The following is a 57671-nucleotide window of genomic DNA, read 5'->3' on the forward strand; positions in this document are numbered from 1 at the left end:
ATAAGGTTAATATCATAAGTTACATTTTCCCAAACCAGGGTATAAACCAATTAAAAAAGGAGAGAAATTACTATGGCCAAGACATTGGAAAATAAAGTTGCCCTGGTTACAGGCGGCGGTTCAGGAATTGGAAGAGCATCCGCCGTTCAGCTTGCGAAAGAAGGAGCCAGAGTGGCCCTTGCTGATATTAAAGAAAAAGACGCTAAGGAAACTAAAGAAGAAATCGAGGCTGCTGGTGGTAAAGCTATTATTATAGAAACGGACGTTTCAAAAGAAGAAGAGATTGAGCATTGTTATAAACAACTCATCGACCGTTTTGGAAGGTTGGATGTCATCTTTGCCAATGCCGGTGTGAATGGTAAAATTACTCCGATTGAGGATATGGATGTAGACGAATGGCAGCAGACAATCGACACCAATTTAAAGAGCACGTTCTTAACGGTAAAACACGCCATTCCGCATATGAAGAAAGAAGGAGGCAGCATTATTATTACAAGCTCCGTCAACGGAAACCGTACCTTCTCAAACTTTGGATTCTCCGCCTACAGCTCTTCAAAAGCCGGACAAATGGCTTTTGGTAAAATGGCCGCACTTGAATTAGCAAAGTATCATATACGCGTAAATGTTATCTGCCCTGGAGCGATCGAAACGAATATAGAAGAGAACACTCATCCAGAACAAGATAACCTGGAAAAAATTAAAATTCCCGTTGAATTTCCTGAGGGCAACCAACCCTTACAAAACCGTCCGGGTCACCCGGAGGAAGTGGCTGATCTTATTGTATTTCTCGGCTCAGATGGATCCCGGCATATTTCCGGCACGGAGTTATATGTGGATGGGGCAGCCTCATTGCTTTAATAAATAGAACGCCCCCGGTATAATCTGCGGGGACGTTCTTTTACGTTTAATAATGGTTTCTTGTTCCATCATCCAGCACTTTATAATTCCCGCGGATGTGAAACTCTGTAGCTTGACTGTTAACGGTGAGGTGCAGGAGAGTGGAAGGGTTTTGAACTAAGTGATCGTCCCATAGTACTCCATCGAATGCATTGAATTCTCCTGACACACGAATCGCACTTTGAGAAGAAGATGAGAGTTGAATTTGAAGGTTGGTGAAGTTGTTACCGCTGACTTCATTTGGAATGGTTTTTGAGGAAATCATCCAAATGCCGCGTACACAATCATCAATCGTAATATTGTTAAAGCTGTTCGCATTAATCCAGCTGTACCCGCTAGCTGGTTTAGCTGCCCTTAGTTCCATAGCTGTGTGAAGACCTACCAGCTTAATATCATTAAATTGTAAGTAGGATATCTCATGGCCAACTCCACCAGCGTACATATAGACCCCTTTTCCTTTGTTATTGCCCGCCCAGTTTACAATGTTAATATGCTTGAATACTGAGCGGTGCCAAGAATTATAGTAGTTATTTTTCCCATTAAAGACGAGAACATTTTTATTAAATGTACTATCATCGATAGCAATATAGGCTCCTGTAATACTAGCGTTTCTTTCAATATGCAATACGTCTTCATTTCCATATACAACAAATCTAGCATCATAGGCAAAACTGAGGTGAACGCCCTCTCTTAAAATAATAGTAGAAGTAATAACATAATCACCCTTAGGGACATAAACGGTGCTGGGGTTTTCATTTAATGAAGCAAACTGAATAGCTTTTTGTATTCTTTCAGTATCGCTCCCCTGAAAATCCAGCACGGAGACAACTTCAGCATAGTTTGTCATGAATCATGACCTCCGTGTTTTCCGACTGGTCCTTTAAAGGCAGCCGTTAAAATGAAAAAACAGTCTAGGAATCTGAGGCCACTGAAAAAGTTCCATTTGTTGTTGATTCCCACTCCTCACTTATCGGTGGATTCTTGCCGCGGGCCCGGCCTCAGCTAACTTTGTCAATAAGTTCACTTGATCAAGTTAGCTGAGGCTCACGTTCTTCCCCAGGCGTCACCCCGAACACTCATCGTGGCATCGATAGAGATGAATCTAAACACCATAAATATCTGCTCCTAACAACTATCTATACGTTGTCTGGTTAAAGTACGATATAAGTTTGATACAAAGAATAGTTAACGGAACCATACTATGTGCGATACCGATTTTCACAGCTAATGTGAAAAGAATCGTTAAACTTATGAAGGGCTGCTTTTTAAATTCTATCTTTCATGGAGCTTTAGTTTTTCAACTGCCTCAAGAATCTATCCTATTTTTTCAAGACATAGATATGTCTTTCTATAGTCTATGAAAACAGGGTGGCTATGGTATAGGTGGTGGACTCGCTCACCTTGTAATCTCAAACCGCTCTGGATACTGAGGGCTATTTCGTTAATCAATTATGGAGCTCCCTGACCCGCCAATTCAGCCCTTAGAATAGTTTAATCCTGCGGGTAGATCATCAGCTTGACGAGCCCTCCCGCCTCACCAAGAGTCAAGGGGTGTTACATCTCCAAGTGCGAAAATATGGGGGTTGGTGGGTCCGGCACTCTGTATCAACGGGGATGTAACCTCTTTCAGTCATATTGATGCCTGCCTTTTCTAACTGAATCTGGTCTGTTTTTGGTTTACTGCTGACAGTCACACGTGCATATTCTGCGTTCATTTATTTTGAATCCCGATCAACTTCGACTTCAATTACTACCTCTTCCCCTTTCCTTTCACCTTTGCACTATTATAAATCGTTACATTTCCTTTTGTATCCATTTTTTCAGACACAAGAGCTTATTAAGGAACTTTGTCGCTTCCTTTAAATTCAAATATGTAAGCGTTAACATTTTTTAGTGAAAACCCTATACCTTTTCAATCGTTCATGTTATAATTTAGCTGTAGATAAATAAGCGAAATATTCAAACAACTTAGGTGGCTCAACCATCGTGAATTCGTTTCTTAACGAATAGCAGGATGGTCATCAAAGGGAACACAAAACCTGTGGAGGGAAAGGGAAAAGCCCTGTATTCAGGCCATCGCGACAGCTCTCTATGCTCCACCTATTGTATAGAGAGTGAGTTTTACTCTAAAGACGATGACCCTGATAGGATGGTTTCTCCTTTCCTATAGAGGTAGTCAAATAAGTTACAAGGTACCATTTCTTACGAAAAAGTTTTATTAAAACTGAAGAGAAATTGAATAAAAATTGGACTTAACCAATGACAGAAGGAAACGAATTCTTAAAGGATTATCCTTCGAAGTAGAGTTGAACGATGTAAGATCGTGGATGATTCTTACATGGTTGGGTCACCTAAGTTGTTTAACTTCCTCTGGCACCCCCTCCGGTGGCAGGCTTTTTTTGTTGTATTTGGGAAAATATTTTAATCTTTCCCGTCTCTGCTTGTAAAGGATTGATCCGGATAACATTTCCGATCAATCCTTTTTTGTTATTTATTATTAAATTCTCGTAAATAGATTCAGGAAATAAAGACTACGTATTACTCTTTAAACCCAATGCTTGATGATCACTTATACCATAATTAGACAATATTCCTTCGATTTTCCTATGATACATGGTTCACTTTACCATTTACAGCTTTACATTAATTAACATCTAATTAAAAGTAGGCACCTATAATAGCAGTTGTTCAAACCTAGCAATCTGGAAAGGGGTATAAATGTATGGCTAAGGAACAATCGATCAATGACCTTATTCATCGTTTAAACGAGGAAACATTGCACAAAGATTTGGATCGACGTGGTTTTCTTCAAGGAGCTGGTAAAGTCGCGGGGCTCTCATTGGGAATGGTAATTGCTCAGTCGATGGGTGGAATCAGTGTCGATGCTGAGGAGGAAAGCTTTAACAGCTACCCCTTCACCCTGGGAGTAGCTTCTGGTGATCCTCTACCTGACAGTGTCATTTTATGGACCAGGTTAGCCCTCGATCCTTTACACGGCGGAGGAATGCCGAATCGCACCATTCCTGTACGCTGGGAAATTTCGAAGGATGAGAATTTTCGCCAGCCCGTTCAGAGGGGTACAGAAATGGCAAGTCCCGAGCTTGCTCATTCGGTTCATGTCGATGCGAATGGGCTGGAATCCAATACTTCTTACTTCTACCGTTTTAAAGTCGGGCAGGACTACTCGCCTGTTGGCAAAACAAAAACATTGCCGGCTTCAGGGGCATCTGTGAGCAGTCTTTCATTCGCATTTGCTTCCTGTCAGCAATATGAACATGGCTACTATACCGCTTATAAACATATGGCCAAAGAAGATCTGGATCTAGTCTTTCATCTGGGGGACTACATTTATGAGTACGGACCGGATGAATATGTGGCAAGTACAGGAAACGTCCGCAAGCACAAAGGACCCGAAATTAGATCATTGGACGATTACCGTAATCGTCATGCGCAGTATCGTACCGATAAGGACCTTCAATCCGCTCATGCAGCGTTTCCTTGGGTTGTCACCTGGGATGACCATGAAGTAGAAAACAATTATGCCAATGATATTCCAGAAAAAGATCAATCGGTGGAGGAATTTGTAAAACGTCGAATCGCAGCTTATCAGGCTTATTACGAACATATGCCGCTACGGCAATCGTCCATGCCTGAGGGAGCTGATATGCAGCTGTACCGTGATTTCTCCTATGGAAACCTGGCTAATTTTTATGTACTTGATACTCGACAGTACCGGTCGGATCAGGCCAATGATGATCAAAGCTCTCCACAAACGCATGAATCACTTGACCCCTCCCGTACGCTGCTTGGGGAACAGCAGGAGCAATGGCTGCTCGAACATCTTGATCATTCTCAGTCTCATTGGAATGTACTTGCACAGCAAATCTTTTTCGCGAAAAGAAACTACGGTCCCAGTCCGGAAGAACCGTTGTATAGTATGGATGGCTGGGACGGCTACATACCTGCCCGGCAGCGTATCATTGACTTTGCAAACGAAAAAGACATGGATAACTTGATTGTACTAACTGGAGATGTTCATGCGAATTGGGGCTCTAACCTACTGGCTGACTTTGATGACTTAACGTCTCGTATTTTAGGAGCGGAATTTGTCGGCACCTCAATTACTTCCGGTGGAAACGGAGCTGATAAGCGGGCTGATACTGACAGAATCTTAACACAGAACGATCATATTCAATTTTTTAATGACTATCGGGGCTATGTGAGATGTGAAGTTACACCGTCGAGTTGGAAAACGGACTACCGTGTACTCCCATTTGTATCTCAGCCTGGTGCTGATGTATCAACTCGTGCCTCCTTCGTCTATGAAAAGGACCAGTCCGGCTTGAAAGAAGTCTCAGCCACCGTTGTACCGCAAGGAAAAGCGTCATCCAGTGAAGTAGAAGAAGATCGTCATAACGCGCACGACCGAGCTCACAACAAACAGATGAAAAACGAAAAACAACCGAATTAAAGGAGCAGGCCTATGGAAGATAAAAACCTCCAGGTCCTTGGTCATTTAGAGGAACTCCGGAAAAGAATAATCATAACGCTGCTGTCATTCGGGATTTTTCTCATTGGTGGTTTTGTATTTGTTCGACCGATCTACAACTGGCTGATCAAAGATCTGGATGCGAAACTTGCTGTACTAGGCCCGGGTGACATCCTTTGGGTTTATCTTATGATTGCCGCTGTCATCGCTCTTGCTGCAACCATTCCTGTCGCTGCATTTCAAGTCTGGCTGTTTGTAAAGCCGGCCCTGAATCAAGAGGAGCGCAAAGTCACATTACAGTTCATTCCGGCGCTGTTCTTTCTGTTTCTTTTCGGCATTTCCTTTGGTTATTTTCTATTATTCCCGCTCGTCTTAGGGTTTCTGACCTCCCTTTCAGACGGACAGTTCGAAATGATGTTTACTGCTGATAAGTATTTTCGATTTTTATTGAATCTGACCGTTCCATTTGGATTGTTGTTTGAAATGCCTCTTGTCCTCATGTTTTTAACAAGGCTCGGCATTTTAAATCCAATCCGACTGAAGAAAGCCAGAAAAATTGCTTATTTTATATTGGTGGTCATCTCAGTGTTGATCACGCCGCCTGATTTCTTATCTGACGTTCTTGTAATAGTACCATTGTTTATCTTATACGAAATTAGTATCAGCTTGTCTACGATTGTTTATCGGAAGAAATCAGCCGCCAAGTACGCTAAGGAGAAAACCGTGGCTTAACATGGGATTCAAGGAGGAAACGATAATGAATAAAAATAACATGAACCGACGTGATTTTTTAAAGGCTGGAGGAGTAAGTACTGCTGCCCTCGCTCTTAGTACGACTGGGCTCTTTTCATTCAGTGAAAGCAAAGCACTTGCTTCACCAAATCAATCAAAAGGAATAATGGGAGGGTACGGTCCGTTAGTTAAGGATCCAGGTGGCATTCTTGACCTTCCAAAAGGATTCCAATACCGGATCATTTCTGAAGAAGGGGGTTCACTATCTGATGGTCGTCCTATTCCTGAGAAGTTTGATGGGATGGCAGCTTTTGCGGGCTCTAACAACTCTACGATTCTCGTACGAAACCATGAGTTAGACGGCAACACGAAGTATCCTGTGATCGGCAAGAACCCTTACCGCAAAGAACATACAGGCGGCACAACCACTCTAGTAGTTGGTCCCGATCGTAAAATTCAAAAGGAATATGTCTCCTCATCCGGTACGATTCGTAATTGTGCAGGAGGAGCTACACCATGGGGCACATGGTTAACGTGTGAAGAGACCCTAGAAGAGGGGCACGGCTATGTGTTTGAAGTCGATCCCAATGACCCTGAAAACAAGCTGTCAAAAACACCAATCCGTGACATGGGTGCTTTTTCTCACGAAGCAACGGCAATTGATCCTTCAACAGGCATCGTCTACTTAACTGAGGATGCGGGACCAAGTTACCTCTATCGATTCATCCCTAACGACCTTAGTCAGAAAGCCGGGGCCCTGCAAAAGGGCGGAAAACTTCAAGCAGCTGCGATTGAAGAGATGAGTTCAGATGAGACAAGTGAATTTTACACTGGACAGCAATTCAGCGTCGTTTGGAAAGATGTTGATCCGGAGAAGCCTACCTTAGAAGCGGGCCAAAAAGGTTGCATTGCGTTCAGTCGTTTAGAAGGTGCTTATTTTGATGGCGGTGTTTTCTGGTTTGATGATACCTCCGCTGGTGGTAAGGATCTTGGCCGTGTCTATCGTTATATCCCTGCTACAAATTCGCTGGAATTATTCTATGAATCTAGTTCTGCAAACGACTTAGAGATGCCCGATAACATTTGCATCACCCCCTGGGGCGACCTCTGGATCGCAGAGGATGGTGATGGCGTCGACCGAATTATTGGGATGACCCCTGAAGGAGAAACCTACGTCTTTGCAGAAAATAAGATCAACGATTCAGAATTGGCCGGACCTACGTTCTCTACAAAAGGAGACACCTTTTTTGTCAATATTCAATCTCCAGGCATCACTTTTGCCATCTGGGGTCCTTTCGCCCGCAAAAATGCCGGGCGCAGAAGGCAAATGGGCCACGCCGCTCCACCAAAGCCTTATGCACCGCAAGTATCAGACAAGCTGTCGGCCTTCGCTGAAGTACAGGGGATGTCCGATTTAGAAGCCGCTGCCTTTCAGCGTCATGGCATGCCAATTGGATAAAAATTTATGAGGAGGTGAAGTCTATGTTAACTAATATTGGAATTCCAGGTTTAATTCTCGTCCTCGTTATTGCTTTAATCATTTTCGGACCCTCGAAACTCCCGGAGATCGGACGAGCATTTGGAAGCACATTAAAAGAATTTAAAAACGCAACGAGCGAGCTTGTGAACGGGGATGAAAAACCGGAAGATAAGAAAAATCTGAAAGCTGTAGAGGAAGACAAATCGAAGACAGGAAGTTAAGATTCAGGCTGGGACAAAAGTAAATAAAACATAAAATCATCCGAACGCTTCTATTGAAATCCGTTCGGATGATTTATGTTAGATCGAATGTACACCATCGCTCCGTCAAAATACTATGCCCTTGATTAGCATTTTAAAGAGGCCTTTTTGACATCACTACTTTACTTATATCCCAGGTTCAAATTAAGGTGCCAGTGCACTTTTACTACTTAAATAATCGGGTTAAGAAACATTAATTTCCGTAATTGAATCTCTCACAGATTTTATAATTTTGAAAAAAGCTGCTTTTGCCTTTTCCTCATTACGTTCTCTGATCGCCTGTAGAAGCGATTCATGGTAAGGGTAGCTTTGATCAAAGATATCATCTTTCCCAAATGGAACATTCCAAAATTCATGAAACGTTTCCCAGACGGAATCAATCATACTTTCAAGCATAGGATTATTAGACGCACGATAGATTGCACGGTGAAAGCCTGCATCTGCCGAATTTGCCTCATTTCTTCTCCCCTCACCAATAAATTGAACGTATTTCTTCAGCTGCTCATCCATTAACTGAATGTCTTCTTCGTCTGCTGCATAAACGGCAAGCTGTACAGCTTTACCCTCTAATGCTTCCCTTACTTCAAGAGCCTCGAGTAAAAAATCCTTCTCGTCCTCTACTTCAAAAGCGAGTTTAATGTGAAAAGGTTTAATATCTTTAATAAATGTTCCTTTCCCATTTAAAACTTCAATAGCCCCCTGTGTTTCCAACAACTGCAGCGCTTCCCTTAAGGACGATCGGCCGATCTGCAGAATATCAACCAGCTCTGCTACAGAAGGCAGCTTATCACCGCTTTGCAGCTTTTCTTTTTTTATATATTCTTTGATTTCTTTCGCTCCAATCTCGGAGAGCCGTTTCTTTCTTATTGCCTTCAAATCATCACCTCAGAAAGACCTATATATAAATATTATACTATTGGATAGTCAATAAATAAAATCAGTACTATTTGAAGGTTTTATCTTTTTTCTGAAAAATCTAACCTTTCATACAGGTTGAAAGTATGATAGTATAAATAAAACTACTTTGGAAAGGTCGATGTTTCATTGAAATATACGGATGAACAAATTTGTACCCAGCTTTATGATACTCCCTCCAGACACCACGGGGCTGTTTCTCCCCCCATTTATCAAACAAGTTTATTTGCGTTCGATACTTTTGAAGCGTTTACACAAGCACACTCGGATGAACAAAATAATTATGTTTATACAAGAGGCGTCAATCCTACAACAGAAATTCTTGAAAAGAAATTAGCCAAGCTTGAACGTGGAGAAAAGTGTAAATGTTTTGGTTCAGGAATGGGAGCGATCAGCTCTGTTTTTCTATCCCTTTTACAAAAAGGAGAACATGTTCTCTTTGTAAACAGCATTTATGGACCAACCCAGCAATTAGTAAATCACCTTGAGAATTTTGGAATTGAACACAGCTATACAGAAGAAGATGTAGAGGGTGCGATTCGACCAAACACAAAATTGATTTACGTAGAGAGTCCGGGCACGATGGTGATGAAGATTGTAGACCTGATGAAAATTACTGCACTGGCCATGAAACATGGGATATATACTGCTATTGACAATACGTGGGCCACCCCGATCTTTCAGAAGCCTCTCACTCTCGGTTTTGACCTTTCGATTCATTCATTGACGAAGTACATCGGCGGGCACAGTGACGTAGTCGGCGGTGCTGTGATTGGAAGCAGTACGCTGATCGATCGTATATTTACATACGGGTATTTATTAAACGGATCAGTCCTCTCTCCTCAAGACGCATCGCAAATTATTAAGGGACTGCGCACCCTGCCGTTACGAATGAAGCAGCATGAAGACAGCGCAGCACGGGTGATTGACTTTTTACAAACGAGAGAAGAAATTAAAGTCATTCATCACCCTAGTCTGCAGGAGAAAGATTTAGTAAAAAACCAAATGTCGGGATACTCAGGATTGCTGAGCTTTGAATTAAAGGAAGGAGGGTTTGAGCATGTTGCTTCTTTTATTAATAACTTATCCACATTCAAAATTGGAGTGAGCTGGGGGGGCTATGAGAGCCTTGTATTTTCCCCAGTTAAACGCGATAATGCCTCAGATCTAAGAAAACAGGGCCTCGACCCTGGACTAATCCGTCTATCTATCGGGCTGGAAAATGCAGATGAATTAATTGCTGATTTAAAAAAAGGATTTCATGCCATTGAATTGGTCAAACCTTAAGCAAAGGAGAGAATGACAAGTGACTACAAATGAAGTGAAACGCCCAACAGTAGGTATGGCTCTAGTTCCAATTACGCTTGCACTTCTTATATTTATTGTCGGTATTGGTGTTCTGCAATTTCAAGCAGAGCTCATGCTCATTTTCGCTGGTGTTCTGTTTGCTATCTTTGCAGTTCTTTATGGTCATAAATGGGTAACCATTCTAACTGTAATGGGGGAAAAAATTAAAACTGCTCTGCCAGCCATACTAATTTTATTCAGTATCGGACTGCTCATCGGTACGTGGATGGTTTCCGGCACGATCCCTTTCTTTGTATTTTATGGACTGGAAATCATTAACCCTTCTCACTTATATGTACTAGCATTTATCGTTACAGCTATAGTATCGACCTGTACAGGAACATCCTGGGGAGCAGCCGGAACCATCGGGGTTGCCCTGATGAGCATTGCTCAGACGATGGATTTATCAATGGCAATTACTGCAGGAGCCGTCGTATCGGGAGCTTACTTCGGGGATAAGCTTTCCCCCTTGTCTGACACAACAAATATGAGCTCCCTTGCGGCGGGTTCAAATTTATATGAACATATTAAACACATGATGTATACCTCTATTCCCTCTTCCATAATTGCTGTCATTGTCTTTTATTTTGTCGGACTGCAAATTGATTCAAATCCGGCTCAAGTCACGAGTATTGACGAGATGCTCAATGGTATCAGCGAACTTTTCAACTTAAATCCAATTGTTCTGCTGCCAGCTGTCATCGTCATCTCCGGATCCCTAATGAAAAAGAACCCATTAATTGTACTGTTTTGTTCAGCAGTTACAGCTATGATTGTCGCCTTATTATTTCAAAATGCCACTGTAGCTAATTTATTCACCTCGGCTGTTGAAGGGTTTAACACGGAAATGCTCGGTGTCGCACCTGACTTAATTTCCGAAGATATTCAAGAGCTTCTTAACCGCGGAGGCCTTTACTCCATGTACAATGCAACATTTTTTGTGTTCTGTGCCTTCTTCTTCGCTTCAGCGTTAGAGGTATCTCAAGCGTTAAACGTGATCCTTGAAAAAGTGATTACCTATTTAAGATCCATCGGAAGTGTTATTTTCGCTTCTCTTCTCACAGGCTTTACGGTGATCAACTGTACATCAAATGCTCTTGTCACTTACTTTCTTATCAAGGACATATATGGGGATGTATATAAGAAACGCAACCTTCACCCAACAAATCTGTCAAGAAGCATGGAGGACTCTGTTACAATTACAGAAGCTCTCATGCCGTGGACTGTTTCCGGTGTTTTCATGGCCACTACGCTCGGTGTAGGCAACTTCGAGTTCATGCCCTGGGCGATCTTCAATCTGGGAGGCATTGTCTTCTCAGCCCTTTACGGTTTCCTCGCGCCTTATACGAATAGTTTCGGCATAAGAAAACTAGATGAAACTGTAAATGAAAAAGAAAGCAGTCAGCGAGCAGGTTAATAAACATATAAAAAAGACAAGAGAAACGAATTTCTCTTGTCTTTTTTATTGTATCGACATTTTAAACATTCAAAGTTCCACGCTGTTAAATCTACCATTCTCTTTATCTTTACTATAATAAAAGCGCCTTGCATTACTCTAAAAGAAAGATTCCATCAGAAACCGGACGCTCTCCCGCTGGATCAGATGGTAGATTGACGAGTTCATCTTCCACTACCATCGTAGTCGAACCACCGCCATCGAGATTCATTCCTTCAACAGCTCCAAGTGACTGGAGGACTTGAGCACTTTCATAGAAAGTTAGACCAAGGCTTTCATCTGGATTACGACCGTCAGCTGTAACGAGCAGGATGTTTCCATCTTCCTTAATTCCCGCTAATGATCTTGGGTGACGTGTTTCAGCAAAGCGATAATAAAAATCCTTGCTCCAGCGAAACCCTTCTTCCTCTGCTTGAATATCGATACTTCCGTTATTTACTAGCTGCGGCCCTCCTCCGACAATATTTAAGCCGGATAAATCGGTCATCGTTTCTCCATTTTTGACCACCTCTTCTGTAAGGATAAGCTCATCTCCGTTAGAAACAGATTGCTCCAGCCACACCGCTTGCTCCCCTGTAGCAGAAAGGACTACACCTTCTTCAGGAATCGGATGACCTCGTTTAGAATAGGTTTCTACAACTTCACCCGCTTCATTTACGATCATTTCATATCCCTCGCCAACAGGAGTCGTGTCACCAAATATCTTATTGAACTGAATGATTTCTGATGAGTCAGTACAGGTAACATCGTGCATTGGCTTACCAGCCGGCTCATCGCCCAATCCGCCACAGCTTCTAATCAAGCCAGGCTTTCGATTGATCCCATCAATGACAGCCTTGGATCCGTCCTCTGTTTCCATACTTACGTGCGTCGATATTTCTGCCACCTCAGCTTCATTATTGGATAGAAGCAAACTCGTTCTTTCGCCGATCGCCTCGCTTGCTAACCGGCCATCTATCATGTAACCGCCAGCAGGATCCCCCGGCACTCCATCGTTGGTACTCTCTACAAAATAACCACCATTCACTCCAGCAATCGCTTCATTCCGACTGGCTATCGATGACACAGTTTCACGGTCTTTAATTTTGTCGTTAGCGAGCACGCTTGCTATTTCCCCTTCAAATTGATCAGGATCGATTTCAATGACATTGAGCTGCCAAGGGCCAGTCGTTTTATTTGACCCATCAAATTCTGAATAAGTGACCGTAGTATCTTCAAAACCAGCAGCCGTGGCCTGTTCAGCCAACTCCTCGGCTTCTTGTTCCTGATTAAAAGTTCCGATCTGTACAATATAACCTATCTCTTTATCTTTCACGTCCGTATATTTGCGTTTTAGATTATGTACTTTTTCAATTTTTGCCTGATATCTGCTATCTTTTAACTCAGCACTAAGATCCTTCGCCGCATCCCTTGTATCGACAAAACCAGTTTCTACCTTATATTCTGCTTGTTCGGATACATAACCTCTTGAAATTTCTGTATAAGTAACTCCTTTGGCTAATTGCGTATTTGAACGAGTTTCCTCCAAGCCGTTTCTCCCAATCGCAAGCTCTTTTGAGGTGTGATTTCTATCCGCTTCCAAATTTTCTACCGGAAGGGCTGCCAGGATAATAATGGATACTAACGCAAGTCCGACGGCTGATTTTATATAAAATATCCGAAGCATTTCTCTCCACCTTTTTTCGAGTTTATAAACTTCATGTACAAAATACCCCTATTTTCAATAAAATAATCCTTATTCCCGTGTAAATAATATTAACATTGGTGAACTTTTTTCAAATAACCGTAAAAAGGAGAATCAAATGAAAATACATTTTATACTTTTTGCTGCATCGGAAAATGAACAAAAACAGGCCCTCATGACAAAAACCGTTGCTTCTACCTTCCGCCCTGTTCAAGGTGATATCATCGATGACCCCGGATTTCATTCTAAATTCCATAATGGTTATGAAGTTGTAAAAGTAACCATCAATTATGCGAATGAAGAGTGCTGGGTTTCTCTGTCCCCTCTTGCACTTGAAGTGCAGGAAATTAGACTGCAAGACTATGTCGACAAGCTACTCATTCATGGCTGGCGTGAATTTTCAAAAGAGGAAGTGAAAGAAAAATAAGGGTCTGTCCCATTGAGGACAGACCCTTATTTTCAGTTTTATCCATTTACATGAATAATGGAATGAGTAAGCCAGCCAAGAGCAAGATGATGGCTCCTCCTAAACGTGAGGAAATCTGAGCGAATGGCATAAGCTCCATTCTTCTCGATGAAGATAGAACAGCTACATCTCCCGTACCGCCCATGTTAGCCATACATAGTCCTGCAGTGATTGCAGATTCGATAGGATAGAATCCAACAAGTTTACCTAGCAGACCCGCCCCGATAACAGCACCTATTACAACACCAAGCACTGTGACGATATATTGAAGTGTTAAGGCTTCAAGTACTGTATTTAAATCTGTATAAGCAATTCCAATTCCGAACAAGAGAGCAAGTGTCCAGTTCTTAGCTACAAACTTATACCATTGGTTTGCTCCATCTAAGATATTTTTCGGAATGATGTCTGCAATTTTCGCCAGGGCTACAATAATGATCATTAAGGCGTAAGCATGCAGCGGGATAAATCCGGCCACTAACGTTCCGATCATAAAGAATAGGATTGCTGCCATTAATCCTACTCCCATCTTTTGAATATCAAAAGATGATTTTTCTTCTTTATATTCGAAGCCCTTCAATAATTGACCATTTCCCGTTAAAGACGGTACTTTTTTTCCAAGGATATTCAGCATACTCGCTAGAATAATAGCAAAAACATTTCCTAAAGCCAGTGCTGGAACAAGCATCGAAATATAGTAACTAGGATCATTACCCATGAGTTCACTATAAATCTGGCTCATAGGAACGGCTCCAGCTCCCATTCCTCCTCCCATGATCGGCATCGTAATCACAAGCACAGCATCTGTTAAAGAAAATCCGACGAGAGCACCAAACAGTCCAGCGACAAGCATGGCTCCGAACACCGCACCAAAAATCGGTAAAAAATACTTGAGACCGACTTTAATTAAAATCTGCTTGTTCATCCCTAAAATACTACCTGTAATTAAGGCAGCAATATAGAAGTTTAAGAAACCTCCATCCTTCATAAAGTCGTTGATCATCGTAGCGGTCGAATCAGGAATTAAACCAGCATACACCATATATGCTGCACCAAAGATGGCTAAAATCGCCCCGCCCCCTAAATACGTTTTGAGAATAGGTGTTTTATCGCCTATCCATCCAAAGAGCTCGCCAAGCACCATCATAACGAGCAGACTGCCAAGCATCCCACCTGGTAAGTTTCCTGTATACATACTGACTAACGTCAAAGCCGTAATCGCAAAAAACCATATGAGAGGAAGACCAAATATTGTAATCGCTTTCTTTTCGGAGTTTAGAGATGTAACATTCGACGTTTCAGTTTGTTGTGCACGTACTCTTTCGGCTGAACTGGACATGTAAATCTCTCCTTTGATTATAGATTCAGAGTACTTAGCGTTACACTAAGCACTCCACTTTTTCACTTACAGATTCCTCGACTGCATTGGCAACTGTTTGGGCTACAGTTTTGTTAAGTGCGCTCGGAATAACATACTCCGGGCAAAGTTCATCATCCGAAACAACTTTCGCAATTCCTTCAGCTGCAGCTACCTTCATATCAATTGTGATGTCTCTCACTTTTTTATTAAGCGCTCCTTTAAAAATGCCGGGAAAAGCAAGTAAATTATTGATCTGGTTCGGATAATCTGATCGGCCCGTTCCAACGACCACGGCACCTGCTTCCAAAGCGTCTTCAGGGTAAATTTCTGGAACAGGATTGGCTAAGGCAAAAATGATGGGATCTGCATTCATCATCTGAACCTGATCTTTACTTAGGATTTCCGGTGCTGATACTCCTATAAAAATATCAGCTCCTACAATTACTTCATTCAACCCGCCTTGCACTCGGTTCAAATTTGTTTTTTCAGCCATCGAAGCTTGTCTTTCATTCATCCAAGAAGCTCCTTTTCGAACAACACCTTCTAGACTGACCAAAGTCACATCGGTAAATCCGGCATATAAAAGTAAATCTGCTATAGCAATTCCTGCTGCTCCGGCTCCGTTAATAACTACTTTTGTGTTCCGTTTTGATTTTTTCACAAGTTTTAAAGCGTTTATTAAAGCGGCTAATACGACAATCGCTGTACCGTGCTGATCATCGTGAAAGACAGGGATATCAAGTTCTTTCTTTAATCTTTCTTCAATTTCAAAACAACGCGGAGCTGAAATGTCTTCAAGGTTTATGCCTGAGAACGTCGGTGCCAGAGCTTTTACAATAGAAATGATTTCTTCTGTATTTTGCGTATCCAGACATAATGGAAAAGCATCAATTCCGGCAAATTTCTTAAAAAGCATACTTTTACCTTCCATAACAGGTATGGCTGCTTTTGGTCCAATATCTCCTAACCCCAGTACTGCCGTTCCATCTGTAACAACGGCAACCATATTCCCTTTTGATGTCAGTTCATCGGCTTCATCCGGATTGTCTGCTATCGCTCTACATATATCAGCCACTCCAGGTGTGTAGACCAAACTTAAATCCTCTTCTGTATCGACTGGCATTTTACTAGCCACCTCGATTTTCCCTTTAAACGTACGATGCAAATTTAATGTTTCTGTACTTAGATCGTCTCTGCTCATTTGCTTTACCTCCAGCATCTAAAGAAATCGCTTTCATTTATAGGTGCTATCTTATAAGCAAACGCTTTACTTGCCTATCATATGAAAGTAAAAATCTTATTGTAATTAAAAAAAGCAGCCAGGATCTAAAGACCCCTCAGGCCACTGAAAAAAATCCTTTCTTGTATCTCACGAATCGCTGGTCGGTAGATACTTGCCGCGGGCACGGCCTCAGCTAACTTGGTCAAGAAGTTCACTTACCCCCTCCTAAATACCATCTATACGTTGTACGTCGTGGATCTAGTGGAACGAGTTCAGGTAGACATGTCTTTAAAATATTTCATTGAATAGAAGGCGCAAATATCTAATTAGAAGAAAAGCGGTCTGTGTGGAAATTAAATTCCACACAGACCGCTTTTTAATGATAGAATTCGAAGTTCAAGTCTCTTGTATCTTTTATTTGATATTGATAGACCGGGCGTCCTACTCCATAGATAAGGGTTTCCTCAAGGAAGTCGATTTCTTTTAAAAACTTTAAATACTTACGAACAGATACTCGGGAGATATTCGTTTCCTGGGCGATTTCATCAGTGGAAAAGGCAGTTTCTTCTTTAAAACGAATCACCTCGATGATGTGATCTAATGTGGTTTTTGTTAATCCTTTAGGAACTTGAATTCGATGACTCTCTTGACCTTCTTGCTTACTGAAAATTTGATCAAGCTCATTCTGACTTACTTTACGCTTATCCCGCAATACAAAGTGATTATCTTTATACTTTTTCAAAGCATTCTTAAGCCGCTCAAATTCAAATGGTTTAATGAGATAATCTACGACTCCAAGACGTAAAGATTGTTGGATTTGTTCTTTTTCTGAAGCGGCTGTAATTAAAATCACATCCAACTGCTCGTCTTTTTCTCTTAATTCCTTTAGTAATTCAAATCCGCTCTTACCTGGCATATACACATCTAATAATACTAAATCTACCTTTGTCTCTTCTAAGCATTGATAGGCTTCTTCTACGTTTACAGCAGAACCTACCAATTCAAAACCTTTGATTTGTTCTACATATCTTTTATTTAAATCGGCCACCATGGGGTCATCTTCTACAATAAGTACTCTAATCATTCCTCTTCCACCTCCGATTCATAAGGGATGATAACGGTGAATGTAGTTCCTTCATTCACCTTGGAATAAAGCTCTATCGAACCTTCCTGGTCTTCAACACTTGTTTTGACCAGGTGTAAGCCATATCCTCGATCATTTCCTTTAGAAGACATTCCTTTTTCAAAAATTTCTTCTTGTCTATTCTCCTTTATTCCTGTCCCTGTGTCGGTTATTTCGATGGTCAGTAATTCATCTACATATGACAATAAAAGTGATATTTTTTTTTCTTCACTTGAAGCTAAGCTTTCAATCGCATTATCCAATAAATTCCCTATTATTGTCACTAATTCATGAGTTAATTTGGAATCCTTGGGAGCAGGTACAATTGTTTCACAGTTTATCGATAGTTGAATCTGCTGTTCCCTGGCATAACTTAATTTGCCAATCATAAATCCGGCAAGCGCAGGATCTTTTATCTTACTCGTGATCGTATCTGTTTCATGGACTTGGTGATCTACAAGCTGTTTAATGTAAGATTTTACATCTTTGTAAGACTGCATTTCAATCAAACCAAGCAGGACATGCAGCTTATTTTTAAATTCATGCGACTGGGCGCGCAGTGACTCCGCGTACAAACGAACACCCGTCAGCTGTTCAGCAAGCTGATTGACCTCGGTCTTATCACGGAACGTTGAAATCGCCCCCACCACTTCTTCATTGACAATTAACGGCACCCTGTTCACGATAATCGATGAACCATTAATGACCTGCTCCTCATCAAGCTCCGCCTCCCCAGTCTGTAAAACTCTCTCCAGCATCGAATGAGGAAGGTAATCACTAATGTGAAGACCCTGGGGATCGTTAACCTGTATGCCCGCTTTTTGAAAGATATCCCTTGCCGATTTGTTAACAAGCGTAATCTTCGCCTCTGCATCTACCGCAACAATTCCTTCTCTTACCGAATGAAGCATCCGGTTACGCTCTTCATGGATTCTTGCGATGGCAGCTGGTTCTAATCCAAACAAACTCTTCTTTATATATCTGGCTAATAAAAAAGCTCCAATGATGCCGACAAGGACACCGATAAAGGACCCAATTAAAATGTTGCGATGACTTCTTTGCAGCGACGCTTCCACCGCATCGAGCGAAATACCAATAGACACCGCCCCGACTTGCTCGCCATCCGTGCCGTATATAGGAGTAAATGCACGTACAGAATGCCCCAGCGTTCCTTCTGATATAGATATGTACTCCTCTCCATCTAACACACGCTGTTCATCGCCGCCGACAAAGCTTTCACCTATTAATTCCGGATCTGGATGGGAACGGCGGATACCCTCCATATTCATGACTACGACAAACAAGACATCTGAAGCCTCTTGTATCCTTGAGGCATAATCCTGAATCACCCTGTCATCGGATTGGTTCTGCAATTCTTCCTGTACAATCTCCGACTCTGCAACTGAACGGGAAACAATCAGCGCCTTTTCCTCTAGTTGGTCGCGAATCTCATCACTCGTACTCTCTGTAATGAGCAGATCTGTAATTAATAGAGAAAATAAGACAACTAAAAGTACATAGAAAATGATCATTGTACTCAATTTAAATCGTGAATTTTTCATAAAATTTCTCCTCTGTTGAGGGTGTTTTTTAAAAGTGTACCATTCCTTAGAGGGATTTAGTAAACTTCATTTCGCATTCGAAATGTTTTTCTAAAAATGCATTAACGAATTCATAGACTGTGGGACTAAGGAAGGGGAAATTACCGGCAAGCGATTCATCGTGTTCCTTTGGCCCTTGCTTTTCCGGTTATTCTTTTACACAAAGAAAAAGACAATTCACCGCACAGATGAATTGTCTCTTAAGGTATAACATTAAAATTCTTCATAAACAGCCGGATCCTGATCGTTTATGCGGCCATCTGGACGAGTTAACTCTGCAACCCTTCCCATCTCAGTATCATTGAGAGTGAAATCAAATATGGATAGATTCTCAACCTGCCGCTGCGGAGAGGAAGACTTAGGAATAGGGATTGCGCCTAATTGATGATGCCAGCGTAAAATAATTTGAGATATCGTCTTATTGTGATGTTCCGCTATCTCTTGAAGGGTTTCATTTCTTAATACTTCGCTCGCCCTCGCTAACGGGCTCCACGATTGGGTTTTAATATTGTGCTCCTCATGCCATATTCTTTGATCTTCCTGGTTAAAAAATGGATGTAATTCGATTTGGTTCATGCTTGGCTTCGTACCTGTTTCCTTTTCTAACCTTTCTAAATGCTCTGGAAGAAAATTACACACTCCAATTGAACGGATAAGCCCCCATTTTTTGGCATCAATTAAAGCTTGCCAAGCTTCTACAAATTGATCTTGTTTAGGATTGGGCCAGTGAATCAGATATAGATCATAATAATCAAGGTTGCCGCGGTATAATGATTCCTGTATAGCCGTAACTGCCTTATCGTAGGTTTGGTAACGACCCGGCAATTTAGAAGTAATGGTTAATTCTTTCCTTGATACCGAACTCCGGCGAATTGCTTCGCCTACTGTTCCTTCATTTTCATAATTATAAGCTGTATCAATCAGCCGGTATCCAGCATCGATCGCACTGTCAATCGCTTGCGCACCTGCATTCCCGTTCAGTTTATATGTGCCCAGCCCTATAGCTGGCAATGTAATTCCGTCGTTTAAAGTAATCTCCGGGATAAATGTACTCATCATCGCTCACTCCTTCCATTCATAGTTTAAGATTATCATCTCGATGAAAGTTTTTCCAAACATACGTATGGCTGTTGGTTTTGCGTTCTACCTTAGAGATTGTAAAGCTTCCTTTATCTTAACTTCTCCACCTACAACCTGAAATTCTTTGCCGATCGTGGACTCATCCGCCAAAGTTTCAGCAAGTACAGAAGCTACGTCTTCACGAGGAATATCACCTCTCTCTACTTTGTAGGCTGCCTCGACCTGTCCGGTTCCTTGATCATTTGTTAATCGGCCTGGGTGGACGATTGTGTAGTTCAGATTCGTTCCCTTCAGCCACTCATCCGCATAATGTTTGGCAGCAACGTATGGTGCAAAGGACGAAGGAGCTGCCTGAATGGCTTCACGGCTTGTGTCAAACGAACTAACCATGACAAACCGCTTCACACCAGCAGCTTCAGCCGCTTTAATGGTTTTCACAGCACCGTCCAAATCAATTAAAATGGTTTTGTCTGGTCCTGTATGAGGCCCTGAACCTGCTGTGAACACAATCGCATCGACTCCTTCAGCAGCTTTGGCAATTGTGTCGATATCGTCTTCAAGATCAACGACTGCGGTTTCTGCTCCTAACTCTTCAAAGAAAGAAGCTTGCTCCTGCTTACGGATCATTGCTTTTGCTTCAAGGTTTTCCCTATCCTGAATAAGCGTAACAAGATGTTTTCCAATTTGACCATTTGCTCCAACTACGAGAATTTTCATTTCCTTCATCCTTTCTAAGTAAAATATTATCTTTATAGTAAATCGGAATGATAAATCATGTCTAGAAAGAGAGCTTACTCCCCAAATGTCAGAATAAAGCTGTGAAATGTCAGGAAAAGCAGTGCAAATGTCAGAATCACCAAACGAAATGTCAGAAAAACAGGCACAAATGTCAGAATCATTTGTTTTCTGTTTCAAAAAAGCACCTGCCCCTCATTCAACAATAAGGAACAGGCCATTACCCATTTATGAAGGATAACCTAAGATGGTTTTTACTTCTAGATATTCTTCAATTCCATAATCGCCCCATTCTCTGCCGATCCCGGACTGTTTAAAGCCGCCAAACGGGGAAGAAAAGTCCGCTTCAGCATCATTGACTTTTACACGCCCTGCCCGAATGCCGGAAGCCACTTTTCGAAGGGTCTCCGGATCTTTGCCGTACACGTAGCCAGCCAGACCGTAGATCGTTTCGTTTGCAAGCTCTAGTGCTTCTTCAATTGAATCATAAGTGATGACCGTCATCACCGGACCAAAAATTTCTTCCTGGGCAATCACCATTTGATTATCCACATCCGTAAAGATTGTTGGTTTCGTGTAATAACCTTTATCCAGGCCGTCGGGTTTTCCCGTGCCTCCTGCGATCATCGTTGCTCCTTCTTCAATTCCTTTTTCAATATAGGACTGGACAGTATCCCACTGTTTTTTAGAAACTAGCGGGCCGATGTAATTTCCTTCACGCGGATCGCCGACAGGAAATTCATCGAGTGCTTTTTTCATTTCCTCCTCAAATTCCTGCTTCATGGAGGACGGAATTAATGTGCGCGTTGCTGCTGAGCACACTTGACCGGAATTCGTGGCAATGTGGGTAACTGCTGCTTTTGCTGCGTCTTTTACATCTGCATCATCAAGAACGACGAGCGGTGATTTACCTCCAAGTTCGAGTGCCACTTTCTTAATCGTTTCTGACGCATTTTTCATGATTTTCTCACCTGTAGCACCAGAGCCGGTAAATGATACAAAATCAATATCCGGATGAGAGCTGATTCCGTCTCCGATCACTGAACCTGATCCGTTCACGAGGTTAAACACGCCTTTTGGTACGCCGACTTTATCGAAGATTTCCGTTAAAATAACCGCAGCAAACGGAGTCAATTCCGCTGGCTTTAAGACTACAGGGCTTCCTGCCGCAAACGCACTCGCGATTTTTGTAGAGGTCTGATTGGTCGGGAAGTTCCATGGGGTGATCAGACCGCTTACGCCGATTGACTCCTTCATGCGCGTATGACCCCCATGCTCCTCAATAAAGGAGAATTCTTTCAGAGATTCGGCCGCTTGAGAAAAATGATTGTATCCCATCATAAAGTGAATATTTTCAGAGATTTCAAGCGGAGACCCAAGTTCGTCCGTGATAGTCTCGATGATTTCATCTTTTCGATTCTCATATTCTTCAGCAATATTTTCGAGCATTTCCACCCGTTCTTCCTTTGTCGTTTGGGAAAAGGAAGGAAAAGCATCACGTGCTGCTTTCACCGCTTTATCTAAATCTTCTTTCGTACCTAAGCTGATTTTTCCAATCACTTCTTCCGTAGCCGGATTGATGACTTCTTCGGTTTCTGAACCCGTAGATTCTACCCATTCACCGTTAATGTAATGCTTTATATAATTTCGCATGACCTTATGCTCCTTTTATAGTAAAGATTTTTTAGATCCTGATAAAACATTATCCGTTATTTAGAGTATCGAAACATCTTTCAGCTGATTACAGTATTTAATGTGTTACATTTAGTAGAAAAGTGGGAAGAGTATAGGTGGATGATTTAATAAAAAGGAGTGGAATTATGAATAACCGTCAGTTCGATAAAATGAAAAACGGTCAAGGATTTATCGCCGCACTCGATCAAAGCGGCGGCAGTACGCCTAAAGCTCTGGCAACCTATGGGGTACCTGCTTATTCTTATTCAGGTGAGGATGAAATGTTTGATTTAGTGCACGAGATGCGTACGAGAATCATTACGTCTCCTTCTTTTGATGGCAGCCGTATTATTGGGGCCATTCTATTTGAACAAACAATGGACCGTAAGATTGAAGGGCAGTATACGGCAGATTATCTTGCTGAAAAAGGTATTGTGCCTTTCCTTAAAGTAGATAAAGGCCTGGCTGATCAGGAAAATGGCGTCCAGCTTATGAAGCCGATTGACGATTTGGATGATAAGCTGCGCCGAGCCAACGAACGAAATATTTTCGGTACTAAAATGCGGTCAGTCATTCATGAACCGAATGAAAGCGGGATTAAAGAAGTGGTCGATCAGCAGTTTGAATTTGGTAAACGAATCATCGACTATGACCTCGTGCCTATCATTGAGCCTGAAGTAGATATTAATAGTGAGAACAAAGGACAATGCGAAGAAATGCTGCGTGAAGAAATATTGAAACATTTAAACGCGCTTTCTGAGGATGAGCATGTCATGCTGAAGCTTACTATTCCATCAAAAGCTAATGCTTATAAAGAGCTCGTGGATCACCCACGCGTGGTGCGCGTCGTTGCTCTGTCCGGGGGGTACACACGTGATGAAGCCAATCAGAAGTTAAAAGAAAACGATGGCCTTGTCGCAAGCTTCTCCCGTGCACTGGCTGCTGATTTAAAAGCTGATCAGTCAGACAATAAGTTTGATGAGACGTTAAAGGATGCGGTTGATTCGATATTTGATGCCTCTGTAAATAAAAATTAAATGCTGCAAGAGGCTGGGACATAAATAAAGCCATAATCCGAACTGATTTTGTAGAAATCAGTTCGGATTATTTATAATTGCTTCAGCATTGTCCCAGCCTGTTTATTTTCCGCCCCATCTTTTCTGCAACTGGAGAATTTCATCTTGGTGAGAAACGATTTCTTTAGGCGTTTCTAAAATAAACGGAATATTTTCTAGATGAGAAGAATTCATTAGCTGATTAAACTGGTGTTCTTTTATATACCCATGACCAAAAATGCTGGCATGCCGGTCTTTCCCTGAACCTGTCTCATACTTAGAGTTATTTAAATGAATCACGGCTAAACCTTCAAAAAAACCCAGTTCCTCCCCCTTTCCAACAACCTCGTTCCAGTTGTCGCCGCTCCACAGCCCGCTGGCAAACGCATGGCACGTATCTAAACAGAACCCAATTTTTTCTGGATAACCTGATAATCTTCGAAGCTGTACCATCTCCTCAAGCGTCGTTCCCATTGCTCCTGGCTTCCCCGCCATGTTTTCTATAAGTATCCTGCATTTCCCCTGCCACTGGCTGAGTACTTCATTTAGAACATCTATCATTAATCGATAGCTGGCCAGTTGATCTTCTTTAAAAATATCTTTACCGAAATGGACGACCACTCCAAGAGATCCGCACGCATCAGCTATCGCCAAGTCATTGAGTAATGAGTTGGTAACCTGCTTTCTTTTATCATCATCAGCGGGAGTTAACGTGGTCGGGTATGGCGTGTGGGCAACGGAAACCAGTCCTTTTTGTAAAGAGTAGTTTTTACACAACTCTGCATCTTCCAGGTTGTGAGATTTAACTTTTAAGCTTCTTGGGTTTTTTGGGAAATATTGAAAAGCAGCTGCGTTCAGTGCTTCTGCTTTTTTTGCAGCGCCTAAATAACCCTCTCTTATGGACACATGACTGCCGAAAATCATTCAAATCACCTCCCTAATTACTTTCTCCAAAAACCGGCTGTTCATAAAAAAGACCACGGGACAAAACTGAATAAAACATAAAATAATCCGAATGATTTTGTAGAAATCAGTTCGGATTATTTATGTTAAAGAGAATTCAAAGGATCGCTCCGTCAAAATGCTTCGTTAATATCTGCGTTTATACAAATGATCTTTTTTTGATATCACTGCTTTACTTATGTCCAGCCTCCCGCTTGAAGAGAAACTTCTTCTTTTAATATTCCTTACACGATCAAAAGTAAAGGTTCTTTCGTTTGCCTCCTTGGACTATTAGCCCTTCGGATCAGCGGATAGCGTCTCTTTCCTTTTCTCATTGAAAAAAATGCTGCTCTTATCTAAATAAATTTAACAGACGGTCCCAGAATCCTTTTTCCTCTTCTTCTTCTTCTGGGGTCTCTGTTTGTTCTTCAACTTTTTTAATGCTTTCTGTCTTAATAACAAATTGGACAGATTCCACCTTTTTATTTTCCTCGGAAACGAAAGAGACAGGCTCTACATCTGATTTATCATACTCTTCGACCATTTGATCAATTTCGCTCTGCATCTGTTCAGGTATATCGCTCGTCGAAGCTGCCAATTCCCCAGTACCCTCATGCAGTTCACTGGCTCCCTGTTCCAATTCGTCTATCCCATCTGTCAAACCGGCAATGCCACCGTGAATTTCCTGATAAGAGCTCGCTAACTCAGATGCTCCGTCTGTATACTCCACCAGACCCGAGTGGAATTCATTGTAGTTGGACGAGAGCTCCTTCAGTCCCTGTTGCAGTTGTTGAATGGAGGCCGTAAAGTCTACACCTTCAAGACTGCCTTCAGTTTGGTCTGCCACTTGGAGTAGTCGATCACTCATTTCACTTAAAGAGCCGGCATTTGTCTCGAGTGAAGAGCTTACAGCACCGAAAGCTTCTTTTCCATCCGCATAGGTTTGCTTTGTTGATTGGGCAGACTGGTAGGTTTCGACGAGCTGATCAATCACTTCTTCATCTGCTCCGCTTTCATAAAGGGATTCAATGTCTTCGTCAGAGATATCATACCCAGGAATCGATTCAACCGCCTCATCTAGTGACTTATATGCATTTCCAAATTCGTTTCTTAAGCTCGCAAGACTCTTATCAGCTTCCTCAAGTCCTCCTGAGAGCTGTTTTAGTCCATCCTCCAACTCTTGCAATTCTTCTACATTCATATCTTCCGTGTCACTTCCTACCTGCTCACTCATTGTTTGAAGTGAGGTTTGAATGGCAGCAGAGCCTTCAACTAGTTCGGTTGAGCCGGCATTCAGCTCCTGAACCCCGTTGTTGTACTGCGCAGAACCATCATTTAAGCTGGCAGCACCGTTGTTAAGTTCTGCGATTCCACTCTTCAGTTTACCGACCCCACGGTGAACTTCTGCAGTAGCAGCTGATAATGAGTTCATATCATCCGTCATTGCTCCAGTATCAGGCGCGTCGATTGCCATTGAAGGCGGAACAGCCGCTATTTCGATGCTTTCCATTTCTAAATCTTTCACGTCAGCGTTAATGCTGAAGCTGCCTTCTTTATCTGGCATCGCCGTAAACGTGACCTGACGATCTTTTCCGGCATTGGCTACCGTTCCATCAGGTGCTTCAATATTATCGTACCGATCAGAATCGAGTGTAACCGTCATCTGTAAAAGATAATTTTCATAGAAAAACGACTCGGCGTTTTCATTTTTATCCGTATTGATTTGTAATTGCAGTTCACCGTTTTTCCCTAAAAGATCTTCTGGCGTCATCTTTTCCCCATCAAGCTGATAAGTAACATTAATATTCCAGGGCAGCGGCTTATCCTCGAGATCCCCTTGATAATAAAACTCATCTTCCTCAGCTGTCATTTGTATACGTTCATCTTCTTGTTTAATGTCAGAAACGTTTGTTAAGTTCTGAACGTTTGTATACGCGCCATAGTCAATGATCTTTCCGGTCTCTTCAATACTGAAGTTATTGACGACGTACATTTCTTCCTGATTGCCAGCAGCAGTCAATGTGGAATACACGACTTCATGTTTACTTGAGTAACTGCCTTCTTTTTCATTCTTCTCCTCATCCTTAGACGTTTCGTTTTGCTCAGCTGAAATGAGAAACGAAGGCATGAGGAGAAAAATTGCCATACACAGCACGATAATTCGTTTCATTTACCATCACTTCTCCTTATAAAAATTTACTTTCCATGTTGTTTTTTCAATGACCTTATCCAATATGACGAGCAGTGCGGGCAGCAGAAATACGACCATCACAAATGCAAGCAGCGCTCCTCTGCCGAGCAGTAATCCAATTGAAGATACAATCGGATTGGTCGACGTAATCCACAGAATAAATCCGACACTGGATAAGATGGATGCCGAAATAAAAATAGCGAAAATCTTTTCATCAATCGTTTTCTTAATGGCCGGAATAGCCGGCATATCTTTTCTTAAATGATAGTAATTTTCCGTAAATAGTATGCCGTAGTCGACGGTTGCGGCAAGTTGAATCGTACTGATCAGCAGGTAGCCGACATAGACAAGCGGCGTATCCGTAAAGTACGGAACTGCTAAATTGACCCATACTGATGCTTGAATAGTCAGCAGAAGCACGACAGGAATCGATAGCGAGCGGAAAGTGATCAAAAGGACGATGGCTACGGTAATCACTGTCAGCCAGTTCACTAATGTATTGTCATCCTGAACAATATTTTTCATATCGTACATCGTTACACTCTCTCCGACTAAATGAGTATCATCATAATAGGTCTCCGCAATCTCTTGAACCTGTTCAATGAGTGAAAAGGCTGCATCCCCTTCTGCGTTTGTGTCTGTGTAAAGCGTAATTCGAGCATAGTCCTCTGAATAGAACGGCTCAGTCATCGACTCTTCTAAATAATCAGGAGGTATAGCTGTGCTGATCGTATTGACATATGACATAACGCTGGAGACATCTTCTACATCTTCTAATTTATATACAAGCTCTTCTTCTTTGGCCCGATCGCCTTCTGGAACGAGCAAGACCATCGGCATATTTTGACCGAATTGTTCCTCAATCGCTGCTTCATCCTGTCCTGCTCTCGTATTCTCTGGATTTTCTCCGTTTCCGTAGATAAATGATGTGTTACTCTGCGCTAAAAAGGCCGGAACAATAATAACCATAACGATGAGCAGACTCGGAACTCTCAGCTTCATGACACGATTACCAATATTCTTGAAATCAGGAACGAGAGAACGGTGCTGCGTACGGTCAATCCAGTGGTAAAACATAAGCGTCAAAGCAGGCAGGAACACCATTACACTAATAAAGCTCAGCAAAATACCTTTTAACAAGTTTAGACCTAAATCAGCTCCGATGCCAAAATCCATAAACGTTAACGCAGTGAATCCAAAAAAAGTGGTTGATGCGCTGGCAGTAATCGCCGGAAACGACCGCTTCATCGCCAGCTGCATCGCTTCAGAAGGATCGCTGACTTTCTTGCGGTAATCTGAAAAACTATGCAGCAGGAAAATCGCATAATCCAGCGAAACAGCGAGCTGTAGAATTGGTGCGACAGACTGTGTGACAAAGGATATTTCACCAATGAAAATATTCGTCCCTAAATTGATCAGCACCGATACTCCGATCGCAATTAAGAAGAAAACAGGTTCCATCCACGATGTGGTCGACAGAACTAAGATTAATATGATAATCGGCACTAATAACGCGCCCGCATGAAACGACTCACTCCCCGCCATTTTTTGAGAAGTCGCTGTATTGACCGCTTCTCCGGATACTGCATTATCCTCACCGATGAGGTCGTAAATCTCATCGACTGCTTCCACCTCTTCGCCCTCATGAATGGTGATGGAGAACAAGGCGGAGTCTTCCAAATAGTAAGATTCCACCGTATCCTCATTGGCGGTTTCCAGTGGTACTTTTAAATCGACCATATCATCGAGCCACGTGACTCCAATCACCCCGTCGATCGATATCAACTTTTCTTTAAACGCCAGTGCTTCCGTAATCGAAACATCCTGTATCATCACTCGCGCATTCTCAATCGGTTCTTCAAACTCCTCTTCCATCAAATCCATCGATTGAATAGATGGAGATTCTTCTGGGAGGTAGTCGGCCATATTGTAGTTAATCGATACGGCAAACTGTAAAGCCGTACTGATTAAGGTAAGTATTATAAATAAAATCACTATGCTTTTTTTATGTTTAATGACTCGTGCTGTCCAATTAATAAGACTTCACCCCTCTTGCAAATCCCTTTCATACCAATTACTATTTTATTTGACACTGTGTTGGATATTCAACAAACAGTTTTGCAATTTCTGTAAGTTTCCCAACACTTTGTTCACTTGTGTTGATTTGTCACAGAATCGTAACAAAAGGAGTCTTAAAAAATGAATGAAAAATTAGACCGCCGAAAAAAATACACAAGAAAAGTCCTAAAGGAAAGCTTGATTACGCTGCTGTCTAAAAAGCCAATCACCGACATTACCGTTAAAGAGCTGTGCGAACTTGCTGATATTAACCGTTCCACGTTTTACACCCACTTTGCCGACCATTATGACTTACTCAACAGAATTGAAGAAGAAATCACCGAAGATATGAATCAATACTTGCATAGCTACAGCTATGAGATTGAAGAAGAATCGATCCAGATGACCGAGAAAATCCTGCAATACGTTACTGAAAATAAACTCATGTTTCAAACGCTGCTCAACAAGGAATCAGCCCCAACCTTTGAAAAGCGTATGATGGAGTTGACCCAGCGTTTTATGATGAACAAATGGATGATTGATCATTATGGGAAGATAGAAGAAACAAAGTACCTAAGCACTTTCGTGATCAGCGGGGCTATTCATGTGATTAAAGAATGGCTGGAAAATGACATGGACAAGTCACCAAAAGAAATGGCTCTTATGATTAACAGCTTTACTAATTATGGCTTCTCGTACTTCGACTAAAAAATGAACCCAAACTTAAACTGTTTAGGTTCACAGTACTTTTTCCGTTCCTTTAACCAAAATGGAATCTTGAAACCTTCGTAATGTGAATACCCTTTTGCAAACACTGCTTTCACAGCTTGAGTAAATGAAGGTTCATGATTTATTTCGAAAAAGGGTTTGAGGAAATGGCGAGACTCCTGCGGGAAATGGGAATAAGGTGTGACCCCGGAGGGCTGATAAAGCCCGAGGAGGCACACCATTCGCCCGCGGAAAGGGAGCCGTTTCCTCAAACTCTTTACACTCGCTAATGCCAGGTATTTCACACTCTTTAAGGTTTCTCTACAAGCTGTGCACCCAAACTTAAACTGTTTGGGTTCATCAGGTTGTGGAAAATGCTGAGACAGAATTACATTGGGATCTTCAAACCACTGTAGAGTGAATGCCCTGTTTGCATAACGGCCCAGCTTGAGTAAATAGATTTCAGTGATCTATTTCGAAGAAGGGTTGTAGGAAACGACAACACTTCCAGGGGAAATACAATAAGGCGTGACGCCGGAAGGATAGCCTGAGGAGGCAAACCATTCGCCCCTGAAAGGGAGCCGTTTCTTACAACCCTTTCCTCTCCCATGTTAAGAAATGTTTACACTTACGATGTAAAAAATATTTAAATTTTTTCCAAGCTGTTGAATTTGGTTCATATTTATTTAATCCCCTCAATAATTCTACCTTCAATAACCGGTGTTCCTGCATCGTCCATTCCTCGGTATTTTCCATACACTTCCACAATATCCTGGACGGTGTACTCCGCATCTTCATCTTCTTTTTCTACCGTATAAGTTCCATACCCACTCTCTTCTTTCGTTGTTACCGTATAGACGGTGCCTTGATCAGAAGTCTCCTCTGCGGATATCGTTCCTTGAATGGATACCTTCTCTCCCCCTTCCACCTCACCAGCATTAACAAAAGCAAATTCAAGCGGAATTGCTTCTTCTCTCAGTTGATCTTCCAAATCCTGTGGAGAAGGTTTTTCTTCCTTATTATTATCACTTGCACTCGTATCCTGGGAGCAGCCGATTAAAGCAGCTAGACCAAGTATGGCTACATATTTTTTCATACATCAACCTCCATGTTGTGTTTAACTTTTAATTCTATATATTTAACCTAATTCCTTCGATGAAGATTGTAGACTTCTGACTACTTTTAGCATTGGGCAGGTGGTAAAACGTTTAGAACAAAAAAACAGCCTCTTTCAAGCTCAAACACTTGAAAGAAGCTGAATGATTAATCACTATCATTATCCAATATAGTTATTTTCCTATTTCCACTAATTAAGCTTCTTAACCGCCGATCCATTTTCCGTGCTCTCCAAATAATATGAGAAAAGTTGGCTGGTGTAAAATTGTAGTGATCGATCAAAAACTGCTCAAAGGCTTCGTGGTCGACCTGGTTATGATGTTCTTTTGCATAGTTTATTAAAACATGCGTAAGTTCCTTATACGTCATAGTTTTTGAACGGTCCGCTGAAAAGGCTATAGGATCAGTCGGCAGGATATATTCATTTTTCAATGGCTCCTCGGTTTTATCAACGGAAAGATTTTCTGGGATGTCAGCTTCTACACTTTTCAAAGCCTCCTCAGTCTCCGTAAGATCCTCCCCATTCCTTTCCATACGCTCAAGGCGGGCGATGAGCTCATGTTGTTCATCGGTCAGCTGTTTAATCATTTCCCGCAGATGCTTTTTCTCCTCTTGTATATCCTCTAACCGCATCCCTATAGCGTTTCGTAACGTAAACATGTTCGGAGCTCCTCCTTTGCTAGTCCTGGCTATAAAATATCATAGCACACTAAAAAAGAGAGGGGACCGCATTCCTTTGTATTGATCAAAAAACCCCGGTTTACTATATCATTACTTAGGTTAATTTCCCCATCTCCCCCTGTTTCATCATGAGCAACCTTTTGCGGATCAAAATTAATAACATCTGAAGAATAAATCGTTACACTCACTTGTCCTCCATCCACCCTTGAACGAATTAAAAGCGGCTGATTAAACTGGTTTTTGAATGTAAAATCAGGACCATACCAGCTGACAGTCGCGTCACGTCCCTCTGGAACATAAGGAACCCGTTTGCTATGAGAAAAGCGCTCCAAAATTTTTACACCCACCTTATCAACGGAGTTAAACAGCGTAGAGGAAAGCTGACAGATCCCACCGCCAATTCCTTCGGTTACCTCTCCTTTTATAATTTCTGGTGCAGTTTTATATCCTTTTTCCTTTGTTCTTTTACCAACAGCTTTATTAAAAGAAAAAACCTCCCCCGGAAACACCACATGACTATCAAGAGCTTCTGCAGCCAGCCGGATATTATGAGATCGTTCTTTATTATTCGAATTAAAATAACTTACATAATGAGCGATCTGCTGCGTGCGGATGTTGGCCAGTATTTCACTATCTACCTTAGGACGGACAGCCAGCTTTGGCACAGATATTTCACCCTTTTCGGCCCCATAGAGAAACTGATAAAACCTAGCCATAAATTCCTTTTTATAAACTTTGGTACCGTCTTTCCCAGGTATTATTTCACCCGACCGATCGATTTTTGCGTTTACAGGTTCTTCACTTATTTGTTCATCCAGGTGATCAAGAAGCTGCTGGATTTCAGTCTGGTTCACAAAGGGACGCCCAAGAAGCTCGGCGTCAAAATCCTCTCGGTTTACGAGAAGAATTTCTTCCCCCTTATCTGTTATGGAAAGCTCACCTGCTTGAATAGCGGGCTGAGCAATGAGTAAAAATAAAGTTAATAGTGTAATTTTCATACCGGCATCCTCCTACTGCTAGTATGAGTAGAAGGAGAATAATCATGTGGTGATCATTCAATTTTAATCATAAATAGCCGGATTCTATAGAAGAACCCGGCTGTCCCACTTATTTTTTTCGACTAATAGCACCCGCAGCTGCTTCAACAAGGTTAACCGTTTGATCAACAGTAGCCTTGCGGAATTTCATAAAATCTTCGGTGATATAAACCTGAGAATCCTCAGGGTAATGTTCTTGTGCTGCTACGTGGAGATGACCACCAGGAATGTCATAAGAACCCACTCCAAGTCTTACTCTATTCGAACGGTATTGACTTTCATTCGACAAGTAGCTGCCCCCGCCCCCAGCACGGGCTTTACTTCCTTCCGTCGGTCCTCCTTCATGGCAGATAAAATCATCTCTTTCATATTCAGGGGCCTGCCATTCACACACTTCGTTATTTCTCTCAACCGGCCACGGCCCTGTCTTGGCACTTGCCATTTCTTCGTAAGGGAGCGTTGTTTCAATAAATTCTGGAAGATCCTCAGGCATTGGCCACTTTTTAGTCGTCGGGATAACGTTTGATCGATTCTCAAGCTGGTTATCCACGCCCGACTGCCAGCGGCCAGCGTAGCCCTCTATGGCCATCACACGGGGCCCTCCCTGACTGATCGTCATCATAAGGTCAACCTGCTCTTTCGTTTCCTTTACGTATGGACCAAAAGTATCCTCCACGATCCCTTCCTCAAAATCTTCCCATCGTACTGCGAAGTTGGCTGCCTGAATGATGGCTAACCCATCTTTCGTCATAACCTTTTTTCCATCCATCTGTAGGGCTGCTGCCCCTGATGGGTTCGTTCTTCTAAATTCCTCTTCTAGACGGTAAGGATCAAATCCGCTGACTAGAATCCTTTTTATTCCATTACCGTTTGGAAAATCAATTGAAGTAATTCCCCGTGATGTATACTCCAGCTTCTTCAGAAGTTCCTCCCTTCTTTCAGTGGAAATGTCAAAGCCTGGTTTCCATTGCTTTAGTGCCCGTGTCATATGTAGTCTTGTCCAATATAGAGGGCGGTCATCATAACGATCCAGCTCGCCGAAATCTACCTCACCCTGGGCATGCTCTACGGCTTTATTCCAGAGCTGTTCCCCTCCAAGCGTGATAAATTTTTCAGCCTGGCGGATATTATCCGCGCCACAAAGGTTCCGTTTGAACTGATCGGCAAACTGCGCAAAATCAGCTTTCTCCATTATTTTCTGAGGAATCGGCTCTCCCTCTTCAATCCGTTCTTCCTCTGAAGTCAAGGTGACTCCTTTGTTAAAGCAATCTTCCATTGAATCTGCAGAAACCATTTCTTCTCCTCCCAATACAAATGCCAGTGTACATAATATACTCACGACCATATACCTCACCAACATATCTCACGCTCCTCCTTTTAATGAATGTGTTCATTCTAAGGAAAAGGTATAAATTTTTTCAAATAGTTTGAATTTTATATACAGAAAATGGTTACTTCGTAGTGCAGCATGAAAATAAAAATTCAAAATAAGAGCAGAAGTGCTTAAGAAAGAAGTTACAATTCAGATTAACTTCTCCTTGCCCTCCTGCTCATCATTCAATTTTTTATAAAATTCAAGAAACTAACCCTCCGTCTACGCTTAGAACAGCTCCTGTCACAAACCGAGCTTCCTCAGAGGCTAGAAAAGCATAAGCATTTGCTATATCCTCTGGTTTGCCGATCTCATTTAACAAAGATTTTTCCTTCATCATATTTATTATATGATCCGGCATTTCTTTTACCATATCAGTCAGTACAAAGCCTGGTGCTATGGAATTAACACGAATATTGTAACGTCCAAGCTCCCTGGCCCATGTTTTTGTCATTCCATTTACACCCGCTTTCGATGCCACATAATTTGTCTGCCCAAAGTTTCCATATAAGCCTACGACAGAAGAGGCATTTAGAATAACACCACTCTGCTGTTCCTTCATCCTCGAAGCAGCCGCCTGTGTGATTAGAAACACACCCTTAAGATTAACATCAATTACTTTGTCCCATTGTTCTTCTTCCATTTTTAATAATTGAGCATCCTGTACGATCCCTGCATTATTAATGACGATGTCAATTGAACTAAAATGATCAATTGTAAATTGAATGGCTTCGTCCACTGATGATTTATCGGATACGTCTGCAGCAATACCTTCTATCTGCCCTCCCTGCTTTCTTAAGCTGGACACAGCACCTTCTACATCTGCTTCATTTAAATCTACGATAACCACTTGGGCACCTTCTTTTAAAAATTTCTTTGCAGCAGCGTAGCCTATCCCTTTACAACCGCCTGTTATAATTGCTGTCTTATTTGATAATTTCATCGTTTCACCTCGACAGTCGATTTTTGAAATATAGCTTATGCATCTTTTTTTGTGATTTTTGGTGTTTCACTAGTGTTATTTGGATCTGTTTCATTTTTCTGTACATTGAGGATGGTCTGTTTTGTTGATTGGCTTATTTCAGCTTTAAAATAAGGCTCGTAAGCTTCCACCGGTGGTTTCTTAGTGAAAAACACTACGAGGAAAACTCCAACTAAAGAAGCTGACAAGGCAATTAAAAAAGGGTTGGTTGCATTGGAAATTTGAGCGATAACATACGTGAAAAGTCCAACAAGCATCGATACATAAGCTCCAGCTCTATTCATTCGCTTCCAATACAGCCCCAGGATCACTACTGCAAAAAACACCGCTCCAAACCCTCCATAAACGTAGGTGAATCCCATTGCCAGGAACCAAGGAGGGGTAATTGCGCTGACTACCGCAATGATTGCTATAACAAACATCCCAATTCTAAGGTTCATATTAAATTTCTTTTCATTGATTTTCTTATTCGGGAAAACGTTTAAGTAAACGTCGTAGTAGACGGAAGTTGCACAATGTAACAGCATTGAATTCGCTGATGATACTGCAGCAGCACATAATGCAACTAATGTTAAAGCTCCTACTAATGGCGGGGTATACTCCTGTACAATTAATGGAATTATATAATCAGTCGTCTGATCTGCAGGTAAACTAGGGATCAATGTCTTTGCACCCAATCCCATAATAATTAAGGGGATAAAGATAACAATTAATACGAGAAGTGAACCCATAACTTGTAATATAGCGACTTTAACATTTCTAGGAGCCAGCATTCTCGTAACCCAATGAGGAGAAACGATAGAACCTACTGCATTAGACATAAAAATAGCAAGTAAAGCCCCTAAACCAAATGTACCAACCGGCGAAATCATTGATCCTTCAGGTATTTCACTTCCACCCAAATTAGTGGGTTGAGTGGTAACAGAAATGGTGTCCATTATATTCCCGATGCCTCCAGTTGCTGCCAACACAGAACCTCCGCCTAAAATAACACCGATAACGATTAAAGTAGTATTTAATGTATCTGTCGCTGCCACTGACCAGAAGCCTCCGATGCTAGTGAAAAGCAGGAAAATTAAATAAGCGAAAATTGCATACTGATAATCGAATCCAGTAATCGTGGAGAAAACAATCCCAAAACCGACTACCTGTAGATGAACAAATAAAAAGTATCCAATAAACATAACAGCACCGACAATTGTTCTTAAGTGACTAACCTTTTTGAAAGGTTCAAATCTTAGATGTATGTATTCAGGAAAGGTACGAGCCGGCGTTTCTGGTCTTCTGACTTTGTAAGCTACTACCGGCATGAGAGCCGTGGCCAAAAACCAGCCTGCTACCCAGCCGATGATAGCTGAAACGCCATTACTGTAAAGGTAGCCCGGGACTCCCATAACAGAAGCAACACTGACCCATGTAGCTGTAGTTGTGCCAATCCCTATTAAAAGACCCATTCGGTGACCGCCGGTAGTAAAATCAGACATAGATTCAGCATGTCTCAAACTTCTAATTGAGGTCCATATAACAAAAGCAACATAAAAGCCAAGAACGATTAAGTAGACCATACTACTCACTCATCTCCTTTTTGCTTATATTGATACAATCTCCCCGTAGCGCCCCAGCGTGTCACTCCATGCTTTTCAATCCTAGAACATAAATAAGTACCGAACACCATCGAAAAAATAATAGTAGCGAACCAGACCAATAAGGCAATAATCATCTAAATTACCCCACCTTCATTTTTGGTTATAAGCTAACTCACTTCAATTGGATGCGCTTACATTTTCAGTTAAGAATTTTTGAAACTCCACTATGTTAACTTCAAAATCAGGCACTTCCTTCTTCAATTCAGCTTCTTCCACTAGTTACACACTAATTGATTGAAAGGGGTCTGTACGTTAGACTCCCTCCCTTTTTTTACTACATGCCCATTTATATAGTTAATTTCAGTCGGCTTTCCTTTTTGCAAATCCTGCAGCATACTTGCCTGAAGGTGGGCATGTGGACCCCAGACTTCATTGTAAAAGTCGAGTTTATTAGGAATCTCATTCTGATGCTCCAGCTCCAAAAACTCAAAATCTTTACCTTGCATATGTTCTAGTTTAATGCGGTGAGAATGAGCAACCTTGATCGTTTCATCAGCCAGATTAGCTAAAACCCTCATGGCTTCAGAATCTTTTAATACATCTCCAAATGTACAGCCAAGAGCCGCTGACATGCCGCTAAATGTAGCATTCATCAGTAATTTTGACCATCTCACTCCCTGAATATTTGTACTGATTTCACAGTGGCCCACCGATTCTAACACTGCTTTTACTACTTTAATACGCTCCGTAATTTCCCCATTAAGCTCGCCGACATCAAATGCATATTTTTTCATCGTGTTGAATTTCGTTGTCAGCTTAGAAACACCCGGACCAGACCAAGTAGCGCCAAAGCCGACAGCACCGCTTATGGTCCGACTGCTCCCTGCAATTGAAGCTACCTTTTCCTCAGGAGCTCCGTTTTGAAGTGTACAAACGATGCTATCCTGGTGAAGAAATGGGAGAATAGACTCTAAGGAAGCTGCTGTGTAAACCTGTTTCGTAAGTAGAAAAACAAGATCATATTTATCATTAAAATCGTTGGGGTGTTTTGCTGTTACAGGAATCGTTACATCCAGGAAACCTGTGAGTTTTGCTCCTTCTTGATTTAACGCGTTCACATTCTCTTGATTCACATCAATTAATTCAACATCGTAACCACCCTGCTTTATTAAAGCACCCACAATTATTCCTAAAGACCCTGACCCCAGCACTGCAATTCTCATACTTTTCCTCCCACTCTGTTCAATTGATTCGACTGCAGTTGTAAGATTTGTCTCGCTTCATCCGGTGTGGCTACTTCTCTCCCTAACGTCTTTGCTAATTCAACGATACGAGTTACAAACTGAGCATTTGTTCTGGCTAATTCGCCTTTACGAAAATATACACTATCCTCCATCCCTACGCGTACATGCCCCCCTAGTAAAATACTCATCGTGTTAATCGTTAGCTGATGCTTGCTTACACCTATGGCTGACCACGTAGATCCTTCTGGAATGCTCTCCACCATATGCATTAAATTTTTAGGTGTTGCTGGTATGCCTCCCGGGACGCCTAGAACGAATTGAAAATGATAGGGGGAATCCAATAGTCCTTTTTTTGCAATACGCAAAGCGTTATCTATCATACCGACATCAAAAGCTTCAATTTCAGGTTTGATATTACGTCTTTGTGTCTCAGAAGCAAGCTTGTCTAAAAAGGAGGGGGTATTATAGAACACGCCTGTACCAAAATTCATTGAACCCGCATCAAAAGTAGCCATTTCCGGGTTCAATTCACATACACGAAGGCGTTCTTCCTCGGTCGGTTCCAACCCCCCCGCTGTTGTTAAGTTTAAAATAATGTCACATTTTTCTTTTACACGATCGATAACTTCCTGGTAAACTTCCAAATCCATGGTATTGTCTCCCATTACATCTCTTACGTGTACATGCCCAATCGCAGCTCCGGCTTTCCAAGATTCATAAATTGAATCTGCTATCTCTTTCGGCGACAAAGGTACGTGAGGCGTATGTTCTCTAGTCGTTTGTGCCCCTGTTGGAGCGACTGTTATTATTAGTTTTTCCATTCTGAATTTCCTCCCTGTATTTTATTTAAGCGCTTACAAAACACTATTAACTTTGACCATATGCTTAACTGGCAATTTTTGAATTCTTGCCTGAAACTAAAAATCATTGATTAGATTTTTAAGATCATTGCCATAGTGATCAGTAATTGTTTCTTCAAAGTCCTTAATCATCCTATTTACATAAATGTCGTGTCTAATATAATTTCTAGTCGTCGATACCATGACTGGGTGGCTTGACACGACCGAATGCGGAGCATCTTCTAATGACTGAAGTAAAATTGCTTTTCTATTATCAACTACAAGCGAAAACTCTCCCCTATGACGCCCTAGTGCTACCCCTTCTTTATAATGGGTAAAAGCATTCCAGGGAACGTCATTCTGCTCATCATCAAAAATTAAAGTTACGACTTTTATGCCGCGTTGATGAGTTTTAAGAAGTAGTTCTTTCAACACATCAAACTCTCTTTTCCAGCAGCTGATAATCACTGAAGATTCACATTCTGAAATGGCCGTCTGCACTACTTCCATTGAAGATGAATACCCCTCAATTAGAAATAATTCAGACCATTCAACGTCACTGCGGGTAGAAACCTCTTCAAGTGAATGATCTAAAAATTCGAGGTGATTCATAAACGTATCCTTTTTTGATTCCAATAATTCTTTATAAGGCAGAGGACTGTAGCGGACTTTTTTTCCGTTATCACCTCCAGATACTGTAAACACTAACCCCTGCTCTCTCATTTTTTGTAAAGCACCATATACTTTCGGGGCCGGAACTCCAGATAATTTTGCAATTGTATTTCCGTTTGATGGTTGATGCCTTAATAGAGTTATATAAATCTTTGCTTCATATTCTGTCATTCCGAACTCTTTTAACGTACTTATAATTTCATCCATGCTCATCCCTCACTTACTTACTACAAAGGTAGTATAATACTCAAAAACAACATTACTACTTAGGTAGTTAATTTGTCAATACATTTGTAAAATTTCAGTGTTCCTCATTCTGTTTAAGACCGCACCCCAACAGAAAACCCAGGAAAACGTTCAGTTTTCCTGGGTTTTTTCGTTATTTCTTATTAACTTCCGGAGGGTTTGTTGGAAAATTAACATTAAAATAAATTTATGATTTCAAAACCTTATCCATTTTCCCCGTTACACTCAGGCAGCAGATGTACAATCAAGTAAGTCAAAGAAGCTTTGTTATCTACGATCGAACCATCCAGAAAGATAGCAAAAGACTGAACGTTAAAGTTACAAAAATCCGGACATGGATCTGATTCCTTTACCGAGGCATAACAAAGCACTTCATTTGCACACGTCGTGCCCGAACATGAAAACGGTAATCTGTTGACTGCCGCACAATTGGACTCACCATCATTAAAAAACGTATCGAATTCAACATTAAAATAATAGTTGAGGTATCCTACAGCTTTTACTTCATTCACTGTTACTCCCCCTACTTCGCCACATGGGGTGGATGCTGACACTTGAACTGGAGTAATACAGCAATCAAGGAAAAAAGGATCGTTCAAAACATTTATAATAAACGGAGGGTTGCTCACACCTATTACAGAGTTCGCTGGCAGCTCCAACGTACACTGATCAAGCAGAATAGCAGGACAGTTGGCTTGTTCTGCCTGCTGAAGAGCAGAAACTAATTCTTCAAGCTGCTTGGCAGACCTTGTATCTCCTGCTTCGTTTGCTTGACTAAGGGTTTCTTCAATCTTTACTCGCGCATTTTCAAGCTGTTGTTTACGGACTTGTTCAATATCCAACTCTCGATTAGCAATTTGTTGCTTGTGGTAATGTTTACGCATATAAAAACCTCCTCTCTCATTTCTACTAGGATATTCATAGAATTAACGAATGATTGGACAAATTCACCGATAGCAGCGATAAAAAATATAGAACCTCACTAGGGTGAAGTTCTTTAAAATAATTATATATCACTTTTTTAATAAATCTTCTTAATTCGTCAAGCAATATTAGTTTATAAAAACATCAATGTCAGCTGAGGAACAACTATAATAATCACCAGACTGATAATCATTACAAAGAAAAACGGAACTACCGCCCTAGCTAATACAGGCATCCCTATTCCGGATATTCCGGATCCTACAAATAAATTAACACCTAGTGGAGGAGTGATAAATCCGATAGCCAAGGTAACAATCATTAGAACACCAAAATGAATAGGATCTATACCAATCTTCCCTGCTATAGGTAAGAGGATAGGTGTGAAAATGATCACTGCTGCTGAAGTATCAATGAAGCATCCGATCAACAATAGTAAGAGTACAATAAATATTAATAAGATATTGGAATTCTGAGAGATTGATAAGAAGCTATCCGCCAATGCTTGGGGAATACGTTCCATAGATAAAAATGTTCCAAACGTATTGGCCGTGCCAATTATAATTAAAATAATGACGGAGTTAAGTGCCGCATTTTTAATAGTTGAAGGCAAATCTTTAAAAGAAAGCTCTCTATGTAAAAATAAACTGACAAATGCTGCGTAAACGACGGCTATTACTGCAGCCTCCGTAGGTGTGAAAATCCCTCCGTAAATACCTCCAAGAATAATGACTGGAACCATAAGAGACCACTTGGCCTTGTTTAGAGAAGTCACTGTTTTTTGAAAGGTGAATTTTTCCTGGCTCCCTTTGTAATTTTTCTTTTTAGAATAGAAGTACACCCAGATCATCATCGTCAGACCCAATAAAACACCCGGAATAATTCCTCCCATAAAGAGATCACCAATCGACTGATTTCCTGAAACCCCATATAAAACCAGCGGAATACTCGGGGGGATGATAATCCCTAAGGAACCAGCAGAAACAATCACGGAAGTTGCGAACTTTTTATCATACCCATGAGCTACCATAGCAGGAATCATTATACCTCCGATTGCTGCTACTGTAGCAGGACCAGAACCGGAAATCGCTGCAAAGAACATACAGGTCAATACGGCTGCCATAGCAAATCCTCCGGTAAACCTCCCAACAAATACATTGGCTAAATTAAATAGACGGTTAGAAATTCCTCCTTTCCCCATAATCTCCCCTGCCAATATAAAGAAAGGAACGGCCATTAAAGCGAAGTTATCTGTAGAAGTGACTAAACCCTGGGACAAGAAAGTAAGGGAAATATTAGAAGAATATAGTGCTGTGATTAAACCGGATAATCCTAAAGCAATCCCTATTGGTACAGTTAGTATCAAAAAGAAGAAAAAGCTTCCGAACAATATAAATGTAGTCATACAGCTCCCTCCCTCAGATCATACCCTTTTTCTTCTTTTAAACTTTTTAATTCCTTCATTTGTAATACTAATCTTTGTATCAGCCTGATTGAGGTAAGTGCCATTCCCACTGCAGGGGCAGCATATACCCATTCCATAGGTATTTGTAATGCTGCAGACTCTCTTGTTATTTTTACGACTATATCAAAGCCATATATTGAAATAATTAGTGAAAAGATAAAAAAAGATATAGTGGAGATCATACTGAGTATTATTTTTCCCTTCTTCTCAAACAACATTGAAAAAGCATCTACGTTCAAATGCTTTTGTTCTTTAACTCCATAACTTACTCCGATGTAAATCATCCATATAAAAGCGTACCTGGCTATTTCTTCCGACCATGACAGAGAATTATCAAAGACATATCGCATAACTACTTGGGTGAAGATAATAATTACAGTAAAACAACTAAGAAAAACTAAAATATACTTTTCTAAATTGTTGTCCAGCCAATATATTAATTTCATAAAAATTAATTCCCCCAAAATTTTTTATTCTTCTCGTACCTTCTGAAGAACTTCACCAAGTAAATCGCTTCCGAATTGGCTTTCATAAGATTCATAAACACTTTCCGTTTGTTTTCTAAATAATTCTTTCTGAGGTTCTACCATTTTCATTCCGTCTTCTTTAAGGTCATTGATCATTTTCTCTTCATTCTCTACTATTAGATCTCTATGATACTGTGCTGCCTTTCGTCCGCTTGTTTCAACTACTTCTTGCATTTCAGAGGAAAGAGACTGCCAGAATTCTTCATTTATTGCTGCCGGCAGTGCCATATATTGATGACCTGTGAAGTTTAAATATTGTTGAACCTCCTGAAACTTACTGGCATAGACATTTGCTACAGGATTTTCTTGTGCATCAACGGTCCCTTGCTGCAAAGACATATATAACTCTCCAAAAGCCATAGGAGTTGGGTTCGCTCCTAGGGCCTGAAAAGTACTTAAAGAGATAGGAAATTCAGGAGTCCTGATTTTCAAACCATTCAAATCCTCTGGTGACTCTATAGGTTGGTTTGAAGTCGTGTGACGAAAGCCATTCTCAAAATATGCTAAGATTCTAAGGTTATCTTCTAACAGTGGTTCAGCAATCTTTTCACCGACTTCACCGTCCAATAAATTCCACGCCTCTTCATAGGAATCAAACAAATACGGCAATTCAATAATACTGATTTTTGAATCATACTGACTGTAGGCACTTGCAGCAACCATTTGTAAATCATTCAAAGCCACACTCTCAATCATTTCGGCCTCTGAACCAAGTTGCTCGTTCGGGTATATTTGCACTTTAATTTTCCCATCTGATTCTTCTTCGACAAGCTCTTTGAAATATTCAACTGCTAAATGTCTTTCATTGGTTTCTGCTGCACCATGACCAAACCTTAATGTTATTTGATCATTAGACTTAACTGCTTGTCCATTAGCTACAAAGACAATAATCAAACCGAGACCTAATACGGCGGTTGCGATGACCAATATATTTCGTAAATATTTCACCCGCTCCCCTCCTCAAGTTAATGGTTTAACCCAAAGCATATCCAGCATTATGACAGCGGTTACATTTCGCTGAGAAAAAATGTCACAAACACGGCCACCGGCTGAAATGGCCGCCTTTGTAAGAAAGATTAATCGATATGAGATCCGCCGTTAATATCAAGCTCTTCTCCCGTAATATAGCTTGCGCCTTCAGAAGCTAAGAACGCAATAGAATAAGCAACATCTTCAACTACACCAACTCTTCTAGCTGGAATTCCTTCTATTATAGATATTTCTTTTTCTGAAGTCATCTTACCTTCTGTAATATTAGTCCCTCCAATCAATCCTGGTGCTACAGTATTGCATGTGATACCAAACGGAGCCATCTCTCTTGCTACAGCCTTGGTGAAACCCGTCACTGCAGCTTTAGCAGCAGAATAGTGAGAACCACCAAAAATCCCTCCACCTCGCTTGCCAGATACAGAGCTTAAATTTATGATACGTCCATACTTAGCTTCCTGCATGAATGGAAGAACCGCCTGAGTCAAGAAAAAAGTACCTTTCATATTGATATTAAAAACCATGTCCCACTCCTCTTCAGCAATATCCACTACACTTGTGGGACGGGAAATTCCCGCATTATTGACAAGGATGTCTATGTGCCCAAACTTGTCAATAATATCTTCAACTACTTGTTGGCTGGCTCTCTTATCTGTTACATCCAATTTCACAGTCATCGTCTTTCCATTGTTCAATTGACTAATTTCCTTCTGAGCGGAAGCCAGTCCTTCTTCATCAATATCCGCTAAGACCACTGCAGCCCCTCTTTTACTTACTTGCCTTGCAGTCTCTCTTCCAATACCTTTTTCTGACCCCGCTCCCGTTATAAGTAGTACTCGTCCCTCGAAATTCATGTTCTCCCCTCTTCCTGTTTCTACTTCATTTAAATTTATATTGGTCTCACCCTAAGAATTCAGTTGCTATTGAGGCGATGCCTTCTCCATCCAGCTTATAGTGTTTATATAGGTAATAAGGTTTTCCAATCAAAGAATACTCATCATAGAATCCATGGCGCTTAAATTTACAGTTAACCTCAGATTCCATAAGAACTTCAGCTACAGCACTTCCGAGTCCTCCTTGAATATTATGCTCTTCAACAGTCAAAATGGCGCCCGTTTCTTTAGCGGCATTTATGACTGCTTCTGTATCCATCGGTTTAATCGTATGCATATCAATGACCCTTGTACCGATACCCTGGTCAGCCAACTGTTCAGATGCCTTTAACGCTTCATTAACTTCAATCCCACACGCGATGATCGTTAAATCGCTGCCTTCCTTTAATAAATTAGCCTTTCCAATTTTATTCTGCACTTCATTTTCCTTACGTTCATAAACAGGTTCCTCGCGACCGCGGCTTACCCGGAAGTAAATAGGCCCCTCGTAAGTTTTAACAGATTCTTCTACCATTTCTGAAAGCGCCACTCCATCTGCTGGAGAAATGACAGTCAAATTGGCCATCGCTCTTGTTATGGAAATATCTTCAGTAGCATGGTGAGAAGATCCATAGAATCCCATTGCGATCCCGGTATGGGTACCGATCAACCGTACGTTCAAGTTCGGGTAAGCAACGGCTGTTCTTATGTTTTCAGCAGCCAATACTCCAAGAAAAGACGCATACGTAGAGACAAAAGGTGTTTTTCCGGTTGATGCCAGACCGGCTGCTACTGTTACCATATTCTTTTCAGCTAAGCCAAAGTTGAAAAAACGTTCTGGGAACTTTTTGCCGAAGTCCCAAAGACGTGTAGGCTTACTGAGATCTGAAGACATTGCCACGATTTCCGGATGATCTTTTCCCAACCTGGTAAGTGTCTCACCGGCCGTAAGCTGTTTGGACATTTCAAGACTTTTATACAATTCCCAAGTATCTTTGTGAAAAGCTGTTGTACTCATTTTATTTACCTCCTTCGATTTCATCAATCGCGCGTTTGATATCATCTTCACCTAGATTCGCAACGTGCCATTCGTACCCATGTTCCATAAATGACACACCTTTGCCCGCCACTGTATCGCAGATGATAGCAGTAGGTTTCTCTGAATCTATGGATGGTAGATTTTCAAAAATCTCAACTAATGCTTCTACATCATGGCCATCTACATCCACTACATTCCATCCGAAACTTTCCCACTTTTCCCTAATAGGATCAATGTTCATCAGCTCTTCTGTATTTCCATCTACAGTTACTTTGTTGTTGTCAACAATAGCTACCAGATTTCCTAACTTGAAATTAGCAGCACTCATTGCCGCTTCCCACACTTGTCCTTCCTGAAGCTCGCCATCCCCCATCAGAATATAGGTTCTGTACTTTTCATTATCTACCCGCGCTCCTAATGACATGCCGACACCTACTGATAAACCATGGCCAATCGATCCTGAACTAAAATCAATCCCCTTTATTTTGTTCATATCCGGGTGATCACCGAATGCGCTGCCAAGCTGGGTGTATGTATCAAGCTCATCTTTAGGAAAAAACCCGACATCAGCCAGAATAGGATACATTCCCACAGCAGAATGTCCTTTACCCATTACAAAACGGTCCCTGCTCTTCCACTGAGGCCTTTCTGCATCATAGTTCATAACATGATAATAAAGTGTTGCGAAGATTTCTGAACTGGAAAATGAAGAACCATAATGCCCGCTTTTCGCAAGGGAAATTAACCTAATCGTTTCTAATCGTGAAAGTTTAGCCTTCTCCTTAATCAAATCAACCGTTTCCTGTGAGACAGATGCTGTGAATTCCATGTGATTCCTCCTTTTGGTTAATCGTTTTACTAACTTGGTTAAAATAATACTATGCAAGCGTTTTTATGTCAATGATAAATGACAGAATCTTTTGTTATTACTTTCTTATTAAACTGGTTATTAATCATATAAAGATGTTTGAATAAACTTAAAGGATCGGATAAAATCAAGTATAGAGAGATCGGAGTAAATGGTTTTACTTGGAGGGTTCAAACAATGAAAGTTACTATGAAAGATATCGCTAATGAAGCAGAAGTTTCTGTGGCCACAGTTTCTCATGTTATTAATGGAACGAAGAAAATCACAGAGGATAAATATAAAAAAATCATGAATATTATTCATAAGTACAATTACATTCCTAACTCTACTGCGAAAAACCTCAGACAAAAAAAGACAAAAACAGCCGGGATGGTGGTGTCCAGTTTTCCTGACAGCTTTATTACACAAATGGTTTATGGAGTTGAAGAAAGGGCCCGGGAAATGGGCTACAACATTTTATTAGTTAATACCAATGAAGATCAGTCCTATGAAGAAGAAACGATCAACCTCCTTCATTCCAGGATGGTAGATGGCATCATTTTGTCCCCTACATCCAATGACATTGAGTATTTAAATCGTTTTACTGATGATAATTTTCCTATTGTCCTTGTTAACCGTCATCACGACATAGTCAGAAATACTGCAAAAGTAACCGGCGATAACTATCAAACTGGTTATGATGCCACTATTCACCTATTAAAGCACGGGCACAATAAAATTGGAATGATTTACGGAGTAGCCAACGTTTCAACGACGGATGACCGCATAAAAGGATATAAAGAGGCTTTAAAGCAATATAATCTGCCTTTCAATGAAAGCTACATGGAACTAGGTCATGCTACTGTCGCAGGAGGAGCTGCTGCAGTAAAATCATTACTTAAACGCCACAAAGATATTACCGCCCTCTTTGTACAGAATGATCTAATGACGATAGGAGCCATCTCACAAATCAAGGAATTTTCCCTTAAGATTCCTGAAGATATCTCTCTAATAGGCTTTGGAGATTTTGCTTCTGCACCTATTATTGACCCTCCAGTTACAAATATTGTCTTGCCTCCGGATACTATTGGGAAAACCGCATTTGATGCATTACTAAGTAAAATTAATAACCCAGAATATATGAAACACATAGAATTGCCTCCCTCTTTAATTACTCGCAAATCATGTGGATGTAAATGATAAGAGCTGCTGCCTAAATAGGCTGCAGCTCTTATTCAAAATATTAAACTTCACATCTAACATCCCTTTACTCCCTTGCTCCTCTCACCTTAATAATATTGAATATCATAAGCATGTTTAAACTTTCTGTTGTAACCATTTCAAAATAGTGATACTATACTATTCAAATAAAAAGTATGACACATTAGACTTTATTTTTATCAAATAGTATGTCATATTAATTTAACAGAGCAAATTCTTAAAGAAAGGTGGTTTTAGAAATATTTTATGAACTTATCCTTATAACTGCCGGTTTATACGGTAGGTTCTATTACTTAAAAGAACAGGAGATTAATAGTGTCTAAAAAAGAAACAGTATATGTCGTATCTGATTCAGTCGGGGAAACAGCTGACATGATGGTTAAAGCTGTGACGAGTCAATTTCTTGGACAGAATGTTGAAATTAAGCACTTTTCCTATGTGGAGAACAAACAGGATATTAACAATGTCATTACTGTGTCGAAGTATAGTCACTCCATTATTGCTTATACCATCGTCCTTCCGACTTTAAAGCAATACCTTGATCAAAGAGCAGAAGAAGAGGGGATTATGGCGGTTGACTTAATGCACCCCCTGATGGAGGCGTTCACTCAAAAGTTTAATATCGAACCCAACCACCAACCTAGACTAATGAGAAAGCTGGATGAGAACTATTTTAAACGTGTAGAAGCCATTGAATTTGCTGTAAAGTATGATGATGGCCAGGAAGTGCGTGGGTTAAAACAAGCAGACATCGTCATCGTAGGAGTATCCAGAACATCAAAGACCCCTCTTTCCATGTATTTAGCCAATAAGAAATTCAAAGTAGCTAATGTACCTCTCATCCCAGAGATCCCGCCTCCTCAAGAGCTTTTTACGATTCCTAGAAAAAAGTGTGTTGGATTAATCATTACACCAGAAAAATTAAACAGTATCCGAAAAGAACGCTTAAAAAGTCTGGGGTTAACAACTCCAGCGAATTATGCCTCACTAGACAGGATTCTTGAAGAACTAGAAAATGCTGAACAAATTATGAAAAAAATCGGCTGTCCCATCATTGATGTCTCCAATAAGGCAATTGAAGAGACGGCTGAGGTCATATTAGCGATGTATAACAAAAGGGGGAGTTTTGCATAATGGATAAAAAATTTGTTTTCATGTTTGATCAATCCGGCGGGGGGAAAAAGGAGCTTTTAGGTGGGAAAGGTGCCAATTTAGCCGAAATGACGCGTATCGGTTTACCTGTTCCTTATGGTTTCACGATAACTACCACAGCTTGTAATTCCTATTACGAGGCAGGTCAGGTTATTCCGCCGGAAGCTGAATTTCAAGTACTGGAAGCCCTTAAAGCGCTTGAAACAAAAACCGGAAAACAGTTAGGTAATCCTGCTAATCCGCTTCTCGTGTCCGTTCGGTCGGGCGCGGTCCATTCCATGCCTGGAATGATGGATACCGTTTTAAATCTGGGGATGAATGATGAAACCGTTAAAGGAATGGCAGAACTCACAAATAACCCGAGGTTTGCTTATGATTCCTACCGCAGGTTTATTCAAATGTTCAGTGATGTAGTTCTGGATGTCGACAACTATCATTTCGAACATCGGTTAGAACATATCCGCGAAGAAAAAGGATATCATTCCGATACAGAAATAACAGCCGAGGAATGGAAGCAAGTAATTAAAGAATTCAAAGATATTGTGTTTCATGAAGCGAAACGAAGTTTTCCTGAAGACCCTAAGGAGCAGTTGTTCCTTACGATCAATGCCGTTTTTGACTCCTGGAATAATCAAAGAGCTGTGTTGTACCGGCGTCTTCACCAAATACCTGGACACTTAGGTACTGCTGTAAATATTCAAAGCATGGTATTTGGTAACATGGGGAATGACTCTGGTACAGGAGTTGCTTTTACCCGCAACCCATCGACCGGCGAGTCTAAGCTTTATGGCGAATATCTCATTAACGCCCAGGGAGAAGATGTGGTAGCAGGCATTCGAACACCACAGCCGATCGCCTCTCTTCAAGAAGACATGCCGCACGTCTATCAGCAATTGGTTGAAACGTGCCAGCTGTTAGAAAATCATTATAAGGATATGCAGGACATTGAATTTACCGTTGAAAGTGGAAAACTATTTATTCTTCAAACACGAAATGGTAAACGCACCGCCCAGGCTGCTATTCGAATCGCTGTGGAATTAGTAAGAGAAGACATTATGAGTAAGCGAGAGGCTCTTTTACGCGTAGATCCTGATCAGCTTAACCAGCTGCTGCATCACCGTATTGATCCTGACCATAAAAAAACGCAGTTCGCTAAAGGACTGCCCGCTTCCCCTGGCGCAGCTACAGGTCAAGTCGTCTTTGATGCGGATGAAGCCGAAGAGCTTTCAAAAAGCGGGAAAAAAGTTATACTTGTGCGCCCTGAAACAACGCCTGATGACATTCACGGGATCGTAGCTGCCCAGGCGACTGTTACAAGCCGCGGAGGGATGACAAGCCATGCAGCTGTAGTGGCCAGAGGAATGGGGAAAGCGTGCATATGCGGCTGTGAGCCTTTGAAGATAAATATAGAAAGCAAACAATTTAACGTCGGCTCTACGACCGTGAACCATGGAGACACAATTACGATTGATGGTACCACAGGTGAATTATTCCTCGGGGAAATACCAATGATTGAACCCCAGCTTTCGGATGAATTTCGATTACTGCTTCGTTGGGCAGATGAAGAGACTAAAATGGGAGTAAGAGCAAATGCAGATAATCCCGCCGATGCTGCGAAAGCTTTAGAATTTGGAGCCGGAGGGATTGGACTTTGCCGCACTGAACATATGTTTATGGACTCATCCAGGATCCCAACGGTTCAAAATATGATCCTGGCTGAAACACATCATGAACGTAAAGATGCTCTCGATCAGCTCCTGCCGATGCAGCAGCAGGATTTTGAGCAAATATTTGAAACGATGCAGGGACATCCGATTACCATTCGGTTATTAGACCCGCCCCTCCATGAGTTTCTTCCGGATAAAGAAGAGCTGCTCGTGGACGTAACCAGACTGCAAATCACTAATTCGAATGAAAATGAACTACAAGAAAAGCAGAATCTATTACGAAAAGTGCGGTTATTAGAAGAATCCAACCCCATGTTAGGTCATCGTGGCTGCCGACTGGGAATGATTCACCCGGAAATATACGAAATGCAGGCAAAAGCTATCTTTTATGCCATGTCCAACGTTATGAACAAAGGAATCAATGTTAAACCTGAGATCATGATTCCTTTGGTGAGCCATATACATGAGCTTAAAGAAATGCGCCGGCTGGTCATCAATGCCGGTAACGAGATCCAGGGAGAAAAAAATCAAAAATTTGATTACCTCGTTGGGACCATGGTCGAAACTCCGCGTGCTGCACTCACAGCCGATCAAATTGCTCAGGAAGCCGACTTTTTCTCATTTGGAACCAACGATTTAACGCAAACTACCTTTGGATTCAGTCGTGACGATGCAGAAGGAAAATTCCTACAGCATTATGTTGAAAATGACGTCCTCGAGCGAAATCCATTTGTTTCGTTAGATCAAGAAGGTGTAGGGAAACTTGTAGAAACAGGTGTTAAACTGGGCAGAGAAACAAAACCTGCCTTAAAAACAGGAATTTGCGGAGAGCATGGCGGAGAAAAAAAATCGATCCAATTTTGCTATGACGCAGGTATCGATTATGTAAGCTGCTCTCCTTTCCGTGTACCCGCCGCACGACTTGCGACAGCTCAGGCTACCATTCAACAATACCATCACCTAAAAGAACCTCAGCACAATTAATAGAAGAGAACCCTAAACATAGCGGGCTTTGTTTAGGGTTCTCTTTTTGTTGAACTACACTGAGCCATTACTTTTTTTTCTTTTTTCCTCCTGTGTCCTCGTCATTTACATTGAATTCAAAAGCAGGCAGAGGGGTGACAGGGTCCAGACAGACAATACCACAGAAGCAATCCAAATCTACCGTTATACAAATCCCGGTCGCTTGTAGATTTCTTATACTATTACCCGGGAAGTAATCGCAGATTTGATTCCCTTTTCCACTTGGGCCAGGGGTCGACCCTCCCATCGTAACGGGAAGGAGTAATTCTAACTGAACACAGCATTCCTCTTTATCCACAAATTTTTTCGCCCGGAAGATAGGAGTTTTCACACAACGTAAAGCGTTCATGCCTGATTCACCTAGCGGATTCTTGAAAATCCCGCTTCCGATAAATGGCTTACAATCCCCTTTACAATAAAGAGCAAATGGAATGGTAGTAGCTGGACCATTATCATTTGATGATGGTGAAACTAAATCTCTAACTGATTCCTCGCACCCTGAACAACAACCATCAGCAACTTCATCTTGAGCCCGGACAATCTTTCGAACAGTTTCACAAATACAAGCGTCAAAGTCTTTTCCTTTTCCACAACTCATTTTACCTGGTCTCCTTCACTAGCCAATTAATTCATATTGTATGGTTAAGGATAAATAATGGTTGTGTGAACGCCTATTTTTAAAGTGTTTTCGCCTACACAGAAATTAAACATAAATCATCTCTGCTGTGATTGATATAATCACCAGGATGAGAGTTAAACACACGACTTCTGCTAAATAAAAAGTGATAGGTCCATTTTAGATTGGAATAACTCCACGAGCGTCTTTTTATCTTTTTTTTCAGTTTGCGGAATGATTCCGAGCACCGGTATCTTGCAGAATTGCTCGATCAGTTCAGGATTGGTATGTTCAGCCACTTCTGCTTTTGTGGAGTTAAACCCATTTATGACCACACCGATCACATTTAATCCGCATCTACGCGCATAGTCCACCGTCAGAAAAGTGTGGTTAACTGTACCTAAATCGGGGCGGGCTACTACAAGCACCGGGAGATTTATATGCTTCATAATGTCACTGACGAGAAAGTCTTCTCCGTAAGGTACTGCAATGCCGCCCGCTCCTTCCACAATAGTAAAGGAATGGCGATGTTTGATATGATTCCAGGAATTTATCACATCTGATTGTTTAACTGAAATATTTTGACGTTTAGCAGCTAGATAGGGTGCTAATGGTTCATCGAACTGAAAGGGGGTGATATCCGATGGTCGGGAAGGATCACCAGACATGGATTTTAAGATCATCGTGTCACTTTCTGGATCTTCTCGTTTGTCACCGCTTAACATCGGCTTAAAAACACCGACATCCACCCCTTTTTCTGACAACGCCGCCGCTATTCCCGCTGCTACAAACGTTTTTCCGATTTCTGTATCCGTACCTGTAACAAAAATTCCTTGAGCCAATTAAATCACCTCGAGTTGTTTTCCAACCTTATAAAAGGCCTTACAGATTTGCTGAATATCTTCTTCTATATATGTTGCCATGACCGTCATTCGAATCCGACTTTCTCTTTGCGGTACACTTGGAGGCCGAATGGCTGGAGCAAATACTCCATTTTTTTCGAGTTCTTTAGAAAAAGCCATTGCTTGTTCAGAATCCCCAATAACAACAGGTAAAATAGGAGTTTGCTCCCCTCTAACATCAAAGCCATAATCGAGGAATTCATTTCGAATGGAGCGAATTAAGTGTTGCAAATGAACCTGAAGCTGAGGGCTGCTTTCGATAATATCAATAGCCTTAATGGTTGCTTCCATTATGCTCGGCGGAAGGGCTGTTTGAAAAATGTATGATCTTGCCCGATTCCTTAAATAGTCAATCAGCGACCTTGACCCAGCGACAAACCCTCCTTCGGTACCGATGGATTTACTAAATGTTCCTATCGTTACGTCTACAGCTACGTCAAAGTGATCACCTGTCCCTCTGCCGTTTTCACCTAAAACCCCTGTGGCATGAGCATCATCTACAATGACATAAGCGTTATACATGTCTGCTAAGGTTTTAATCTCACGCAGTGGAGCAATGTCCCCATCCATACTGAAAACCCCATCTGTTACGATAAACCTCCGTCTATAGTGCTGACTATGCATTAATTTTTCTCTTAAATCTTCCATATTTATATGACGGTAAATACTTGTCTTTGCCTTGCTGAGCCTGCACCCATCAATAATACTTGCGTGATTTAGCTGATCGCTTAAGATCACATCCCCTTCCCCCGCCAGGCTGGAAATCACCCCAATATTAGCAAGATATCCACTTGAGAAGACGAGTGCAGCTTCTTCCTTTTTAAATTCAGCAATACGTTGCTCCAACTTCTCGTGCCAGATTGTATTACCTGTGGTCAGTCTCGAGCCTGTGCTTCCAATCCCATACTCTTTCATAATCTTCACAGCTTCATCGGTCAGTCTTTGATCTTCTGCTAAACCTAAGTAATTGTTAGAAGAAGCTACTATACTCTTCATTCCATCTACGTAAGATTTCCCTGAAGTCTGAGAGGGAGAGATGGCTCGAAGCTGTCTGTATAGTCCCTGGTTCTTCATCGTTTCTACTTCCTGTGCAAGCCAATCAGGAGTTTGTCGCAGCAACCTGAAGCGCCTCCTTTGTTGTAACACTATCAATAGCTTCTCTCATAATCTGAACCATTTCCCTTAAATCTTCATCAGTACTCGCTAGAGGCGGCATAAAGACGACTACATCTCCGGTAGGTCTTGTTAAGAGACCTAATTCCCGCATCTTTAATGATGCTTTATAGGCTGCTCTTCTTTCAAACGGAAAAGGTTCTTTTGTTTTTTTGTCGTATACAAGCTCAATTCCGCACATAAACCCAAGCTGACGGATGTCTCCAATATGAGGAAGGTCCAACATTTCTTCAAATAACTCATGTAAATACTCAGACTTTTCAGCTACCTGTTGAGGGGTATGCTCCTTCTCAAATAAATTCAGGTTGGCCAATGCTGCTGCACAGCCAAGCTGATTGCCGGTATAGGAATGGCCATGAAAAAAAGTCTTCAGATTGGTGTAGTCATCATAAAATGCCTCATAAATTTCTTCAGTTGTATATGTAATCGCAATAGGCAGGTAACCCCCAGTAATTCCTTTCCCTGCTGCCATGAGATCAGGTTCAATACCTTCATGTTCGCAGGCAAACATCTTCCCGGTACGCCCGAATCCGGTAGCTACTTCATCAATAATCATAAGAACATTATATTTAGTGCACAGCTCCCGAACGCCGGTTAAATAACCATCTGGCATAACAATCATCCCACCGGCACCCTGGACCATCGATTCAACGGTTAACCCCGCAATTTCCTGATGATGCTCCTTTAATAATGATTCAAGAGAGTCAAGAGCTTCATCACGGCATTTTTCAGGATCCTCTGCAGGATATCGATACACATTAGGAACCGTGGTTTTAAACCCTTCAAACATTAAAGGACCATAGACCTTATGAAAAATGTCAATGGCACCAACACTGACTGCACCTATTGTATCCCCGTGATATCCATTCTTTATCGAAATGAATTTCTGTTTGTTCGTTTCACCAATATTCTGCCAATATTGATAGGCCATCTTCACAGCAATTTCAACGGCTTCTGCCCCACTGTCCGAATAAAAGACTCTGCTTAAGGAATCAGGCGCAATTTTCACTAATTTTTCTGCCAGTTTTGTAGCGGGAACATTCGTCATTCCAAGTAAAGTGGAATGTGCAATTTGATCTAATTGTTCGCGGATAGCTTCATCTAACTCTTTCTTACGATGTCCATGTACGTTTAACCATACGGAAGAAAAGGCATCGTAATATTCTTTTCCATTGATATCCTTTACTTTTATTCCTTTTCCGCTTTCAATAATTAGTGGGTTTTCATTATAATCTTTCATTTGTGTAAACGGCAGCCACAAGTACTTTTTACTTTTATCAACTAAGTTCATAATTCTCCTCCGTTTCTATTAATACCGGTATCTTCTGTAAATAGTGAATGTACGAATCAATCGGCTGGCCCCCCTTGACAAAAAACAACCGTCCACCTGTTTCTTCACCATACTTCTTGAGCTTTGTAATTCTCTGATATCCTTTTGCACCACTAGCCACATACCCTGTAATATAATCAGGATCATCACTCCAGCACAGCTCTGCTATGGTTAATGGGTGGGCACAAACCTTTGTTGCCAGAGTCAGGGCCTCCTTCATCCGTTGATTTGCTGCCAACCCTTTTTGCTTACACCATTTTTCAAAATTCTCTTGTTTCCATTCCAGGCGGGAAACGCGAATGCCCTTTTCCTTCCTATCATCAAGACGCTCTCCAGTTTTTGCATTGATAATCAGAGCTCCGCTGGTTTCATTGCTGCTTTCTAATAGATTCATAGCTTTTTTGATGACTTCTTCGGATATTCCTTGATCAGCAAGGAGAGAGCACGCTATTCTTCTCCCTTGTGCGGCGTCCGTCGAATGGAAGGTAGAGACAGGTAACGGCTTGATAGCTTGTACATCCTCGTCCACCTTATCAATTGTCAGTTGAAAAAAAGTTGGTTCACCTCGTGAATGGGCATAGGCCTTATCCATAAGTTCGAGTGCTTTTATTTGCATCTCAGCTTTTGTAGAAAGGTGTTCCCCTCCTGATATATGCTTTCCCCCATCTTCATGGGGTCCGTCTAGTGCAGCTCTCATTCTGATGCTGTATAAGTCACTATCGTACATGGATTCAATTACCCTCCTCCAATTGAAAATACATGAATTAAAAGTTTTTCCATTCAAAATAAATGTTAACCTATATAATTATAAGTTTACATTTTTCATTCAATTTTTCAAGAAGGCAGAATTTCCTAGAATATATCGGTGGTATTCCAAAATTAGGGAACAAGACTGAATAGCAAAGTTGGATTGCTGATCATTATTTTGCAACTGGAAGATTGGGCGCAGAATATGTCTTGTCACTTATGTTAACTTTATTTTTTGTAGGTTGACATATTTAAACTCTTTCTTCTATGCTTATTTCTATGAATAGCGAGAATTTTAAGTATGGATTCTATTAAAAGATGCTACCGAAAGGATATTAAAGAAAGGAGTAACTAACTTGCAAAAATCCAGAACTCTATCACTTACATTAGTTGCCGTATTTGCCGCAATGACTGCAATAGGCGCTTTCATTAAAGTTCCGCTACCCGTTGTTCCTTTTACACTGCAAATTATCGTGGTGTTTTTAGCGGGGTCATTATTAGGAAGCAGGCGAGGGTTACAAAGTCAATTGGTCTATCTTCTCGTTGGTTTAGCTGGAGTTCCAGTCTTTACTCAAGGTGGAGGACTTGTATACGTATTGCAGCCGACATTTGGATATTTAATAGGCTTTACAGTAGGTGCGTATGTCATCGGATTCATTATTGAACGCTTCGAGCAGCCTGCTCGTAAACATTTTATTGCCGCCAACTTAATTGGAACAGGGGTTATTTATGCAATAGGGGTCCCTTATCTTTATCTGGCATTAAACCTATGGCTCGGCGAACCCACTAATTTGTCACATGTACTGGCTGCAGGATTGTTTAGTACCGTAGGCATTGACATAGCGCTTGCTATTTTCACAAGCCTGTTGGCAACACGTCTATACCCTCTTTTTAAAACAATACATCCAAAGAAAAAAGGTTTACAAAATAATTTTAAAAATACTGAAACAAGAAATTATGTTTAAAAAAATGGACAAATCTTGTGTCCATTGCTTTTAAGGAACCTAGATAGAACTTTCTCATTGATTATACCAGCAAGCATGATTGAATATCTTTCAAAAACAGACTCATAACTTGTACTAACAATAAAGCCCTCTTAAGTTTGATTGACTTAAGAGGGCTTATGTTCAGAATCCACATAAATTATTTAGTCTCTTCGAATTGGAAGGGTATCAAATTTTATGTCTTAGCGTATCATTATTTGGCTTCAGGTAAATTATAATTTATGTTTTGTTTTCTGATAAGTGAGTCATAATAGACAGGGTGTCTTGACTGTAACAATTTCTCCTGGTTGAACCAATGTTCAGCTTGTATCGTATTAAATTCAAAAGGTACTACTTCTTCATCGGTAGACGACCCTATCACAGGCTGGTCCAACCCGTATAACGGATCTAACGTATAAAGACCGCTGCTTCCTTTAAACTCATGCTCTGATCCAACAAAATTAGCGAAAATTGTATAGGCTTGTGCGCCTATCGCCACAGCATCCCAGAGAACCACTGAATGAGCCGGATATTGATTTTCGGAGATGTTTTTATTGATTTCCATATTGCCGCTATATTCTCCACTCCAAGAAACGGGCACTGCAATCATGTCCGCTCTTTTGACACTCAATACTCCAGATGCCTCAGGAAACCGAACGTCATCACCGATTAACAAACCAACTTTCCCAAGTCCCTCTATATCAAATACAGGGAGACTGGAACCTGGTGTCGCCCACCGTTTTTCATTACGGTCAAGATGAGTTTTTCGATACTTGCCTTTTATTTCACCGTTTTCATTTACTAATATTGCAGAATTGTACAATTGATCGTTTTCTCTTTCTATCATTCCATAAACGATGTTGATATTATGCTTCTTTGCTAGTTGTGATATAAATTGATAAGTGTTTCCTTGATCCTTTTCTGATAAAGAATAAATGGAATTTATACCTTT

At 41.2% G+C, this 57671-nt stretch carries 49 protein-coding genes (1 of these 49 only partly in view); 14 read left to right on the forward strand and 35 right to left on the reverse strand.

What is annotated here, in order from left to right:
- The first annotated feature begins 72 nt into the window (after positions 1–72).
- The gene (locus tag ACGTNH_RS17765; protein WP_394588271.1) at positions 73–858 is read left to right on the forward strand and encodes an SDR family oxidoreductase; all 786 of its coding nucleotides are present in this window, start codon (positions 73–75) and stop codon (positions 856–858) included.
- Positions 859–904: 46 nt separating this feature from the next.
- Here the strand turns inward: ACGTNH_RS17765 and ACGTNH_RS17770 are convergent, their stop codons facing one another.
- The gene (locus tag ACGTNH_RS17770; RefSeq protein ID WP_394588272.1) at positions 905–1744 is read right to left on the reverse strand and encodes a glycosyl hydrolase family 28-related protein; all 840 of its coding nucleotides are present in this window, start codon (positions 1742–1744) and stop codon (positions 905–907) included.
- 1875 nt (positions 1745–3619) lie between these two features.
- On the opposite strand from ACGTNH_RS17770, the gene phoD reads away from it, so the two are divergent.
- Genes phoD through tatAD form a run of 4 tightly spaced genes read left to right on the forward strand, consistent with a single transcriptional unit; the run spans position 3620 to position 7819 of the window.
- Entirely contained in the window at positions 3620–5368 is a 1749-nt protein-coding gene (phoD, locus tag ACGTNH_RS17775) for an alkaline phosphatase PhoD (RefSeq protein ID WP_394588273.1), read from the forward strand.
- Positions 5369–5380: 12 nt separating this feature from the next.
- Positions 5381–6118 (forward strand): twin-arginine translocase subunit TatC, encoded by a 738-nt coding sequence (tatC, locus tag ACGTNH_RS17780; RefSeq protein ID WP_394588274.1) that lies wholly within the window; start codon positions 5381–5383, stop codon positions 6116–6118.
- A 25-nt stretch (positions 6119–6143) separates the two neighbouring features.
- On the forward strand, positions 6144–7577 hold the full coding sequence (locus tag ACGTNH_RS17785; RefSeq protein WP_394588275.1) for an alkaline phosphatase PhoX: 1434 nt from the start codon (positions 6144–6146) through the stop codon (positions 7575–7577).
- 23 nt (positions 7578–7600) lie between these two features.
- Entirely contained in the window at positions 7601–7819 is a 219-nt protein-coding gene (gene tatAD, locus ACGTNH_RS17790; protein WP_394588276.1) for a sec-independent protein translocase protein TatAD, read from the forward strand.
- 222 nt (positions 7820–8041) lie between these two features.
- Here the strand turns inward: tatAD and ACGTNH_RS17795 are convergent, their stop codons facing one another.
- Complete coding sequence (locus ACGTNH_RS17795; protein ID WP_394588277.1) at positions 8042–8734, reverse strand: FadR/GntR family transcriptional regulator; 693 nt, start codon at positions 8732–8734, stop codon at positions 8042–8044.
- Between the two features lie 168 nt (positions 8735–8902).
- Here ACGTNH_RS17795 and ACGTNH_RS17800 point away from each other — a divergent pair, with 168 nt between their 5' ends.
- Together ACGTNH_RS17800 and nhaC are read left to right on the forward strand one after the other, a co-directional pair.
- Positions 8903–10060: a trans-sulfuration enzyme family protein gene (locus tag ACGTNH_RS17800; RefSeq protein ID WP_394588278.1), complete on the forward strand. Its 1158-nt coding sequence runs from the start codon at positions 8903–8905 to the stop codon at positions 10058–10060.
- Between the two features lie 19 nt (positions 10061–10079).
- On the forward strand, positions 10080–11537 hold the full coding sequence (nhaC, locus tag ACGTNH_RS17805; protein WP_394588279.1) for a Na+/H+ antiporter NhaC: 1458 nt from the start codon (positions 10080–10082) through the stop codon (positions 11535–11537).
- A 133-nt stretch (positions 11538–11670) separates the two neighbouring features.
- Here the strand turns inward: nhaC and ACGTNH_RS17810 are convergent, their stop codons facing one another.
- A complete protein-coding gene (locus ACGTNH_RS17810; protein WP_394588280.1) occupies positions 11671–13242 on the reverse strand; it encodes a phosphodiester glycosidase family protein in 1572 nt (523 codons plus the stop codon).
- Positions 13243–13378: 136 nt separating this feature from the next.
- On the opposite strand from ACGTNH_RS17810, the gene ACGTNH_RS17815 reads away from it, so the two are divergent.
- Positions 13379–13687: a hypothetical protein gene (locus ACGTNH_RS17815; protein ID WP_394588281.1), complete on the forward strand. Its 309-nt coding sequence runs from the start codon at positions 13379–13381 to the stop codon at positions 13685–13687.
- Positions 13688–13733: 46 nt separating this feature from the next.
- On the opposite strand, the gene ACGTNH_RS17820 is transcribed toward ACGTNH_RS17815, so the two are convergent.
- The 7 genes from ACGTNH_RS17820 to ACGTNH_RS17850 all read right to left on the reverse strand — a co-directional run bounded on the left by ACGTNH_RS17820 (position 13734) and on the right by ACGTNH_RS17850 (position 22497).
- A complete protein-coding gene (locus ACGTNH_RS17820; protein WP_394588282.1) occupies positions 13734–15062 on the reverse strand; it encodes a 2-hydroxycarboxylate transporter family protein in 1329 nt (442 codons plus the stop codon).
- Between the two features lie 40 nt (positions 15063–15102).
- Entirely contained in the window at positions 15103–16284 is a 1182-nt protein-coding gene (locus ACGTNH_RS17825) for an NAD(P)-dependent malic enzyme (protein ID WP_394588283.1), read from the reverse strand.
- A gap of 397 nt (positions 16285–16681) precedes the next feature.
- Positions 16682–17389 carry a response regulator gene (locus ACGTNH_RS17830; RefSeq protein WP_394588284.1) on the reverse strand — a complete coding sequence of 236 codons (708 nt, stop codon included), beginning with the start codon at positions 17387–17389 and terminating at the stop codon, positions 16682–16684.
- Positions 17386–18990, reverse strand: a complete 1605-nt coding sequence (dcuS, locus tag ACGTNH_RS17835) for a DcuS/MalK family sensor histidine kinase (protein ID WP_394588285.1) — start codon at positions 18988–18990, stop codon at positions 17386–17388. Before dcuS ends, ACGTNH_RS17830 begins: the two co-directional genes overlap by 4 nt.
- A gap of 252 nt (positions 18991–19242) precedes the next feature.
- Entirely contained in the window at positions 19243–20085 is an 843-nt protein-coding gene (locus ACGTNH_RS17840) for an aldo/keto reductase (RefSeq protein WP_394588286.1), read from the reverse strand.
- 87 nt (positions 20086–20172) lie between these two features.
- The gene (locus ACGTNH_RS17845; RefSeq protein ID WP_394588287.1) at positions 20173–20826 is read right to left on the reverse strand and encodes an SDR family oxidoreductase; all 654 of its coding nucleotides are present in this window, start codon (positions 20824–20826) and stop codon (positions 20173–20175) included.
- A gap of 246 nt (positions 20827–21072) precedes the next feature.
- Entirely contained in the window at positions 21073–22497 is a 1425-nt protein-coding gene (locus tag ACGTNH_RS17850; protein ID WP_394588288.1) for an aldehyde dehydrogenase family protein, read from the reverse strand.
- A 167-nt stretch (positions 22498–22664) separates the two neighbouring features.
- Here ACGTNH_RS17850 and ACGTNH_RS17855 point away from each other — a divergent pair, with 167 nt between their 5' ends.
- Positions 22665–23555 (forward strand): fructose bisphosphate aldolase, encoded by an 891-nt coding sequence (locus tag ACGTNH_RS17855; RefSeq protein ID WP_394588289.1) that lies wholly within the window; start codon positions 22665–22667, stop codon positions 23553–23555.
- Positions 23556–23657: 102 nt separating this feature from the next.
- Here ACGTNH_RS17855 and ACGTNH_RS17860 read toward each other — a convergent pair whose 3' ends face one another.
- The 3 genes from ACGTNH_RS17860 to ACGTNH_RS17870 all read right to left on the reverse strand — a co-directional run bounded on the left by ACGTNH_RS17860 (position 23658) and on the right by ACGTNH_RS17870 (position 28632).
- Complete coding sequence (locus ACGTNH_RS17860) at positions 23658–24497, reverse strand: deoxyribonuclease IV (protein WP_394588290.1); 840 nt, start codon at positions 24495–24497, stop codon at positions 23658–23660.
- Between the two features lie 370 nt (positions 24498–24867).
- Positions 24868–26685, reverse strand: coding sequence for a YhgE/Pip domain-containing protein (locus ACGTNH_RS17865; protein WP_394588291.1), 1818 nt, complete (start codon positions 26683–26685; stop codon positions 24868–24870).
- A gap of 6 nt (positions 26686–26691) precedes the next feature.
- Positions 26692–28632 carry an efflux RND transporter permease subunit gene (locus ACGTNH_RS17870; protein WP_394588532.1) on the reverse strand — a complete coding sequence of 647 codons (1941 nt, stop codon included), beginning with the start codon at positions 28630–28632 and terminating at the stop codon, positions 26692–26694.
- A 273-nt stretch (positions 28633–28905) separates the two neighbouring features.
- On the opposite strand from ACGTNH_RS17870, the gene ACGTNH_RS17875 reads away from it, so the two are divergent.
- A complete protein-coding gene (locus ACGTNH_RS17875; RefSeq protein WP_394588292.1) occupies positions 28906–29472 on the forward strand; it encodes a TetR/AcrR family transcriptional regulator in 567 nt (188 codons plus the stop codon).
- Positions 29473–30154: 682 nt separating this feature from the next.
- Here ACGTNH_RS17875 and ACGTNH_RS17880 read toward each other — a convergent pair.
- The 16 genes from ACGTNH_RS17880 to ACGTNH_RS17955 all read right to left on the reverse strand — a co-directional run bounded on the left by ACGTNH_RS17880 (position 30155) and on the right by ACGTNH_RS17955 (position 45887).
- Positions 30155–30568, reverse strand: a complete 414-nt coding sequence (locus tag ACGTNH_RS17880) for a hypothetical protein (RefSeq protein WP_394588293.1) — start codon at positions 30566–30568, stop codon at positions 30155–30157.
- Positions 30569–30735: 167 nt separating this feature from the next.
- The gene (locus ACGTNH_RS17885) at positions 30736–31248 is read right to left on the reverse strand and encodes a hypothetical protein (protein WP_394588294.1); all 513 of its coding nucleotides are present in this window, start codon (positions 31246–31248) and stop codon (positions 30736–30738) included.
- A 29-nt stretch (positions 31249–31277) separates the two neighbouring features.
- Positions 31278–32267: a VanW family protein gene (locus tag ACGTNH_RS17890; protein WP_394588295.1), complete on the reverse strand. Its 990-nt coding sequence runs from the start codon at positions 32265–32267 to the stop codon at positions 31278–31280.
- 109 nt (positions 32268–32376) lie between these two features.
- Positions 32377–33666 carry a PA0049 family protein gene (locus ACGTNH_RS17895; RefSeq protein ID WP_394588296.1) on the reverse strand — a complete coding sequence of 430 codons (1290 nt, stop codon included), beginning with the start codon at positions 33664–33666 and terminating at the stop codon, positions 32377–32379.
- A 214-nt stretch (positions 33667–33880) separates the two neighbouring features.
- Positions 33881–34621: an SDR family NAD(P)-dependent oxidoreductase gene (locus ACGTNH_RS17900; protein WP_394588297.1), complete on the reverse strand. Its 741-nt coding sequence runs from the start codon at positions 34619–34621 to the stop codon at positions 33881–33883.
- A gap of 35 nt (positions 34622–34656) precedes the next feature.
- The gene (locus tag ACGTNH_RS17905; RefSeq protein WP_394588298.1) at positions 34657–36225 is read right to left on the reverse strand and encodes a sodium:solute symporter family protein; all 1569 of its coding nucleotides are present in this window, start codon (positions 36223–36225) and stop codon (positions 34657–34659) included.
- 296 nt (positions 36226–36521) lie between these two features.
- A complete protein-coding gene (locus ACGTNH_RS17910) occupies positions 36522–37469 on the reverse strand; it encodes a ketopantoate reductase family protein (protein WP_394588300.1) in 948 nt (315 codons plus the stop codon).
- Positions 37466–38311 (reverse strand): beta-keto acid cleavage family enzyme, encoded by an 846-nt coding sequence (locus ACGTNH_RS17915; protein WP_394588301.1) that lies wholly within the window; start codon positions 38309–38311, stop codon positions 37466–37468. The genes ACGTNH_RS17910 and ACGTNH_RS17915 overlap by 4 nt, the downstream gene beginning before the upstream one ends.
- Before the next feature lie 96 nt (positions 38312–38407).
- Positions 38408–39208, reverse strand: coding sequence for a TrmB family transcriptional regulator (locus tag ACGTNH_RS17920; protein ID WP_394588302.1), 801 nt, complete (start codon positions 39206–39208; stop codon positions 38408–38410).
- A gap of 242 nt (positions 39209–39450) precedes the next feature.
- Positions 39451–40131, reverse strand: coding sequence for a hypothetical protein (locus ACGTNH_RS17925; RefSeq protein ID WP_394588303.1), 681 nt, complete (start codon positions 40129–40131; stop codon positions 39451–39453).
- Positions 40132–40304: 173 nt separating this feature from the next.
- Positions 40305–41573, reverse strand: coding sequence for a TRAP transporter large permease (locus ACGTNH_RS17930; RefSeq protein WP_394588304.1), 1269 nt, complete (start codon positions 41571–41573; stop codon positions 40305–40307).
- Positions 41570–42079 (reverse strand): TRAP transporter small permease, encoded by a 510-nt coding sequence (locus tag ACGTNH_RS17935; protein WP_394588305.1) that lies wholly within the window; start codon positions 42077–42079, stop codon positions 41570–41572. Before ACGTNH_RS17935 ends, ACGTNH_RS17930 begins: the two co-directional genes overlap by 4 nt.
- Positions 42080–42103: 24 nt before the next feature.
- Positions 42104–43108, reverse strand: coding sequence for a TRAP transporter substrate-binding protein (locus ACGTNH_RS17940; RefSeq protein WP_394588306.1), 1005 nt, complete (start codon positions 43106–43108; stop codon positions 42104–42106).
- A gap of 128 nt (positions 43109–43236) precedes the next feature.
- On the reverse strand, positions 43237–44001 hold the full coding sequence (locus tag ACGTNH_RS17945) for an SDR family NAD(P)-dependent oxidoreductase (protein WP_394588307.1): 765 nt from the start codon (positions 43999–44001) through the stop codon (positions 43237–43239).
- A gap of 46 nt (positions 44002–44047) precedes the next feature.
- The gene (locus ACGTNH_RS17950; RefSeq protein ID WP_394588308.1) at positions 44048–45037 is read right to left on the reverse strand and encodes a transketolase family protein; all 990 of its coding nucleotides are present in this window, start codon (positions 45035–45037) and stop codon (positions 44048–44050) included.
- 1 nt (position 45038) lies between these two features.
- Entirely contained in the window at positions 45039–45887 is an 849-nt protein-coding gene (locus tag ACGTNH_RS17955; RefSeq protein WP_394588309.1) for a transketolase, read from the reverse strand.
- 216 nt (positions 45888–46103) lie between these two features.
- Here ACGTNH_RS17955 and ACGTNH_RS17960 point away from each other — a divergent pair, with 216 nt between their 5' ends.
- The 3 genes from ACGTNH_RS17960 to ppdK all read left to right on the forward strand — a co-directional run bounded on the left by ACGTNH_RS17960 (position 46104) and on the right by ppdK (position 50929).
- Positions 46104–47105 carry a LacI family DNA-binding transcriptional regulator gene (locus ACGTNH_RS17960; protein WP_394588310.1) on the forward strand — a complete coding sequence of 334 codons (1002 nt, stop codon included), beginning with the start codon at positions 46104–46106 and terminating at the stop codon, positions 47103–47105.
- 336 nt (positions 47106–47441) lie between these two features.
- Positions 47442–48260: a pyruvate, water dikinase regulatory protein gene (locus ACGTNH_RS17965; RefSeq protein WP_394588311.1), complete on the forward strand. Its 819-nt coding sequence runs from the start codon at positions 47442–47444 to the stop codon at positions 48258–48260.
- Positions 48260–50929 (forward strand): pyruvate, phosphate dikinase, encoded by a 2670-nt coding sequence (ppdK, locus tag ACGTNH_RS17970; protein WP_394588312.1) that lies wholly within the window; start codon positions 48260–48262, stop codon positions 50927–50929. Before ACGTNH_RS17965 ends, ppdK begins: the two co-directional genes overlap by 1 nt.
- Positions 50930–50996: 67 nt before the next feature.
- Here the strand turns inward: ppdK and ACGTNH_RS17975 are convergent, their stop codons facing one another.
- The 5 genes from ACGTNH_RS17975 to ACGTNH_RS17995 all read right to left on the reverse strand — a co-directional run bounded on the left by ACGTNH_RS17975 (position 50997) and on the right by ACGTNH_RS17995 (position 55716).
- Positions 50997–51566 (reverse strand): CotY/CotZ family spore coat protein, encoded by a 570-nt coding sequence (locus tag ACGTNH_RS17975; RefSeq protein ID WP_394588313.1) that lies wholly within the window; start codon positions 51564–51566, stop codon positions 50997–50999.
- Positions 51567–51739: 173 nt separating this feature from the next.
- Positions 51740–52426 carry a dethiobiotin synthase gene (gene bioD, locus ACGTNH_RS17980; protein WP_394588314.1) on the reverse strand — a complete coding sequence of 229 codons (687 nt, stop codon included), beginning with the start codon at positions 52424–52426 and terminating at the stop codon, positions 51740–51742.
- Positions 52427–53560 (reverse strand): 8-amino-7-oxononanoate synthase, encoded by a 1134-nt coding sequence (gene bioF, locus ACGTNH_RS17985; protein ID WP_394588534.1) that lies wholly within the window; start codon positions 53558–53560, stop codon positions 52427–52429.
- A gap of 25 nt (positions 53561–53585) precedes the next feature.
- Positions 53586–54950, reverse strand: coding sequence for an adenosylmethionine--8-amino-7-oxononanoate transaminase (gene bioA, locus ACGTNH_RS17990; protein ID WP_394588315.1), 1365 nt, complete (start codon positions 54948–54950; stop codon positions 53586–53588).
- Positions 54937–55716 (reverse strand): 6-carboxyhexanoate--CoA ligase, encoded by a 780-nt coding sequence (locus ACGTNH_RS17995; protein WP_394588316.1) that lies wholly within the window; start codon positions 55714–55716, stop codon positions 54937–54939. Before ACGTNH_RS17995 ends, bioA begins: the two co-directional genes overlap by 14 nt.
- A gap of 427 nt (positions 55717–56143) precedes the next feature.
- On the opposite strand from ACGTNH_RS17995, the gene ACGTNH_RS18000 reads away from it, so the two are divergent.
- Positions 56144–56701 carry a biotin transporter BioY gene (locus ACGTNH_RS18000; RefSeq protein ID WP_394588535.1) on the forward strand — a complete coding sequence of 186 codons (558 nt, stop codon included), beginning with the start codon at positions 56144–56146 and terminating at the stop codon, positions 56699–56701.
- 232 nt (positions 56702–56933) lie between these two features.
- On the opposite strand, the gene ACGTNH_RS18005 is transcribed toward ACGTNH_RS18000, so the two are convergent.
- Positions 56934–57671 carry the 3' portion of a carbon-nitrogen hydrolase family protein gene (locus tag ACGTNH_RS18005; RefSeq protein ID WP_394588536.1) on the reverse strand. 147 nt of this gene lie beyond the right edge of the window, so 738 of the gene's 885 nt are visible here — the last part of the coding sequence; its start codon lies off the right edge, out of view — the gene reads right to left on this strand; its stop codon occupies positions 56934–56936.

Source organism: Halobacillus sp. B23F22_1 (genome assembly GCF_043497005.1).
Taxonomy (GTDB): domain Bacteria; phylum Bacillota; class Bacilli; order Bacillales; family Halobacillaceae; genus Halobacillus_A.

Bases quoted from the DNA above. Each gene is read 5' to 3' on its own strand.
- ACGTNH_RS17765 (WP_394588271.1), top strand. From the start codon at position 73: ATGGCCAAGACATTGGAAAATAAAGTTGCCCTGGTTACAGGCGGCGGT.
- ACGTNH_RS17770 (WP_394588272.1), bottom strand. From the start codon at position 1,744: ATGACAAACTATGCTGAAGTTGTCTCCGTGCTGGATTTTCAGGGGAGC.
- phoD (WP_394588273.1), top strand. From the start codon at position 3,620: ATGGCTAAGGAACAATCGATCAATGACCTTATTCATCGTTTAAACGAG.
- tatC (WP_394588274.1), top strand. From the start codon at position 5,381: ATGGAAGATAAAAACCTCCAGGTCCTTGGTCATTTAGAGGAACTCCGG.
- ACGTNH_RS17785 (WP_394588275.1), top strand. From the start codon at position 6,144: ATGAATAAAAATAACATGAACCGACGTGATTTTTTAAAGGCTGGAGGA.
- tatAD (WP_394588276.1), top strand. From the start codon at position 7,601: ATGTTAACTAATATTGGAATTCCAGGTTTAATTCTCGTCCTCGTTATT.
- ACGTNH_RS17810 (WP_394588280.1), bottom strand. From the start codon at position 13,242: ATGCTTCGGATATTTTATATAAAATCAGCCGTCGGACTTGCGTTAGTA.
- ACGTNH_RS17815 (WP_394588281.1), top strand. From the start codon at position 13,379: ATGAAAATACATTTTATACTTTTTGCTGCATCGGAAAATGAACAAAAA.
- ACGTNH_RS17820 (WP_394588282.1), bottom strand. From the start codon at position 15,062: ATGTCCAGTTCAGCCGAAAGAGTACGTGCACAACAAACTGAAACGTCG.
- ACGTNH_RS17825 (WP_394588283.1), bottom strand. From the start codon at position 16,284: ATGAGCAGAGACGATCTAAGTACAGAAACATTAAATTTGCATCGTACG.
- ACGTNH_RS17830 (WP_394588284.1), bottom strand. From the start codon at position 17,389: ATGATTAGAGTACTTATTGTAGAAGATGACCCCATGGTGGCCGATTTA.
- dcuS (WP_394588285.1), bottom strand. From the start codon at position 18,990: ATGAAAAATTCACGATTTAAATTGAGTACAATGATCATTTTCTATGTA.
- ACGTNH_RS17840 (WP_394588286.1), bottom strand. From the start codon at position 20,085: ATGAGTACATTTATCCCGGAGATTACTTTAAACGACGGAATTACATTG.
- ACGTNH_RS17845 (WP_394588287.1), bottom strand. From the start codon at position 20,826: ATGAAAATTCTCGTAGTTGGAGCAAATGGTCAAATTGGAAAACATCTT.
- ACGTNH_RS17850 (WP_394588288.1), bottom strand. From the start codon at position 22,497: ATGCGAAATTATATAAAGCATTACATTAACGGTGAATGGGTAGAATCT.
- ACGTNH_RS17855 (WP_394588289.1), top strand. From the start codon at position 22,665: ATGAATAACCGTCAGTTCGATAAAATGAAAAACGGTCAAGGATTTATC.
- ACGTNH_RS17860 (WP_394588290.1), bottom strand. From the start codon at position 24,497: ATGATTTTCGGCAGTCATGTGTCCATAAGAGAGGGTTATTTAGGCGCT.
- ACGTNH_RS17865 (WP_394588291.1), bottom strand. From the start codon at position 26,685: ATGAAACGAATTATCGTGCTGTGTATGGCAATTTTTCTCCTCATGCCT.
- ACGTNH_RS17870 (WP_394588532.1), bottom strand. From the start codon at position 28,632: ATGGCCGACTACCTCCCAGAAGAATCTCCATCTATTCAATCGATGGAT.
- ACGTNH_RS17875 (WP_394588292.1), top strand. From the start codon at position 28,906: ATGAATGAAAAATTAGACCGCCGAAAAAAATACACAAGAAAAGTCCTA.
- ACGTNH_RS17880 (WP_394588293.1), bottom strand. From the start codon at position 30,568: ATGAAAAAATATGTAGCCATACTTGGTCTAGCTGCTTTAATCGGCTGC.
- ACGTNH_RS17885 (WP_394588294.1), bottom strand. From the start codon at position 31,248: ATGTTTACGTTACGAAACGCTATAGGGATGCGGTTAGAGGATATACAA.
- ACGTNH_RS17890 (WP_394588295.1), bottom strand. From the start codon at position 32,267: ATGAAAATTACACTATTAACTTTATTTTTACTCATTGCTCAGCCCGCT.
- ACGTNH_RS17895 (WP_394588296.1), bottom strand. From the start codon at position 33,666: ATGTTGGTGAGGTATATGGTCGTGAGTATATTATGTACACTGGCATTT.
- ACGTNH_RS17900 (WP_394588297.1), bottom strand. From the start codon at position 34,621: ATGAAATTATCAAATAAGACAGCAATTATAACAGGCGGTTGTAAAGGG.
- ACGTNH_RS17905 (WP_394588298.1), bottom strand. From the start codon at position 36,225: ATGGTCTACTTAATCGTTCTTGGCTTTTATGTTGCTTTTGTTATATGG.
- ACGTNH_RS17910 (WP_394588300.1), bottom strand. From the start codon at position 37,469: ATGAGAATTGCAGTGCTGGGGTCAGGGTCTTTAGGAATAATTGTGGGT.
- ACGTNH_RS17915 (WP_394588301.1), bottom strand. From the start codon at position 38,311: ATGGAAAAACTAATAATAACAGTCGCTCCAACAGGGGCACAAACGACT.
- ACGTNH_RS17920 (WP_394588302.1), bottom strand. From the start codon at position 39,208: ATGGATGAAATTATAAGTACGTTAAAAGAGTTCGGAATGACAGAATAT.
- ACGTNH_RS17925 (WP_394588303.1), bottom strand. From the start codon at position 40,131: ATGCGTAAACATTACCACAAGCAACAAATTGCTAATCGAGAGTTGGAT.
- ACGTNH_RS17930 (WP_394588304.1), bottom strand. From the start codon at position 41,573: ATGACTACATTTATATTGTTCGGAAGCTTTTTCTTCTTTTTGATACTA.
- ACGTNH_RS17935 (WP_394588305.1), bottom strand. From the start codon at position 42,079: ATGAAATTAATATATTGGCTGGACAACAATTTAGAAAAGTATATTTTA.
- ACGTNH_RS17945 (WP_394588307.1), bottom strand. From the start codon at position 44,001: ATGAATTTCGAGGGACGAGTACTACTTATAACGGGAGCGGGGTCAGAA.
- ACGTNH_RS17950 (WP_394588308.1), bottom strand. From the start codon at position 45,037: ATGAGTACAACAGCTTTTCACAAAGATACTTGGGAATTGTATAAAAGT.
- ACGTNH_RS17955 (WP_394588309.1), bottom strand. From the start codon at position 45,887: ATGGAATTCACAGCATCTGTCTCACAGGAAACGGTTGATTTGATTAAG.
- ACGTNH_RS17960 (WP_394588310.1), top strand. From the start codon at position 46,104: ATGAAAGTTACTATGAAAGATATCGCTAATGAAGCAGAAGTTTCTGTG.
- ppdK (WP_394588312.1), top strand. From the start codon at position 48,260: ATGGATAAAAAATTTGTTTTCATGTTTGATCAATCCGGCGGGGGGAAA.
- ACGTNH_RS17975 (WP_394588313.1), bottom strand. From the start codon at position 51,566: ATGAGTTGTGGAAAAGGAAAAGACTTTGACGCTTGTATTTGTGAAACT.
- bioF (WP_394588534.1), bottom strand. From the start codon at position 53,560: ATGAAGAACCAGGGACTATACAGACAGCTTCGAGCCATCTCTCCCTCT.
- bioA (WP_394588315.1), bottom strand. From the start codon at position 54,950: ATGAACTTAGTTGATAAAAGTAAAAAGTACTTGTGGCTGCCGTTTACA.
- ACGTNH_RS17995 (WP_394588316.1), bottom strand. From the start codon at position 55,716: ATGTACGATAGTGACTTATACAGCATCAGAATGAGAGCTGCACTAGAC.
- ACGTNH_RS18000 (WP_394588535.1), top strand. From the start codon at position 56,144: ATGACTGCAATAGGCGCTTTCATTAAAGTTCCGCTACCCGTTGTTCCT.